This window comes from Polyangium fumosum, from assembly GCF_005144585.1.
In the GTDB taxonomy this organism is placed as follows: domain Bacteria; phylum Myxococcota_A; class Polyangia; order Polyangiales; family Polyangiaceae; genus Polyangium; species Polyangium fumosum.
Window position 1 is genome coordinate 1 of record NZ_SSMQ01000066.1, and the last position, 57,671, is coordinate 57,671.

At 66.3% G+C, this 57,671-nt stretch carries 33 protein-coding genes, 1 tRNA gene and 1 pseudogene (1 of these 35 running past the window's edge); 14 read left to right on the top strand and 21 right to left on the bottom strand.

Annotated elements, in window-relative coordinates; genetic code table 11:
* From E8A74_RS40635 to E8A74_RS40675, 10 genes are all read right to left on the bottom strand, one after another.
* Window positions 1-277: hypothetical protein (locus E8A74_RS40635; RefSeq protein ID WP_136934504.1), on the bottom strand; the 277-nt coding region annotated here is incomplete at its 3' end.
* A 420-nt stretch (window positions 278-697) separates the two neighbouring features.
* Window positions 698-1,198: a hypothetical protein gene (locus tag E8A74_RS40640; RefSeq protein WP_136934505.1), complete on the bottom strand. Its 501-nt coding sequence runs from the start codon at window positions 1,196-1,198 to the stop codon at window positions 698-700.
* A gap of 163 nt (window positions 1,199-1,361) precedes the next feature.
* On the bottom strand, window positions 1,362-1,649 hold the full coding sequence (locus tag E8A74_RS40645; protein ID WP_136934506.1) for a hypothetical protein: 288 nt from the start codon (window positions 1,647-1,649) through the stop codon (window positions 1,362-1,364).
* Between the two features lie 90 nt (window positions 1,650-1,739).
* Window positions 1,740-1,943 carry a hypothetical protein gene (locus tag E8A74_RS40650; RefSeq protein ID WP_136934507.1) on the bottom strand — a complete coding sequence of 68 codons (204 nt, stop codon included), beginning with the start codon at window positions 1,941-1,943 and terminating at the stop codon, window positions 1,740-1,742.
* Between the two features lie 143 nt (window positions 1,944-2,086).
* Window positions 2,087-2,254, bottom strand: a complete 168-nt coding sequence (locus E8A74_RS53300) for a hypothetical protein (protein WP_170229746.1) — start codon at window positions 2,252-2,254, stop codon at window positions 2,087-2,089.
* A gap of 174 nt (window positions 2,255-2,428) precedes the next feature.
* Window positions 2,429-3,073: a JAB domain-containing protein gene (locus E8A74_RS40655; protein WP_136934508.1), complete on the bottom strand. Its 645-nt coding sequence runs from the start codon at window positions 3,071-3,073 to the stop codon at window positions 2,429-2,431.
* A 188-nt stretch (window positions 3,074-3,261) separates the two neighbouring features.
* Window positions 3,262-3,480 (bottom strand): MbtH family protein, encoded by a 219-nt coding sequence (locus tag E8A74_RS40660; RefSeq protein WP_136934509.1) that lies wholly within the window; start codon window positions 3,478-3,480, stop codon window positions 3,262-3,264.
* A gap of 28 nt (window positions 3,481-3,508) precedes the next feature.
* Window positions 3,509-4,249 carry a thioesterase II family protein gene (locus E8A74_RS40665; protein WP_136934510.1) on the bottom strand — a complete coding sequence of 247 codons (741 nt, stop codon included), beginning with the start codon at window positions 4,247-4,249 and terminating at the stop codon, window positions 3,509-3,511.
* Between the two features lie 25 nt (window positions 4,250-4,274).
* Entirely contained in the window at window positions 4,275-5,252 is a 978-nt protein-coding gene (locus E8A74_RS40670; protein WP_136934511.1) for a JmjC domain-containing protein, read from the bottom strand.
* An 8-nt stretch (window positions 5,253-5,260) separates the two neighbouring features.
* The gene (locus E8A74_RS40675; protein ID WP_136934512.1) at window positions 5,261-6,145 is read right to left on the bottom strand and encodes an aspartyl/asparaginyl beta-hydroxylase domain-containing protein; all 885 of its coding nucleotides are present in this window, start codon (window positions 6,143-6,145) and stop codon (window positions 5,261-5,263) included.
* Window positions 6,146-6,223: 78 nt separating this feature from the next.
* On the opposite strand from E8A74_RS40675, the gene E8A74_RS40680 reads away from it, so the two are divergent.
* Genes E8A74_RS40680 through E8A74_RS40705 form a run of 6 tightly spaced genes read left to right on the top strand, consistent with a single transcriptional unit; the run spans window position 6,224 to window position 28,920 of the window.
* Window positions 6,224-6,499, top strand: coding sequence for a hypothetical protein (locus tag E8A74_RS40680; protein WP_136934513.1), 276 nt, complete (start codon window positions 6,224-6,226; stop codon window positions 6,497-6,499).
* Between the two features lie 39 nt (window positions 6,500-6,538).
* Entirely contained in the window at window positions 6,539-7,573 is a 1,035-nt protein-coding gene (locus E8A74_RS40685; protein WP_136934514.1) for a 2-ketoarginine methyltransferase, read from the top strand.
* A gap of 2 nt (window positions 7,574-7,575) precedes the next feature.
* Complete coding sequence (locus tag E8A74_RS40690; RefSeq protein ID WP_136934515.1) at window positions 7,576-8,748, top strand: beta-methylarginine biosynthesis bifunctional aminotransferase; 1,173 nt, start codon at window positions 7,576-7,578, stop codon at window positions 8,746-8,748.
* Window positions 8,749-8,766: 18 nt separating this feature from the next.
* Window positions 8,767-20,418: a non-ribosomal peptide synthetase gene (locus tag E8A74_RS40695; protein WP_136934516.1), complete on the top strand. Its 11,652-nt coding sequence runs from the start codon at window positions 8,767-8,769 to the stop codon at window positions 20,416-20,418.
* A gap of 7 nt (window positions 20,419-20,425) precedes the next feature.
* A complete protein-coding gene (locus tag E8A74_RS40700) occupies window positions 20,426-28,015 on the top strand; it encodes a non-ribosomal peptide synthetase/type I polyketide synthase (protein ID WP_136934517.1) in 7,590 nt (2,529 codons plus the stop codon).
* Window positions 28,012-28,920, top strand: a complete 909-nt coding sequence (locus E8A74_RS40705) for a GNAT family N-acetyltransferase (protein ID WP_170229747.1) — start codon at window positions 28,012-28,014, stop codon at window positions 28,918-28,920. The genes E8A74_RS40700 and E8A74_RS40705 overlap by 4 nt, the downstream gene beginning before the upstream one ends.
* 7 nt (window positions 28,921-28,927) lie before the next feature.
* On the opposite strand, the gene E8A74_RS40710 is transcribed toward E8A74_RS40705, so the two are convergent.
* The 3 genes from E8A74_RS40710 to E8A74_RS40720 are packed head-to-tail and all read right to left on the bottom strand — an operon-like array spanning window position 28,928 to window position 32,062.
* A complete protein-coding gene (locus tag E8A74_RS40710; protein WP_170229748.1) occupies window positions 28,928-29,857 on the bottom strand; it encodes a cupin-like domain-containing protein in 930 nt (309 codons plus the stop codon).
* Entirely contained in the window at window positions 29,835-31,241 is a 1,407-nt protein-coding gene (locus E8A74_RS40715) for a hypothetical protein (RefSeq protein ID WP_136934520.1), read from the bottom strand. Before E8A74_RS40715 ends, E8A74_RS40710 begins: the two co-directional genes overlap by 23 nt.
* Window positions 31,238-32,062 (bottom strand): aspartyl/asparaginyl beta-hydroxylase domain-containing protein, encoded by an 825-nt coding sequence (locus E8A74_RS40720; protein WP_232379967.1) that lies wholly within the window; start codon window positions 32,060-32,062, stop codon window positions 31,238-31,240. The genes E8A74_RS40715 and E8A74_RS40720 overlap by 4 nt, the downstream gene beginning before the upstream one ends.
* A gap of 169 nt (window positions 32,063-32,231) precedes the next feature.
* Between E8A74_RS40720 and E8A74_RS40725 the strand changes: the two genes are divergently transcribed.
* Window positions 32,232-33,566, top strand: a complete 1,335-nt coding sequence (locus tag E8A74_RS40725) for an MATE family efflux transporter (RefSeq protein ID WP_170229750.1) — start codon at window positions 32,232-32,234, stop codon at window positions 33,564-33,566.
* A gap of 18 nt (window positions 33,567-33,584) precedes the next feature.
* On the opposite strand, the gene E8A74_RS40730 is transcribed toward E8A74_RS40725, so the two are convergent.
* On the bottom strand, window positions 33,585-35,915 hold the full coding sequence (locus E8A74_RS40730; protein ID WP_170229751.1) for a M20/M25/M40 family metallo-hydrolase: 2,331 nt from the start codon (window positions 35,913-35,915) through the stop codon (window positions 33,585-33,587).
* 120 nt (window positions 35,916-36,035) lie between these two features.
* Here E8A74_RS40730 and E8A74_RS40735 point away from each other — a divergent pair, with 120 nt between their 5' ends.
* The 5 genes and pseudogenes from E8A74_RS40735 (at window position 36,036) to E8A74_RS40755 (ending at window position 43,401) form a co-directional block, all read left to right on the top strand.
* A complete protein-coding gene (locus E8A74_RS40735) occupies window positions 36,036-37,316 on the top strand; it encodes a JmjC domain-containing protein (RefSeq protein WP_136934524.1) in 1,281 nt (426 codons plus the stop codon).
* Window positions 37,317-37,493: 177 nt separating this feature from the next.
* Window positions 37,494-38,218: pseudogene (locus tag E8A74_RS40740) on the top strand (IS5 family transposase).
* Between the two features lie 194 nt (window positions 38,219-38,412).
* On the top strand, window positions 38,413-39,930 hold the full coding sequence (locus tag E8A74_RS40745) for a DUF1501 domain-containing protein (RefSeq protein ID WP_211365566.1): 1,518 nt from the start codon (window positions 38,413-38,415) through the stop codon (window positions 39,928-39,930).
* Window positions 39,927-42,110, top strand: a complete 2,184-nt coding sequence (locus tag E8A74_RS40750) for a hypothetical protein (RefSeq protein ID WP_136934526.1) — start codon at window positions 39,927-39,929, stop codon at window positions 42,108-42,110. Before E8A74_RS40745 ends, E8A74_RS40750 begins: the two co-directional genes overlap by 4 nt.
* A gap of 64 nt (window positions 42,111-42,174) precedes the next feature.
* A complete protein-coding gene (locus E8A74_RS40755; protein ID WP_170229752.1) occupies window positions 42,175-43,401 on the top strand; it encodes a hypothetical protein in 1,227 nt (408 codons plus the stop codon).
* Between the two features lie 447 nt (window positions 43,402-43,848).
* Here E8A74_RS40755 and E8A74_RS40760 read toward each other — a convergent pair whose 3' ends face one another.
* The 7 genes from E8A74_RS40760 to E8A74_RS40790 form a co-directional block, all read right to left on the bottom strand.
* Window positions 43,849-44,079: a DEAD/DEAH box helicase family protein gene (locus tag E8A74_RS40760; RefSeq protein ID WP_136934528.1), complete on the bottom strand. Its 231-nt coding sequence runs from the start codon at window positions 44,077-44,079 to the stop codon at window positions 43,849-43,851.
* A gap of 199 nt (window positions 44,080-44,278) precedes the next feature.
* Window positions 44,279-44,365 (bottom strand) — tRNA-Ser (locus E8A74_RS40765).
* Between the two features lie 98 nt (window positions 44,366-44,463).
* Entirely contained in the window at window positions 44,464-45,585 is a 1,122-nt protein-coding gene (locus tag E8A74_RS40770; RefSeq protein WP_136934529.1) for a tyrosine-type recombinase/integrase, read from the bottom strand.
* Between the two features lie 70 nt (window positions 45,586-45,655).
* Window positions 45,656-45,904 carry a hypothetical protein gene (locus E8A74_RS40775; protein ID WP_136934530.1) on the bottom strand — a complete coding sequence of 83 codons (249 nt, stop codon included), beginning with the start codon at window positions 45,902-45,904 and terminating at the stop codon, window positions 45,656-45,658.
* Window positions 45,901-46,155, bottom strand: a complete 255-nt coding sequence (locus E8A74_RS40780; protein WP_136934531.1) for a hypothetical protein — start codon at window positions 46,153-46,155, stop codon at window positions 45,901-45,903. Before E8A74_RS40780 ends, E8A74_RS40775 begins: the two co-directional genes overlap by 4 nt.
* Window positions 46,156-46,287: 132 nt before the next feature.
* Entirely contained in the window at window positions 46,288-46,893 is a 606-nt protein-coding gene (locus E8A74_RS40785; RefSeq protein WP_136934532.1) for a hypothetical protein, read from the bottom strand.
* A gap of 344 nt (window positions 46,894-47,237) precedes the next feature.
* Window positions 47,238-47,633, bottom strand: coding sequence for a hypothetical protein (locus E8A74_RS40790; RefSeq protein ID WP_170229753.1), 396 nt, complete (start codon window positions 47,631-47,633; stop codon window positions 47,238-47,240).
* 46 nt (window positions 47,634-47,679) lie between these two features.
* On the opposite strand from E8A74_RS40790, the gene E8A74_RS40795 reads away from it, so the two are divergent.
* Window positions 47,680-52,569: a DNA polymerase gene (locus E8A74_RS40795; RefSeq protein WP_170229754.1), complete on the top strand. Its 4,890-nt coding sequence runs from the start codon at window positions 47,680-47,682 to the stop codon at window positions 52,567-52,569.
* A 363-nt stretch (window positions 52,570-52,932) separates the two neighbouring features.
* Window positions 52,933-57,671 carry the 5' portion of a Tc toxin subunit A-related protein gene (locus tag E8A74_RS40800; RefSeq protein ID WP_136934535.1) on the top strand. The gene runs 2,626 nt beyond the window's last position, so only the first 4,739 of its 7,365 coding nucleotides appear in the window; the start codon lies at window positions 52,933-52,935; its stop codon lies beyond the right edge, outside the window.

The window sequence follows — 57,671 nt, forward strand, 5'->3', positions numbered from 1 at the left end:
GGACCCGCCGCGAGAGCGCGTCCTGCCGCATGCCGTCGGTCTTCGCCTTCTCGAGATCCGTGAGGAGCTCGGCGATGTCGGATTCGAGCGCGCTCTGCGCCGCGGACTTCGCGACAGCGAGGTTGTCCGGCGCGTCGTGCATCTCGATGGTGAGCGGCTCGACGCGCAGCTCCTCGAGCGCGGGTTTGAGGCGCTTCCACGTGCCGCAGGACGGCGGCGGAAGCAGGTAGAGCCCGCCGCGGTTGCGGATGGGAACGCCCGAGAGGGCCTTCACCATGGCGACGAGGACATTCGAGATGTCCCGCGTCTCGCAATGCGTGACGAGGTGGTTCGCATGCGCGGCGATGTTCTCGGCGTGCGCGAGGGCCGCTTCGAGTCCGGCTTGACCTCGCCGGCGGCGCGGGAGAGCGCCGTGGCGGGATCCATGTTCACGATGAGATGCTCGAACTTCTCGGGCTCAAGGAGCTTCCGAGCATCCTCGCGGGAGACATTGATGCGCTCCGTGTTCCATCCGACGATGTCGCCGATATGGCGACCTCCGGCGGCGGCAACACGGCGCTGGGACCGGGAGAGGGTCGAAGCAGCGCTGCTGGTCATGGGATTGTCCGGAGAGAGGACGCAATGCCTTTGCAGCATGCCGTCCGAAGAGAGGGCACCGCAGACGTGGTTCGTCGCGGTGATACGTTGTCGCCAGGCGCTACGTGAAGAGCGTCATGTTCACGACTTCATCGCCCAGCGAGACCGGACGCCGCGGTGGCCGCTGCGCCCGGTGCACGCTCGGCCGCTGTACGGGCGGCGTGAGATACACGTGCAGCCCGAACCCGATGTCGCGCGCGGGCACGTGCTGTGAGAGAAAGTTCAGGCCGCCCCGCCCGTTCTTCCAGCGGAAGTGGAGCCCCTCGGCATCGACCCAGGCGGTAAGGTCATCGTGTGGGGATAGCGCCTCGCCCGCGCTCCAAAGCGTATGACGCAGCATGCGGACCTCGAAGGCACGTCCGCCGTGGAACGCGATGAATCTGCGCCCGACATCCGCGAGAATGGCACCGAAGAGAATGCTCGGGTCGAGATGCGCCCGCCCCTCGTGCCACACGGCGGTGCGAGCGAGATGCTCGGCGGCGGAGCCGGCGATCTGGGCCGCCCGCTCCGCGCGCCTGGCTTCCTGCGCTTCTGCTCGCCGGTGAAGCAGGGCCTCGAGCATCGGCACCACTTCTCGGTCGGGTTTGCCGACGAGCTGCTCGAGAGCCTCGCGCTCGACCCCGAGGAGAACGGCGACGTGCTCGGACGTCTCCTCGAGATATCGGCTGAGGCTCTTCGTATTGGGCTCCTCGATCCGAAGCGCGCACCGCAGCTCTTCGAGGCTGCTACGCCGCGGCATGGAGCGGCTCGTGCGGCTCCGGCAGCACGGGCTCCGGCCGATCGAAGTCCGGCGACGGCCCCGGCGCCTGGTCAGGCGCCCGCTTTCCCTGCGTCGCGAGGGTCTTGAAGAGCTCCATGTCGGGCGTGTTGTTCTTCGCCGCCCGAGCGATTCGCCGGGCGACGGTGTACGGGTTCATGGAACGCGGCACGCGCAGCTCCGTGATGCCGAGCGAGAGGAACATGCGCCGCTCGGCGAGGGTGGAGTAGCGAAGCGTGCGGCCATTGACGCGCATGGAAATTTCCTTTCCGGAAAACAGAAGGGCGCCCCGGAGCACGTCATTACGTACCAGCGGGACGCCCTGGTCGACGGACGATGAACGTTTTCAGCGATCCCACAACCTGCTGGGCCTCCAGGCCGGCGGCGTTTCCTCTTCGTCTTCGTCGAAGAGGTGGCGCTGATGGGGAGGCGGGTACTGGTTGGGGTATTGGGGCGGACCGTACCGAGGCATCGGCCGCGTCGGCGCATGCCGGAATGCCAGCATCGCCACGGGCCTGTTTCGCTCGACGAACACGACACCGGTGAACATGGCCCCGTCCTCGCTGACGAGCTCGACGCCCGGAGGCGGACGTGCCGCCTCCCGGAGCCATTCGAGCGTGTCGTCGGCGACGGGGCCGATGTCCTTGAGGCGGCGCCGCAGCTCATCGAACAGCGCCTCGCCGAGGATGTCCGCTACGAGTTGGAGGGCCAGATGGCCTCGGTCATGATCGCGAGCACGACGCCGGCCACGAGGGCGGCGGCGCCCTTTTTCGTCGAGTCATTGGCCATGACGCGCTTGAGGAAAGGCGTCGAGAGGTCCTGGGCGGGTTGGGCGTTGTTGTTCTGGGCGTTGTTGGCCATTTCGGGTTTCCTATCCGGTGATGATGGAGATGACCTGGGCGACCATCGTGAGGACGACAGCCCCGATATGCATCGCCTTGCTGACCAGCTTGGGATCGCGAAGGAGGCTCAAGAACCGGGACATCATAATGACTCCAGTGGAGCCTCCCGGATTGTTATGCCGGGTCTCGTCGATTATTTCTGCGCAGATTCGGTTGCCCACTGGTTCGCCACGAACGAACTGAAACGGCCCGACGCTGTGACGATCACGTGGTCGACGAACAGGAGGCCGACTTGGTCTCCAGCTTCCTTGACGCGCAGGGTGAGCTCGATGTCCTCGGCCGAGGGATCGGGATTGCCGCTGGGGTGGTTGTGAATAAGCGCGAACCCCGAAGCGGCGAGCTCGAGGCCAGCACGCAGGATGTCGGATGTGCGAACGGCGAGTGCGTGGAGGCCGCCTCGGGCGATCATCCGTGCCCCACGGAAGTGGCTCTGTCCGCTGAGCGCGAGGAGGTGCATCTCCTCGTGGACGAGGTGCCCGAGCCGGGGTTGAGCCCAGGTGACGACGTCGAGGCAGGACGCGATCGAGGTGACGTCTGCGGCTTCGACGAACCGGCGGTGGCCGAGCTGCAGGGCGGCGAGGATGCGGGTGGCTTCTTCGTGGGTGAGGGCGAAGCGCTCGGTGAGGGCCAGGGGGGAGAGGCGGGCGAGGGAGGCAAGGTTGCCGAGCGATTCGAGGAGATGGGCTGCGACGCCGGGGCGTCCGAGCAGGAGGTCGATCAGGGATGCGGTGGAGAGCTGTTGGATGTCGGTAGGCGGAGTTTCGAGCGGATCTGCCACAGCTTCGGGCCTCCTTTCTTTGGGCCGTGGCTTTTATCCCTCTGTGACCTTATCCATTTGCGGTTGGGAACCGTGTTCTGCCACCTCGGAACGGGACCAACCTAACCGGTGGGTTCCCCACGACACGCGCGACGAGGTCGTGGACTCCGTCCCACAGTACAACGCCTCCTTCAAGGCGACGTCGCACTTCATCCATCCTGCGCCTTTTGCGCTTCCGCCATCTTTTCACGCAGGCTTCGCGGGCGCATATCGGTCCAGACCTCTTCGATGTAGGCGAGGCATTCTTGCTTCGACCCCAGCTTCCCCGCATCTCTCCAGCCCGCTGGGATCTCTCGGAGGGCGGGCCAGATGGAATATTGCTCTTCGTGATTCACAACAACCAGGTACTCCGAGCTGTCTTCGGACATCGAACGCTCCTATGATGTTACGTTTCAGTTACCTACCACTCACGAGGACGCTGCATATCAGTTCCAGCACCGAAGCTTCCTCGGTGCGGATGAACATGTGCCCTCCTGAAAAAAGATGGCATGCGTACGCACTCCGTGTGTGGTCACGCCAGCCCTCAAGAACGGACGCGGGCACGAGCGTGTCGTCGCGAGCGCCCATGATGGTCACGGGGATGTCGAGTGGGGCCTCGGGCATGGGTCGCCAGGCGTCCACGAGCGCGAGATCCGCGCGCAGGGCCGGCAGCACGAGCTGCATGTATTCCGCGTTGTCCAGAACCCCTTCAGGCGTCCCACCCATGCTGCGCATCCATGCGATCAAGTCCGTGTCGGATAATCGCCGGGGAGGGGGGGAGTCGCTCTCAGGCGGCGGTGGCTCGCAGCCTGAGAGGATGAGATGCACCGGAGCGGCGTCACCGTGGCGACGTAGCCACCGGCAAAACTCGAACGCAAGTACTGCTCCCATGCTGTGTCCAAAGAACACGAACGGGACGCCCTGATACGGCAAGAATGCGCCCCGCAGCGCCTGGAGCAGAGGCTCCAGCCGATCCACCGCAGGCTCCCGAAGCCGTGGCCCGCGGCCCGGTAACTGCAGAGCGACGACCTCCACGTCCGGCGGTACTCGGCTCGCCCACCCGCGGTACACGTTCGCGCCCGCTACCGCGTAAGGAAAGCAGAACAATCGTATCCGGGGCGCCACCCGCGGGTGCGCGGCCCAGAACCAGGAGGTCATCGCCCGTGTTCCCGTCGGTCCTCGCTCATCGACCCTCAGGAGGCGGATTGAGTGTCGGCTGTGCGGCCTTGATGGACTGGATCATTTCCTGCTGCACCTGCTCCCGCACGGCGCTCCCTAGCAGTTCCTCTGCATTCGCCTGCTCGAGCCAGGAGCCGAGCTCGCGTAGCTTCGCGCCGAGCTCGCGCATCAGATCGGCTGACGGCCCTGTGCCTTTCCAGGCCCTGGCCACCGGGCTGCGCCACGGCAGCTCGTGCATCAGCGGCGTATGCTTAAGGATGAATTGCAACACGTCCGACCAGATGGGCACTTGTGCTTGCACGACCCAGTGCAGCGAATCCTCGACGGTGTCGGTTTCGTGCCAATAACCGCGAGGAAGGAACATCACCGAGCCCGGCTGCATATCGACTGTGAGCGCATCCTCAGGGATATCTTGGGGGAGCGGGCCCTGAATTTGCTTGCGCAGGGTTGCGTTCGGCTCGCTGCCGACAAAGTAATTGTCCGAGGGGTAAGCCACGTGCTTGTTCGGTGCGATGCGCCAGCGCTTGTGGCCGCGCACCTGCACCATGAAGTTCTCCTGTGCATCGAAATGCGCGCGCGAGCCCGCCCCCGGCCGCGAAGCGAAAGCGGTCATGACGACCCCCCCAGGCGGAAGGTTCAGCTCCTCGGCCAGCGCCACTTTCCAGGCGTTGAACGCTGGCGAATCCACGTCGTAGACGTACAGCGTAAAACCAATTTGGTAGAGATGGTATGCCTCCTCAATGGAGGGGTTTTCCACGCTGAAGAATTGGGTGGACGAGCGATAATCTACGCGACGGTAGGTGTGGCCGTGCTCGAGCAGCGCCCGCACATCCTCGGCGGCGGAGATGTCTGCAAAGCCGGTCAGTCGCTCGATCGGACCGTGGACCACCACGTGCCGGTCGGGCCAGCATTGATCGAGAAACGTGCGGGGATCATCGATCTGCAGCAGGGTACGCAGGCCAGGTGAGAACGTGCTTGTCATGATGGTCACTAGGTGGCAAGGGTGGCGCGCGCGGTTCCGTCGGCGCCAGGCAGACCCCAGCCGTCGCCGATCAAGCGGGAAAGGAACGTGATGGCATCAATTTCCTGGGGCGTGAGCTCCGGGTGCCACACGTCCAGCAGAAGGCAGGTACGAGTCCGGTCGCTATGGTTCCAGGCCTCGTGGAGAAAGGTGTCGTCGAACATGAGGCACTGGCCCTCCTGCCAGGTGCGCGTTTCTATGCCTACCTTGATGCCGCAATCAGGTGGGATGTCGAGGCCCAGGTGCACGGTGAGCTTGAGGTTGCTGTCGTCGTGATGCGGAGGCAGCGAGACGCCCGGTCGGAGCGTGGAGAAGAAGGCCTCGCCGGTGGAGGTCAGGTAGGGCTCGATTTCCTCGAGTACGGCGTAGGTGGCCGGACAGAACTCCCGCGTGGCCTCGATCATCTGGCCGTCGTGGCGCAGCGTAAACGAGGCCCATGCGTCCTGCTGCAGCGGGTGGAACTTGGCCAGTGCATACTCGCCGTCGATGTAGGGCGCCCAGGGCTCGGAGCGGCCCTGGAGCGCCTTCAGTTCATGGCGTATAGAAGGAAAGGCCTCCTCCAGCGCTCTCGTGAGCCGCCCGGTCTTCTCGTAGGAGGCCGGGGCGTACCAGGCCTTTGATGGCAGGCCAGGAAAGAAGATGAACGAGGGGCGTTGCAAGGGGTGGCCATAGGTCGGTTCTTTAAGGCCGACGGCGATCTCGCAGCATTCCACGACGCGCGCCATCGCTTGCTCACCGTGACGGGCCAGAAGTTCCTCGAGTGCCTTCTGCACGCCCTCTCGCACCTCGGCAGCGGTGAGCCGTTGCTGCCGCTGCACGTCCAAAGCCTTTTTCGAAGGAGTGTGTTGGTTCATAGGACTGCTGGTCCTCTTACTACACCAACGCACTTTTGTCACTTGCACCTGGAAAGGATGTGCTAGTAGGCTCGAAGCATGCCTACACTCGAACTCTACGGCTACTCCTCAGAGGAAGCCGAGCGCACGGTGGCCATGGCACGTGCTTTGCTTCTCGATCTTCCGTTTCGTAACGATATCGTCTTTGTGCTGCAAGGCCCCACACAGGTTGTTGCCTGGGATGGGTCGCATCGACCGTTTGTGAGAATTCTTACTCGTAGTCGAGAGCGTGCCGATATGATCAAGGCGCGATTGACGCGGGAATGTGATCTCGAAGTGGTATTCATCGATTTCATCCCTCGCACCACGAATTAAACTCAACGCTACCTGTCATCTGGGGATGGAGCCCCATCCATGCTGCGCGTCGATTCCCTTGAACCTCGTCTCATCGAGGCCCTGCAGCCCATCCGTGGGTTTGCTTTCGCCACCACGTTGTACCATTTCTTCGAGACTGGCCTCTTCGATTGCCTCCGCGACTCCGAGCTCGCTCTGGGCGAGCTGGCCGAGCGACACGGGATGGATCCCGCGCGGCTGGAGGCGCTTCTCTCGTTTCTGCAGAACGAGGGCATACTGAAGCAACACGAAGGCCGCTACGGATTGACCGCGCGGGGGCTGGGCCTCGAGGATTTCCGTGGCTGGTACACCATGCTCGTAGGTGGCTACGGGCAGACGTTTCTCCAAATGGGCGAGCGGTTGCAGCGAGGAAGCCCGCCGGCCACGCGGGATGCCGCACGGGTGGGCGTGGGGAGCTGCGCCATCAGCTATTTCGACGCTATCCCGCTCACGCGCTCGCTCATGGCTCGGATCCCGGGCAATCCGAACCGCCTCTTGGATCTCGGATGCGGAAATGCGCTCTACCTGGCGGAGTTCTGCACAGCGCTGCCGCAGGTCGAGGCGTGGGGCGTGGAGCCAGACCCCGAGGGCTACCAGGCCGCCGTCCGCGTGGTACGCAGTCGCGGGCTGGAGTCGCGCATCCGGCTCACCTGCAGCACCGCGCTGGACTTCTTCCGCGTCGTTGACACAACGTACCGGCCCGATTTCATTGTACTGGGCTTCGTGCTGCATGAACTGCTCGGCCAGGGTGGCGAAGCGGCAGTGCTCGAGTTGCTGAGGGGCGCCACCGAGCGCTTCCAGGGCGTGCACCTGATCGTCATCGAGGTCGACCAGCAGATGAATAACCCGCGCGTCATGCGGCACGGGCTGGCCATGGCCTACTACAATGCCTACTACCTGCTGCATCCCTTCACCCAGCAGCGGCTGGAGACACGGGCGTTCTGGGACGATCTGTTCGCGCGCGCCGGGCTGGAAGTCCTGGCACGCCAGGATGTGGACCCAAGCGTGGACTCGACAGGGCTGGAGGTCGGGTATCTACTGCGCAAGAAATCGTGAATATGAACCGCGCAAATGCAGCGCGCCCGCGCTGCTCCGGCGTCGTCTCTGACGATTCACCGCTCTCCACGCTGCAGCAAAGGCTGCTGTACATGGAGCGGTTCCCCGAGCGACGTTTCGTGAACATCGTCGAGAATGTACCGCAGTGGCCCAGCGTCGAGGGGGCGCCTGATTCCGCATGGCGGTACGTCCACAACTATGCCCCCTCGCGCGGGCAGCGCGATCTACTGGAGCGCATCGCCGCGCGAGAGTCTCGGAGGCGCGAGAGCGACGTCACGCTTGAGCAGATCCTGGTCACCAACGGAGCCCTGCATGCGCTCGCCATGATCTTTCGCCAGCACCAGCAGCCCGGTGCAGTGGCGCTTTGTCAGGCCCCGGTGCTGGGAGCGGTCCCCGAAATGCTGCGCAGCTATGGCTACCGCCCGGCCTTCTTCAAGTCGCTAGACGGCCGAGTGGACATCGCAGCATTGCGGCGCCTGCATTCCTCCGACGTTCGCATGATTTACCTCAACACGCCGCTCAATCCCAGCGGCGACATCCTCGCACCCGATACGCTCGAACAGCTGTGCGCTCTCGCGCACGAGCTGGGGGCCATCCTGGTGGCCGACATGGTCTACGACAGCTATGCGTTCGATCATGCGCGCGTGACGTCGCCGCAGGACCTCGGCGTGAGCTGGAAGAATGTATACGTCGTCAACTCGATGTCGAAGAACTTCGGCTCACCTGGGCTGCGCGTCGGCTGGATCGTCTCGACGCCGGAGAACGTGCACGCGCTGCTGCGCGTCTTGGAGCTCGAGAACATCTCCGTTTGCGGATTGTCCCAGGCCATCGCAAGCGATCTCTTGGACAGGGGCAATGCCGTGCTGGTAGAGGCGGTCCGCGCGGGCCGGCAAATGCTCAGCGAGCGGCTGCCGCAGATCGCGGGTATCCGCTTCTGCGTGCCTGCAGGAGGCACGCAGATCTTCGCAGAGCTGCCGGTCACGGACGTGGAAGAGTTCTGCGACTTCGCTCTGGCGGAGCTGGGACTCTGCCTGGTCTCCGCCTCCAATTACGAGGGCGTGCAAGGGGCCTTCGTGCGGCTGCCCATGGGTGCGCCGCCCGGCACGCTCGAGAATGCACTCGCGCTGCTGGGCGCAGGCCTTGATGCCTACCGCGAACGGACTCCCCTGCCGTAACGAACCATAGCAATCGATATGTTCCTTCCCGAAGTGGATACCCTTGTGGACCTGCTGCGCGAGCGAGCCGCTCACAAGCCCGATGTGCTCGCGCTGCGCTTCCTTGATGACGGAGAAATCGAGGGCGCCGCCTTCACCTACGGCGGTCTCGACGAGGCTGCCCGGGCCGTGGCCGCCACACTGCAGGAGGCTGGGCTCGCGGGAAAGCCCGTGCTGCTCCTCTTCCCCCCGGGGCTGGACTACGTCGCGGCGTTCTTCGGCTGCCTCTACGCGGGCTCCATCGCCGTGCCAGCGTATCCACCGGATCCGACGCGCCTGAGCCGCTCGCTGCCGCGGCTCTCGACGATTGCACGCGATGCTGGCGCGAACGCGGTGTTGACCACGCAGGCGGTGCTCGCCCTGGCCACGTTCGCCTTCGAGCAGGCGCCCGAACTTTCGAGGCTGCAATGGATGGCGACCGATACCATCCGTCGTGACCGCGCGAGCGCGTGGCGACCGCCGCGCATCGACGGGGAATCGGTGGCCTTTCTCCAATATACGTCGGGATCCACCGGAACGCCCAAAGGTGTGGTCCTGACCTACCGGAACATACTGCACAATCAGCTGCTCATCCAGCAGGGCTTCTGCCACGATGAACAGAGCATCGTGGTCGGCTGGTTGCCGCTTTACCACGACATGGGGCTCATCGGGAACGTGCTGCAGCCCCTGTACATGGGAATTCCGTGCATCCTCATGTCGCCCCTCGCTTGCCTGGCGCGACCGGTGCGCTGGCTACAGGCCATCACCCGCTACAGGGCGACCACCAGTGGCGGACCCAACTTCGCCTACGAGTTATGCGTACGCAAGGTGAGCGAGGCAGAAAAGGCCGCGCTCGACCTGAGCTCTTGGCAAGTGGCCTTCAATGGCGCCGAGCCTGTCCGCCCGGAGACGATCGAGCAGTTCAGCGCCGCATTCGCAGCATGCGGCTTCCGCCGCGAGGCCTTCTACCCCTGTTATGGCCTCGCCGAGGCAACCCTCATCGTCACCGGCAGCCAGCGCGGCCAGGGCATGGTGGTGGAGCGGATCGACCGCCAGGCGCTGGCGGAGGGCCGCATGGTGCTCGCTGCCGGCGGCGAGGAGGGGACGCTGCGCCTCGTGTCATCGGGTCGGCCGCTCGGAGACCAGCGCGTGCTCATCGCCCATCCGGAGACGTGCGCCCCGTGCGCCCCCGGCGAGGTGGGGGAGATCTGGGTCGCCGGCTCGAGCGTGACCTCGGGCTACTGGAACCAGCCCGAGGAATCGATGCGCACGTGCCGGGTGAAGCTCTCGGGCGTCGAGGGATTGACCTGGCTGCGCACGGGGGATCTGGGGGTGTTGCACGATGGCGAACTCTTCGTCACCGGCAGGGCCAAGGACCTCATCATCATCCGGGGGCGCAACCTCTACCCGCAGGACCTGGAACGCACGATGGAGCGCAGCCACGCAGCGGCCCGCATGGGCTGCGGCGCGGCGTTCTCCGTGGAGGTAGAGCACGAAGAGCGGCTGGTCTTGGTCCAGGAACTGGACGCTCGGCGGTCCGCGGACCCCGAGGAGGTCGTAGCGAGCATCCGCCAGGCGGTAGCCGAGGAGCACGAGGTCGCCGTGCATGCCGTCGTGCTGCTGCCGGCGGGCAGCATCTCCAAGACCTCCAGCGGGAAGATCCAGCGCCGCGCGTGCCGCGAGGATTACCTCTCCGGCCGGCTATCGACGCTCCACACGTGGCAGCAGCCTGCGAGCGCGGCGCCCACGGGCAGCCCGGAGGTGGACCCGCTGGCGGCGCTGGCGGCGAGGCATCTGCAGCTGCGCGCGGAGGAGATCTCGCGCGACGTGCCGCTCACACGCTACGGTCTGGATTCGCTCGTGGCGCTGGAGCTGGCGCTGGAGCTCGAGCAAACTCTAGGCGCACCTGTATCGCCGGCCCATTTGCTCCAGGGGAGCACGCTTCACGAGCTGGCCGAGCTGCCCAGCTCGCACACTGCTCCCGGCCGCCTGCCGCCGGTGGAAAGCGCTTCCCACGCCGGCACCGACGGCGTCCATCCGCTCTCGCCGGGACAGCAGGCGCTCTGGTTCTTGCATCAGCTGGATCCCGAGGGTGCGGTGTGCAACGTCGCGAGCGCGATTCGCATACACGGTGCGTTGCAGACGCAGGCGTTCGAGCGCGCGCTGAACACGCTCGTGCAACGGCACGCGGCGCTGCGGACCACATTCGCCGTCCATGAAGGGCGGCCCGTGCAGGTGGTGCACCAGCAAGCAACCCTGTGCCTGCAGCGGCATGAAGCATCGGCATGGACGCAGGAGCAACTGCAAGAAACGCTCGCGGAGGAAGCGCATCGGTCCTTCGACTTGGAGCGCGGTCCGCTGCTGCGGTTTCACCTGCTGGAGCGCACGGTCTCCGAGCGCCTGTTGCTGCTTGTGGCCCACCACCTCATCACCGACCTGTGGTCCATCGGCGTGCTGCTGGAGGAGCTGGGGGCGCTCTACACCGAGTACACGGGAGGACCGCCTGCAAAGCTCGCGGCCCCGGCGGTCGAGCCTGCGGACGTGGCGCGGTGGCAGCAGAGGCTCGTCGACAGCCCGGAGGGCGAGCGTCTGTTCGCCTGGTGGCGCGAGCAGCTCGCAGGAGACTTGCATCCGCTGGACCTCTACACGGATTTCCCGCGCCCTTCCCTGCAAACCTTCCGTGGGGCGGTCGAGCATGCCACGCTGCCCGCTTCGCTGGTGCGCAGGTTACGCGAGGTAGCTGAATGCGAGAGCGCGACGCAGTACACTGTCTTGCTGGCGGCCTGGCAGCTTCTGCTGCACCGCTACACAGGCCAAGACGATCTGGTGGTGGGCACCTCCATGGTCGGCCGCGTGCGTCCGGAGCTGAGGCGCACGGTGGGCTATCTCGTGAGTCCGGTGCCACTGCGCGCCCGCCTGGGCCAAAACCCGCGGTTTACCGAGCACCTCAAGGACGTACGCGAGCGAGTGCTCGGCGCCATCGAGCACCAAGTCTACCCCTTCCCCCTGCTCGTCGAGCGCATGCAGCCTCGGCGGGATCCGAGCCGCTCGCCGATCTTTCAAGCGTACTTCGTCCTGCAGGATATGCCCACGCTGGGTGGAGGCGGCCTGCAGGGTCTTGCGCTTGGTGCCCCCCGAGCGTCCATCTCGCTGGGATCGCTGCAGCTCGAGTCTTACCCGCTGCAACGCCGTTCGGCGCAGTTCGAACTACAGCTCTCCATGGCAAGCGTAGAGGAGGGGCTCGCGATTTCGCTCGAGTACAATCGCGATCTTTTCGCCGCCTCGACGGTGCGTCGCATGGTGGCCCATCTACGCACGCTGCTGGAGGGCATTGCCGCTGATCCACGCAAGCGCATCGGGGACTTGCCGCTGCTGACGCCCGAGGAGCTCCAGCGCTTGGTGCGCTGCGAGGTGCCGGCCTTGCCTCCACCGCGGTGCCTGCACGCACGCTTCGAGGAGCAGTGCCGCACGCGGCCCGAATCGCGCGCCCTGACCCACGGCGACACGCATTGGACGTATGCCGAGCTCAACGCCCGCGCCAACCGACTGGCCCACCGGCTGCGCAAGCTCGGCGTGGGCGTCGAGAGCCGGGTCGGCCTGTGCCTGGAGCGATCCCCCGATCAGGTCGCCGCCGTGCTCGGCATCCTCAAGACAGGCGGCGCCTACGTGCCCATGGACCCTGCCTATCCTCGCGAGCGTCTTGCCTTCCTGCTGGCGAATTCGCGTGTGTCGGTGATCGTGACAATGGAGCACCTCGTCTCGGCGCTGCCGCTGCCCGAGGAGGGAGGCCCGACCCTGCTATGCGTCGACAGAGACGCAGAGGGGCTGGCTCGGGAGGACGAGTCGAATCCCCAAGCAGCAGCGGATGTAGATAACCTCGCCTACATCATTTATACCTCTGGGTCCACCGGCCGGCCCAAGGGAACGCTCATCGCCCACCGGCAGGTGACACGGCTGATCGACGCCACCGATCCCAGCTATCGCTTCGGCCCCGAGGACGTGTGGCCACTGTTTCATTCGATCTCTTTCGACGTGTCCGTCTGGGAGATGTGGGGTGCGCTGCTCTATGGCGGCCGGCTCATCATCATTCCATCGACGACCACCCGCTCCCCCGAGGAACTGCACGCACTGCTCGCGCGTGAGCGCGTCACCGTGCTCAACCAGACGCCCTCGGCGTTCCAGCCGCTGCTACGTTTCCACGAGTTCTGTCCCGAGCCGCTCGCGCTGCGCGCCATCATCTTCGCCGGCGAACCGCTCCAGTTCGAGAGCCTGCAACCCTGGTTCGCCCGATATGGCGACCGACACCCGCGCCTCGTGAACATGTACGGCATCACGGAGACGACCGTGCATGTCACCTATCACCCGGTGACGCTGCAGGATCTGAAAGCGCGTGGGAACCGAATTGGCCTGCCCATGCAGGATATGGAGATCTTGCTGCTGGACGGCTACATGCAGCCAGTGCCAGAGGGGCAGGTCGGGGAGATCTACGTGGGTGGCCCTGGCCTTGCGCGTGGCTACCACGATCGACCGGCGCTCACCGCCGAGCGCTTCGTGCCCCACCCGCTCACCTCGCACCCCGGTGAGCGGCTCTACAAATCGGGGGACAGAGCGCGGCGGGCGCCGGATGGAGGCCTGGAGTATCTGGGCCGGCAGGATCATCAGGTGAAGGTGCGCGGCTTCCGCGTGGAGCTTGGTGAGATCGAGGCCGAACTGCACCGCCAACCGGAGGTGCGGGAGGCCGCGGTAATCGCGCGCCCCGATGCCAGCGGTAACAAGCAGCTTCTCGCCTATTACGTCACCCATCCTGACCAGACGCTGGACGCGGCGGCGCTGCGGATGCGGCTTTCGCTCACGCTACCGGAGTACATGGTGCCGCAAGCGCTCATGTCACTGGCGGCATTGCCCCTGACCACCAACGGCAAGCTGGACGCCAGGGCGCTGCCCGTGCCGGAAGCAGCCTCCCCGGGCCACATCACCCCGCCCAACAGGGACCTGGAGCGCTCGCTGGCCGAGCTATGGCAAGGGCTCCTGGGAGTGCCGCAAGTGGGCCTCGAATCCAACTTCTTCGAGCTCGGTGGCCACTCACTGCTCGCCGCCGAGCTGACGGCCCGGGTACGCACGCAGCTCGGCGCAGCCGTGGGCGTTCAGGCCGTGTTCGAATCTCCCACGCTGGCGGTCTTTGCCAGCCGCGTGGAGACGGCCCTTCTTGCGGGCCGCGCCCCGGTACTGGCCCTGCCCCGCCTGAACCGCGAGGGCCCGCTGCCCCTATCGCTCGCCCAGCGGGCCCTCTGGTTCCTGGAGCGCCTCCAGCCAGGCAGCGGCGCCTACCACATGCCTGCTGCCATTCACCTGGAAGGGGAGCTGCATTCGGAGACGTTGCGGCGCGCGTTCGAGGAAGTGGTGCGCCGCCACGAGGCGTTACGGACGACGTTCCTCCTGGTCGACGACGAACCCGTGGCGCTACCAGCCGCGCCGCCGACGCTGGACTTGCCGGTGGAGGACCTACGCCATATCCCCGAACCCGAGCGTCGCGCCGCGGTCGAACGCCTGGCCGCCGAGACGAGCGCCATTCCGTTCGACCTCGAACGCGGGCCGCTGCTGCGCCTGCGGTTGGCGCGGCTGGCGACGAACGAGCACGTGCTGCTCGTCGTGCTGCACCATCTGGTAGCCGATGGTCGCTCCATTCCCTTGCTCCTCCGGGAGCTGTCCATAATTTACGACGCTCTCCACCGCGGTGCACCCATACCGCTACCAGAGCTGCGAGCGCAGTATGCGGATTATTGGGCATGGCGGCGCCGAGAGCTGGAGCAGGGGCCGCTGGAGGAGCAAATCGCCTACTGGCGAACACGGCTGGCCGGCCCGGTTCCCGCCCTGGACCTGCCCACGGCCGGACCCCGACCGCCGGTACAGACATTCCGTGGCGCACACCTAGCCTTCCACGTGCCCGCACGCGTGCTGGAGAGCCTGCAGGCGCTCGCGCACGCCGAGAACGCTACTCTGTTCATGGTGCTGACGGCTGCCTTCCTGGCCCTGCTGCATCGCTACACGGGCCAGGAAGACCTGTCGCTGGGGACCCCGGTAGGCCTACGCAATCATCCGGAGGCCGAGCCGCTCATCGGCTTCTTCGTGAACACCGTCGTTCTACGAACCGACCTTGCGGGCGATCCAGATTTCCGGGAACTGTTGCGGCGCGTGCGCGATAACGCGGTGCGTGCGGTCTCCCACGCCGACGTCCCCTTCGATCGGCTCGTGGCCGAGCTCCAGCCCAGGCGTGATCCAAGCCGCCCCCCGCTCTTCCAGGCGCTGATCTCCGTGGACCTGGAGCCCCCGCGACGCTTCGATCTTGCGGGCCTGCCGGCGCGCCTGCTCCCCTTCGAACGTGGGGTAGCGCAATTCGACCTGGTGCTGGACCTGGCCGTCGAGCCGGTCGGGCTGGAGGGCGTGTTCGAGTACAATACCGACCTGTTCGACGCGATGGCCATGGGCCGGCTCGCGCAGCACTTCCAGGTGCTGCTCGAAGGCGCGGCCGCACGGCCCGAGCTGCGGCTGAGCGTGTTGCCGCTGCTCACGGCGCAAGAGCAGCAGGACATCTTGGTGGCATGGAACGCCACCCAGATGGAGCCGCCCGCCGAAACCTGCCTGCACGAAATGTTCGAAACGCAGGTCCGGCGCACGCCTCACGCGACGGCCCTGGCGTCTGGCGAGGCGCGGCTCACGTACGCACAGCTCGACGAGCGAGCAAACCAGCTCGCATGGCACCTGCGCCGGCTGGGCGTGGGGCCCGAGGTGCGCGTAGGCGTCTGCCTGCATCGCTCGCCGGAGATGCTGGTAGGCATGCTGGGTACGCTCAAGGCAGGCGGCGCGTATGTCCCTCTGGATGCGGAGTACCCGCGCGCTCGTCTGGAATACCTGCTCCAGGACGCGCAGGTTCAAATCCTGCTAACCCAGGAGGAGCTCAGGCCCCTGCTGCCAGCATTCCCCGGCCGCGTCCTGTGCCTGGACTCCGATTGGCATCTCGTGACGAGCGAGACCACCAGCAAGCCGCCTTGCGGCGCGTTAGCGGACAACCTCGCCTACATCATCTACACTTCCGGGTCGACCGGCGCGCCCAAGGCGGTGATGACCACGCACCGCTCCGTCTGCAACTACTTGCACGCAATGCAGACGGCCTTCCCCCTGGGCCCCGAGGACCGGGCGTTGCAGCTGAACGCCATCAGTTTCGATGCCTCTGTCTCGGAGATCTTCACTCCGCTCATCGCTGGCGCTGAGCTCGTGCTCACGCGAGCTGGCGATCAGCGCGAGCCTGCCCGGCTGGTGCAGCACATCGTCGAGGGGCGTATCACGACCATCCAGCTCGTGCCCTCGCTCCTGCAATTCTTGCTGCAGGAGCCGGGTTTCCCCGCGTGCACCAGCCTCCGGCGCGTCTACTGCGGCGGCGAGGCCATGCCCGTGGGGTTGCAGGACGGGCTGCTTGGTACGCTGGAGGTGCAGCTCATCAATCTGTACGGTCCCACCGAGGCCACCATCGATCCGGCCTATCTGGTTTGCCGCCGCGGCACGCCGCAAAAGATCGTCCCCGTGGGGCGGCCGAATCGCAACATGCAGCTTTACGTGCTGGATCGGGCTATGCAGCCGGTCCCCGTGGGTGTGCCGGGCGAGGCGTACTTCGGCGGTATCGGCCTTTCTCGTGGTTACCTGAATGCCCCGGCGCTGACCGCCGAGCGCTTCGTGCCACACCCCTTCAGCAGCGAGCCCGGCGCGCGGCTCTACCGTTCGGGAGACTTGGTGCGCTTCCTGGAGGACGGCACTGTGGAGTTCCTCGGGCGCCTGGATCATCAGGTGAAGGTGCGCGGCTTCCGCGTGGAGCTAGGTGAGATCGAGGCCGCGCTGCGGCAGCACCCGGACGTGAAGGATGCGGTGGTGCTGGCGCGGGAGGACACGCCGGGTCGCAAGGATCTGGTGGCATACGTCGTCGCCTCGGAGGGCCGTTCACCCTCGGTCGTAGCGCTACGCGAGAGCCTGGAGTCCGCCCTGCCCGCGCACATGGTGCCTGCCTTCATCTCGGTGCTGGAAACCTTTCCGCTCACCCCCAATGGCAAGGTCGATCGCCCGGCCCTGCCCGCTCCGCAGCGTATCGCCACCTCGCGCACCAGGGCGCCGCGCACGCCGACGGAGCAGGTGCTGGCCAGCATCTTCGCCGAGGTGCTGGCGATACCGCGCGTGGAGCCGCACGATAACTTCTTCGAGCTGGGCGGCCATTCGCTGCTGGCCTCGCAGGTCACCTCGCGCCTGGGTCAGGTGCTGGGCATGGAGGTGCCGCTGCGCGCGATCTTCGAGCACCCCACCTTCGCCGATCTTGCGGGCTGGATCGATCAGACGCGGGCTGGAAGCGCACCGGATTCGACGCCGCCGCTCGTACGCGTCGAGCGCGGGGCCCCGTTGCACCTGTCCTTCGCGCAGGAGCGGCTGTGGGTGCTCGACCAGCTCCAGCCGGGGACCGCCGTCTACAATGTGCCGGCAGCCCTGCGCCTGGAGGGCGAGCTATCCGAGGCCGCGCTGCGCGACGCGCTGGAGGCATTGGTCGGCCGCCATGAGGTCCTGCGCACGCGCTACGTCCTCGTCCATGGCAGCCCCATGCAAGTCGTGGAGCCACCCGGCCCCTTGCCCTTGCTGGTGGAGGACCTGGGCGGCCTGCCCGAACCCGAGCAGGAACAGCGACTGCAAGCCCTCATCGCCGCGGAGGCGAAGCGCCCGTTCGATCTGAGTCAGGCGCCGCTGTTCCGCACGCTGTTGGTGCGGCTCGCTCCACGGTCGCATCTGCTCACGGTGACAGTGCACCACATCGCCTCGGACGGCTGGTCCGTGGGCATCTTCTTGCGCGAGCTGGTCGCGCTTTACGAGGCATCTCTGGCCGGTCGGCCCTCGCCGCTGCCAACACTGGAGCTGCAATACGCGGATTATGCAGCATGGCAGCGAACATGGCTGCAAGACGGCGTGCTCGAGCGACAGGTGGCCTTCTGGCGCCAGCAACTTGCCGGAGCCCCCGAGGCGCTGGAGTTGCCCACGGATCAACCGCGCGCAGCCGTGCAATCGGTACGCGGCAGGCGCGTTCCGGTGCGGCTCTCCCCCGAGCTGACGGCGGCGCTGCGCAGCCTGGGACGCCGCGAGCGCACCACCCTCTTCATGACGCTGCTGGGCGGTTTCCAGGCGCTCCTGTCCCGCTACACGGGCGCAGAGGACGTGGTGGTGGGCTCTCCCGTGGCTGGCCGCGGCCGGCTGGAGACTGAAGAAGTCGTCGGATTCTTTGTCAACACGCTGGCGATGCGCACCGACCTGTCCGGCCACCCGACCACGCGGGAGCTCCTGGCGCGTGTGCGCGAAACGACGCTCAGCGCCTACGCGCACCAGGACGTGCCCTTCGAGAAACTCGTGGACATGCTGGGGGTCACACGCGACGCGAGCCGCCCGCCGCTCGTCCAGGCCCTCTTCGTCCTGCAGGAAGCCCTCCCGCCGACGTCGCAGCTAGGCCCCGTGCACATGACAATCCTCGAACTGCCAACGGATACGGCCAAGTTCGAGCTGCTCCTCAACCTTCACGAGGAGGACGCGGGGCTGAGCGGGTGGCTGGAATACAATAGAGATCTCTTCTCGGCGGCCACCATGGTGCGTCTCCTGGTGCACTTCGAGCAGCTTCTTTGGGGCATGGCCAGGGCGCCCGAGCAGCGCGTGCATGAGCTGCCGCTTCTCTCGGCGCAGGAGCGCGACCAGGTGCTGGTCGAGTGGAATGCGCCCAGCACGCATACCCCGGACGACCGCTGCCTGCACGAGCTCTTCGAGGCCCAGGTGGAACGCACGCCGGATGCCGTGGCGCTCGTGGATGATTCGCGGACGCTCACCTACCGGCAGTTGAACGAGGAGGCCAATCAGCTCGCGCACCACCTGCGCCAGGCGGGGGTGGGCCCCGAGGTAGTGGTGGGCGTGTGCATGGAGCGCACCGCGGACATGGTGGTGGCATTGATGTCGGTGTTGAAGGCGGGCGGCGCCTACCTCCCGCTGGACCCGAGCTACCCTGCCTCCCGCCTGGCATTCATGCTGGATGATGCGGCCCCGCGTGTGCTCCTGACGCAGGACGCCGTGGCCGCGCGCGTACCGTCGACAGGGAGCCTGCACACGATACGCGTGGATGCCATCCGCCAGCTCCTCGTTCGTGAGCCGGCGACGACTCCTGGCGGAGGCGCCTCCCCGCGCAACCTCGCCTATCTCATCTACACCTCCGGCTCTACCGGCCGCCCCAAGGGCGTCGCTATCGAGCACCGTAGCGCCACCACGCTCTGCACCTGGGCACGCGACGCATTCTCACGCGAGGCGCTCGCCGGCGTTCTCACCGCGACCTCCATATGTTTTGACCTGTCCATCTTCGAGCTGTTCGTCCCCCTGAGCGTGGGTGGCAAGGTGCTGCTGGCCGACAATGTCCTACGGCTACCCACGTTGCGCGCTGCGGCCGACGTCACCCTCCTCAACACGGTGCCCTCGGCCATCACCGAGCTGCTGCGCGTGGACGGGCTGCCCGCGGGCCTTCGGGCCGTGAACCTGGCTGGCGAGCCGCTGAAGAACGAGATCGTGCAGGAGCTCTACGCGCGCGGCGTGCCCGACGTCTTCGATCTCTACGGGCCCTCCGAGACGACCACGTACTCGACCTGGACGCGTCGCACGGGCGAAGGCACGCCCACGGTGGGCCGACCCATCCTGCACACGCAGGTATACCTGCTCGACGATTTTGGCCATCCGGTGCCGATCGGCGTGCCCGGGGAAGTCTATATCGGTGGCAGGGGGGTGGCGCGAGGCTACCTGCACCGCCCGGGGCTGACGGCCGAGCGTTTTGTGCCGGATCCGTTCTCCGCCATGCCGGGCGCGCGCATGTACCGCACAGGAGATCTGGCGCGCTATCTGCCGGACGGGCAGCTCCAGTTCCTGGGCCGCAAGGACCAGCAGGTGAAGATCCGGGGCTACCGTATTGAGCTGGGCGAGGTGGAGACGGCCCTGCGCCAGCATCCCGCCGTGCGCGAGGCGGCGGTGGTGGCGAAGGACGATGGGTTGGGGCATTCGCGGCTCGTGGCCTACCTGGTAGCTACGGAGCCGCAGGATCCTTCTGGCCAGGCGCGGCTCATCGCGGAGGTTCGTGGCACCCTGCGCAGCCAGCTCCCCGAGTACATGATGCCCTCGTTCTTCGTGGGGCTCGCGGGGCTGCCGCGCACCCCCAACGGCAAGCTGGATCGCCGTGCCCTGCCCGCGCCTTCAGCGGTGGAGCCTGCGCTGGCCGATTCGCTGCCGCTGGAGGGCGAGCTCGAGCAAGCCATCGCGGCCATCTGGCGACAGGTTCTGCAGACGACGCGGATCGGGCGCGACGACAATTTCTTTGACCTGGGCGGCAACTCGCTGCTGGCCATGCGCGTGTACGCCGAGCTGCGCGAGCAGCTGCATATCGATCTCCCCGCGATAGCCCTGTTTCAATACCCCACCGTGGGGGCGCTGGCCGACCACCTTGGGCAGCGGCCGGTGACGGGAGGCAAAGCCAAGCTGGAGGATCGCGAGGATCAGCAGCGTCAGGGCCTCCGTCGCCTGGAGCGGTTGAGGACCAAGAAAACGTGGTGAGTCCCCTATGACGGATCAGCATAACGACTTCGCCACCGAAGGCGTCGCTATCATTGGTCTTTCGCTGCACTTTCCCGGGGCGCGCAGCGCCGAACAGTTCTGGGAAAACCTTCATAAGGGTGTGGAGTCCATCTCCGTCTGGAAGGAGGAGGAGCTGCTGCGCGCGGGCGTGGATGCGCAGATGCTCCGTGATCCGAACTACGTACCCGCCGCGGGCATGATCGATGGTGTCGCCAGCTTCGACGCGGAGTTCTTCGATTGCACGCCACGCGAGGCAGAGCTGATGGACCCCCAGCACCGGCACTTCCTCGAGTGCGCCTGGGAGGCGCTGGAGGATGCCGGCTGCGATCCGAGCCGCTACCCCGGTCGCATCGGCGTCTTCGCCGGTGCGGGCACGAGCGGCTACCTGCTCAATATTCAGGCCGCCTACGGCCTGCCGCCCGAGCAGATCCTGCAGCTCTCGATGGGGAGCTTCAGCGACTATCTGACGACGCGCCTCTCCTACAAGCTCGATCTACGTGGCCCCAGCATGGCGGTGCAGACGGCCTGCTCGACTTCACTGGTCGCGGTGCATCTGGCCTGTCTGCATCTGCTCGCGGGGCAATGTGAAGTAGCGCTCGCCGGGGGCGTCACGCTGCGCGCAGCCGAGGCAGGTGGATACCTCTACCAGGAGGGGGGCATCTTCTCACCGGACGGGCATTGCCGCCCCTTCGACGCACGTGCCCGCGGCACGGTGGAAGGCAATGGCGTGGGCGTCGTGGTGCTCAAGCGGCTCGTGGACGCGCTCGCCGACGGAGATCCCATCCGCGCCGTCATTCGAGGCACTGCCATCAACAATGACGGGGCGCAGAAGGCAGGTTTCACCGCCCCCAGCGTGCAGGGCCAATCCGAGGTCATCGCGCTGGCGCAGGCGATGGCGGAGGTGGATCCGGAGACCATCACGTACATCGAAGCCCACGGCACCGGGACGCCCCTGGGGGATCCCATCGAAGTCGCTGCCATCTGCCAAGCGTTCCAGCGTCGCACCCAGTCGAAAGGCTTTTGCGCGCTCGGATCGGTGAAGGGCAACCTGGGTCACCTGGACGCGGCTGCCGGCGTAGCAGGCCTCATCAAGACGGTGCTCGCGCTCCAGCACCGGCAGCTCCCGCCCACCCTGCACCTCGAATTTCCAAATCCAAACATCGATTTCGAGCGTTCACCGCTACGGCTGCAGACCGCGCTCACGGAATGGCGTACCCCGGGCTTTCCTCGCCGCGCCGGAGTGAGCTCTTTCGGCATCGGCGGCACCAATGCGCACGTCGTGCTGGAGGAGGCGCCCCCGCTGCCTCGTGAGCCAGCGCTCCCGGCTCGACCGTGGCTCCTGGTGCTCTCGGCGCGCTCCACGTCCGCGCTGGAGCGAATGAGCCACCGCCTGGCAGAGTACATGCACCACCACGAGCTGGATCTCGCAGGAGTGTCCCACACGCTCATGGCAGGACGCCGGCTCTTTCCACACCGCCGCGCGCTCGTGTGCCAGGACCTCACGGAGGCGGTCGCCGCGCTCGAGGGCGCGGCGCCACACCGAGTGTACACCGCGGTGCAGGAGTCCACCCGCCGCGAGGTGGTCTTTCTGTTTCCTGGGCAGGGCGCGCAGCGCGTGAACATGGCGCGCGGCCTGTACGAGCAGGAGCCCGTCTTCCGCCAGCAGGTGGATCGCTGCGCCGAGCTGCTACGGCTGCATCTGGACGGCATGGACCTGCGCGCCACGGTGTTCCCCGAACCTGCGCGCCGCGAGCAAGCCGAGGCGGAACTTCTCCAGACGCGGCTGGCCCAGCCGGCGCTTTTCACGATCGAGGTTGCCCTGGCGGATTTGCTGGAGCGCTGGGGCGTACGGCCGGCCGCGATGATCGGCCATAGCCTGGGAGAGTACGTCGCTGCGTATCGCGCGGGGGTGTTCAGCCTGGAGGACGCGCTGCGGATGGTGGCCATGCGCGGCGCGCTGATGCAGCGGCTTCCGACGGGCGGCATGCTCTCGGTGCAGCTGCCCGCGCACGAGCTCGAGCCGCTGCTCGGCCCGCAGCTATCGCTGGCCGCAGTGAACGGCCTTTCGCTGAGCGTAGCGGCTGGCCCTCACGAGGCCCTGGACCAGCTTCGGGAGCAGCTTGCCGCGTGCGGCGTGCACAGCACGCTGCTGCGCACGTCACATGCATTCCACTCGTGGATGGTAGAGCCGGCCCTGGCGCCCTTTGCCGCCGAGCTCCGCCGTCTTCGCCTGCGCCCGCCCACGGTGCCCTTCATCTCCAACCTCAGCGGCACATGGATTCGCCCGGAGGATGCCACCGACCCGCACTACTGGACCCGCCACCTGCGCGAAACGGTGCGCTTCGGCGATGGATTAAGACAACTCTTCCAGCAGCCCGACCGGGTCCTGCTGGAGGTCGGGCCTGGCAACGCCCTCTCTACCCTTGCCCTCCGCCACCCCGAGCGTCCGTCCACGCAGCCGGTCGTATCGCTGATGTACCTGCGGCATTCGAGCACGACAGACCTGCACGTCGCCACGGAGGCGCTCGGCAGGCTTTGGGCCGAGGGCGTGCCGGTGGATCCGGTTGGCTATCACGGAGGCGCCCCGCCGCGTCGCGTCTCGTTACCCACGTATCCCTTCGAACGCCGCCGCTACTGGATCGATCCGCCGCGCGGACCGCGTATCGCCCCACCTGCCGCGGCACGGCCAGAGCCCGAAGATCACGCCTCAGGGCCACGAGACCCCTCGGGACGTGCGCGACCTCCGCTAGAGGTGCCTTACGTCGCGCCGCGCACCGCGATCGAACGCCGCGTAGCCGACATCTGGCGCGAGTGCTTCGGTTATGCCGAGATCGGCGTGGACGACGACCTGTTTGCCCTCGGCGGCGACTCGTTATTGGCCACGCAGCTCCTGGCCCGCCTGCGCGAGACCATGGCCCCTGCGCTATCGATGCGAGAGCTCTTCGACACGCCCACCATCGCGGGCATCGCACGCCGAATCTCAACCAACAGCGAACCTGCGGCGCCGAACGCGGAGCCCGAGGAAAGCCCGCGCGGACAGGATACCCATCCGCTCTCCTTCACGCAGCAACGTCTCTGGGTGATCGAGCAGCTCCTGCCGATGACGGCTGCCCACCATCTGTCGCAATGTGTCCTTCTGCGCGGGCCGCTGAACAGCGATGCGCTCTCGCGGGCCCTGGAGGAGGTCGCCCGTCGTCACGAGGTGCTGCGTACCACTTTCCACATCGTGGAGGGCGAGCCCGTGCAGCACGTGACCGCACCGTCACAGGTCTCGTTCCGTCGGCTCGATTTGCGCGACCGGCCCGAGCGTGAGGTCCTCGCCCGGGAGCACGCATTCGAGGAGAGTCTGGCACCGTTTGACCTCGAAAGAGGTCCGCTCTTCCGGGCGCTTCTCATCGTGCTATCCGCAACGGAACATCTGCTGATGCTCACGATGCACCACCTGGTGGCGGACGGCTGGTCCATGGGTGTGCTGCTCAACGAGCTCACGACCCACTACATGGCGCTCTTGCAGACGGGTCGCGCAGCTGCGCTTCCTGCGCTGCCCCTGCAGTACGGAGACTACGCCCGCCGCCAGCGCGCCTGGTTGAAAGGGCCGGTGCTCGAGGCCCAGCTCGCATGGTGGCGGCAGCAGCTCGCCGGCCTGCGACCGCTCGATTTACTCACGGATCGGCCCCGACCTGCCACGCAGAGTCTCCACGGCGCCATGCACACCTTCGCCTTTTCCGAGGAGCAGACCCACGAGGTGGAGGCCTTCAGCCGCAGCCAGGGGCTCACGCCCTTCATGACGTTCCTGTCGGCATTCTCCGTGCTACTCGGCCGGTACGCACGCCAAAAGGACGTGACCGTGGGCACTCCCGTGGCGGGCCGCAACCGCACCGAGCTGGAGGGTATCATCGGCATGTTCGTGAATACCCTCGTGCTGCCCGTCGACCTCTCGGGCCGCCCCACCGGCAGCGAGCTCCTGCGTAGAGTGCGCGAAATCACGCTCGGGGCCCAAGCCCACCAGGACGTCCCCTTCGAAAAGCTCGTTGCCGCCCTGGAGCCTCAGCGTGATCTGAGCCGCACGCCGCTCTTTCAAGTAATGTTCTCCCTCGAGGCGGGCACGCTGGAGCGGACGAGAGTGGGCGACCTGGAGCTCGAGCGCGTGCCACTCGCCGGGCGCACGGCGCAATTCGATCTCACCCTGGTGCTTACCCGCCATGCACGAGGTTACAGCGGGGCATTCGAATATTGCGCAGATCTATTCGAGCCCGCCACCGTGGCCGCGCTCGCCCGGCGCTTCACCCAGACGACGATGGCTCTGATCCGAGAGCCGGACGTGCCCGTCGACGAACTGCCACTGATCGCCGCGGACGAACGACCGCTCCTGCTGGAGGGCTGCCGGGGCATATCGATGCCCACACCGGCGAGCCCCCTGCCGGCCCTGCTCGCCGCACGCGCCGAGCAGCACCTGGCATCGATGGCGATCGAGCATGGCGCGCGCACGCTCCGCTACGGCGAGTTGTGGAGCCAGGTTCATCAGCTTGCCCAGCGGCTACGTGGACTCGGGGTCACCCGTGAGGTTGTCGTCAGCCTGTGCCTCGAGCGCTCGCCAGAGTTTGTTGTGGCAGCGCTCGCCACCCTCGCTACAGGGGGCTGCTACCTGCCGCTCGACCCCGCCTATCCTGACGCCCGGCTGGAGCTGCTGCTGGAGGACGCCAACGCGTCCGTGCTCATCACGCACACGGTCCTGAGCAAGCGGTTCGCGACGCAAAGGCTCCGCACCGTGCATATCGATGCCGCGGAGGAGGTGGTGGCAGAAGCGCTCGCCAACGAGCCTGCGCCGCCCCGGCTGGAGCAACCCCTGGCCGAACAAGCGGCCTATATTATCTATACTTCGGGCTCTACCGGCACGCCCAAGGGTGTCGTCGTCCCGCACGGCGCTCTGCTCAACCATGCCCAAGCCATGGTGATGCATTATGGCCTGGGGCCCAGCGATCGCGTACTTCAATTTGCGTCGTTCGCCTTCGACGTGGCCATCGAGGAGCTGTATCCTTCGCTGCTCGCAGGCGCGACGGTGGTGCTGTGGCCGGATCGGCTCAGCGCCCCCATCCCCGAGTTCGTGCGCTTTCTGGCACGCGAGCGGATCACCGTGGCCAACCTCCCCGCGCCCTACTGGCATGCGTGGGTCGAGGCCCTCGTGCGGGATCCTGCATGCGCTCCCCCGCCGTCGCTGCGGCTTGTGATCGCTGGCAGCCAGGCCGTATCCGCCACGAAGCTCGCCGCGTGGCGCGAGCTTGCACCGGACGTGCGCTGGATGAACGCTTATGGCCCCACCGAGGCCACCATCACCGCCACCTTGCATGAGCCCCCTGCAGGGCCTCGTGAGCCGCAGGCGAACGTCCCCATCGGCCGCCCCATCGCCAACGTCGAGCTCTACGTACTGGACGACCAGCTCCGCCTCGTACCGCCTGGAATCGCAGGCGAGATCTTCCTGGGTGGCGAGGGATTGGCCCGCGGCTACCGTCGACGTCCGGACGCGACGGCGGCGGCCTTTCTGCCCCATCCCTTTTCGCGTACGCCGGGCGCGCGGCTTTATCGGACGGGCGACCGAGGCCGCTACCGGCACGATGGGCAGGTCGAATTCCTGGGGCGCATGGACCGGCAGGTGAAGGTGCGCGGCTTCCGCGTGGAGCTCGCGGAAGTGGAGGTCGCCCTGGGGCAGTTGGCCGGGGTGGCCGAGGCGGCCGTATTGTACCGTGAGGGCCCTGGGGGCGATGGTCGATTGGAAGCCTTCGTCGAGCCGGTGGCTTCCGAACCGCTCACCGAGCAGGTGCTGCGCGAACGGGTCCGGATGTACTTGCCGTCGCACCTCGTGCCCGCTGTCCTCAACGTGCTCGAGCAGATGCCACGCACGCCGGGCGGCAAGCCAGACCGGCAGGCGCTGCTTTCGCTCCCGCCAAGGGAACAGGAGCCCAATGCCCAGGTGGAGCCGGACGGCGCTGTCGAGCGGGCGCTCGCCCGGATCTGGGGCGAGGTTCTCGGGGTGCAGCATGCCGGGCTTCACGATGACTTCTTCCTCGTGGGAGGCGATTCGCTGTTAGCCATCCGGCTGGTGGCACGTGCCCGCGAGCAGGGCTTCCAGCTCTCCGTGAGGGACGTCTTCGAGCGCCCCACGATCGCCGCGCTTGCAGCGCACATTGGGCAGCGCGCGCTGGTGGCCACGACCGAGGCGCCGACGGGCCCCGACTTCCCGCTGGCGCCCGGACAGCAGCGATTCTTCGAGCATCCGCACGAAAACCTGCACCACTGGAACCGCGCACTCCTGGTGGAGGTCGAGGAGGAACTGGACGCTGAACCGCTCCGCGAGGCGGTACGTCAGGTGGAACGGCACCACGAGGCGCTTCGATTGCGCTTCCACCGTAATGCGGATGGCATGCGCCAGAGCCCGGTCGAGACCGCCGAGCAGATCCCATTCTCCCGGAGCGATCTCTCCGCGACACCGACCGCGGAGCTCGGGAGCGCCATCGAAGCGGCGGCTGCGCGGGAGCAGACAACCCTGCACCTCGAGCACGGGCCGCTATGGAAGGTGACGCTCATGGAACTGGGCCCGAGCCATGGCCAGCGCCTGCTCGTGATCGCCCACTTTCTGGTGGCGGATGCCTTCTCGTGGACGCTGCTGCTGGAGGATCTGCATGCAGCATATCGCTGGATCCGCCGAGGTGAGCCTGTACGGCTGCCGCTGACCACAGTCCCCTTTTATGCATGGGCTGAGCAGATCATGGCCTACAGCGAAAGCGCGCAAGCTCGGCACGAGCTCGAGTATTGGCGGGAGGAGCTCGGCGGACCGGTGGCGGCCCTGCCGCTCGATACTCCGTCTGGCGCCAACACGGAGGCTTCGCTGCGCGTCGTGTATGCGCGGCTCTTAAACGCGGACGCGCGCATCCTGGTGCACGATCTGCCCGCAACGCTACAGGTGGACGTGGAGTCCGTGCTCCTGTGGGCGCTGGCACGGGTGCTTTGCGCCTGCACGGACGGAGCGCCGGTCCTTGTCGACCTGGGGCGCCATGGCCGACAGGCCTCGTTGACGGGGCTGGAGGTATCTCGCACGATCGGTTGCTTTACGAGCGATAGCCCCTTCCGCCTGGAGCTGCCCGAGGGGGACACGTTCGAGTCCCTCCGCGCCCTGGACGCACGGCGGCAGCGCATGCCACATCGCGGCTTTGGCTACGGCTTACTTCGCTACCTCTGCCAGGACCAGGAGGTGGCGCGGGAAGCGCGCGCCCTACCTTGCGCTACCGTGAGCTTCGATTACCTCGGCGCGCAGCCCCCCGTCGCAACGGCCGGCTTCAAGCTGGCGCTCGAATCCAGCGGCCCGGATCGCTGCCCCGTCTCACCGCGCACGCATCAGCTCCAGATCATCGTCGCTGCGCAGGCCGAGACAGGTCTGGAAATACAATGGCGCTACAGCGAGGCCCTGCATCGGCGTATTACGATAGAAAAGCTGGCCGAGCGCTACTGCACCGTGCTAGGGGATCTGGCCAGTCAATTTCGCGAGTCTTATGCCCTCGTCACAAAGGGAACACCACAATGAAAATTGAACTCATCGAAGACGATGCGGCCCTTCATGATTGGGTCGACGTTGTGAACACTGCGGACGTGTGGGGAATACCCTCGTTCGAGGACGCACGTTATCTGCGCGGCCTCGACGCAGCTCGACGGGATTATGTGTTGCGGCTGGATGGTCAGGCGGTGGGTGCCGCCTTCGTCCGGCCTCCTGGCGGCGGAAGTCAGGAGCCGTGCGGGGTGGCGAGCATCTGGGTGCGGCCCGGGCACCGGCGCCGAGGCGTAGGCTCGGCCATGCACCGCGAGCTTTCCGAGCACGCGCGCCGGCTCGGGTTACACGAGCTCGAGATCGAGGCCCAAGAGAGTCTAGCGGATGCCTGCGCTTACTTGGAGCGGCGCGGCTACAAGGAAGTGGGACGCCACGCCGAGCTGGTACTGGAGCTTGATTCCGTAGCCATGCCGGAGATCCGGCCGCCCGCCGGCATCACCATCGTCACCCGGGCGGAGCGGCCCGACCTGTTACCCGACATGTACCGAGTGGCGCTGGAAGCCATTCCCGACATGCCGGTGGATGATGCGGATGAAGTGGGCTCCTTCGAGGAATGGCTCGCCACGGACATGGACAGGCCTATCCACACGCATGACCTGACGTTCATCGCTTTACATGGCGAGGAGGCGGTGGGTTACGCTGTGCTACAACGTGGCCGAGATGGGGTGGCGTTCCACAGCCTCACGGGCGTGCGGCGTGCATGGCGCGGGCGGGGCATTGCCAGCGCGCTCAAGCGTGCACAAGTGGCAGGCGCGAAGCAAGCTGGCTTCCGGCGTCTGGTGACGGAGAACATCGTTGGGAACGCCCCGATCCGGCACCTCAACGAGTTGATGGGCTATAAGCCCTACGCGGGCGCCATCATCTTCCGCGGTCCGCTCCTGTAATCTCGAATCACTCCGTCGGCATGGAGGCGGCGTCCTCCGACTCTCCGCCGCTCGCGATACGCAGGCCCACGTGGCGCCGCGCTTGCAAATAGCCCACCCGGGCCGCCGCCCACGCGGCCCGCGCAGACCACCACCAGTAGTTGAGCGTAATCGACATCTCCAGTGCGCGCACGTGGTGCCACCAACTGCACGGCACGAAGATGACATCTCCTGGATCCAGATCGCCCTGCAGCGGCCGGGCCTGGCGGAAGCTCGGGTAGCGGCCATAATCCGGCCGCTCCACGTCCACCGGACTGAAGAGGACCACGGGCAGCTCTGCGGAGTTGGCGTACAGCGCGGCGGCGTCCCCGGGCGCAAAAAGCGTCCACCGCTTGCGCCCGTACACCTGTACGTTGAAGTTCTCGTGCCGATCATAATGGACGGTCGACACGGTGCCGGCGGGCCCCAGCCAGAAGCCGGGCCGCAGGCACAGCCACCGCCGCAGTTGTGCCGGATAATGGTTCGGCACGCCAAGCTGCTCGTGCAGGGGCTCAATGTCCGCGTTGAGCTCCTGGGCGTCCTCGAAAATGTTGGCATAGGTGATGTAGCAGCTACCCGGCGCTTCCAGCCCAGCCTCCATGTGCTCGATGACGGCACGCAATGACTCGCGGCTGTAATAGCGGTTGCGCAGAAACGCCATGGGGTCTGTCGTTGCGACGCCGCTGCGCCAGCGCTCGACCACGATAGACCGGTCCCCGTAGCGCTCCTTGAAGAACGTCGGCGACCAGCGGCGGCAGGCCGGCCACGACCGAGTCATGCCCGAAATGATGAAGGGCCGCTCCCTCCCTTCCGGGCGTGCGAGCCGCGCAGCCGCTTCGCTGGCCGATAGTCGCTCGAGTGGCTGGGCTGGCGGAGGCTCGTGTGAAAAGCCCGCGTCAGAAGCGAAGAGAGAGTTCATGACCATCCTTACGAAGCAGCGTTTCCTGCGAGGTTACCTCGATCTGCAAGCCGAACAGCTCGGCGGCTAGGTCGCGTAGCTTGGGGCCGAAGATCTTCGGCACGTCCACGCCCACGAGCTGCAGCGGCGTCGGCGTGTGGCCGAGGGCGAGGTCGATGCGGTGCTGCATCGTCTCGAAGAGCCACAGCGAAGCGCGCTCGAGGGCGAAATAGTCCGCGAGCGCATCGGCAAAAGCGCGAAGCGTAGGCGAATCTTGACGGAAGCGGCCGAGAAAAGCGACCAGCGCCTCCGCGTGCCCGGGCGGGGGAACGGCCAGCGACTCTGCGCGTGCATACGCCCAGGCGAACCCCTCGGCGCCCATGCTCAAGCGCTCCTCCTCGAGCTCGTCACGGAATTGCCTGAGCCCCTCCAGCACGCGCTGTCTCGCTTGAGAACCCGCGTAGGCCACCTCGCGCGCCAGGGAGCTGGTCTGCATGGTACGCTGATCGAAGTCTATCGCCGCCTGTGCCAGCGCGCCCATATCCTGCCACCCAGGCGCATCCACCAGCCGCGCCAGGTCGTACGATTGCAGTGTCGAGCGCAGGCCGAAATCGTACTTGTGGATGTCCATCGCCATCAGCAGGTTGAAATATTCCAACGCGCCGGGCTCGAGCAGCCGAGCCATGAGCGCGGTGTCGTAATCACTCGTGCAATGACCATAGAGGATGATGCGAAACGTTTCCTCGACCATGGCAGGCGTCCCGGCGCACACGCTGTGACGGCCGATGAAGAGATCGTTCCCCTCGGAGAAGGCGAAGAGGGTCGCCGGATCCAGGGGAGAAACGCTGTCGTACACGCCGGCGGCGAACGCCATGAGCGCCTGGTTGTCCGCCACTCGATTGAGGCCGAGCATGATCTTGTAGATGACCGCCGCCATGGCCGGGATCTCGCCGTCCGCCAATGGATGGTGGGCGCGCCGCAGCAGGTAAGCCGGCAGCATCAATCCGAGGCGGCTCACCTTCCACACGTCCGTGAGGCTCAGCGGAGCCTCGGCTCGCCCGCGCTCGCGGTGCTTCACGTAAAGTTCGCGCAGCAGGGCCATTCCTCCCGCCACCTCGCTCCAGTGCTGGGTGACCTGCCGCAACGCCGAGACATTCATGGGCAGTGGATGCCTGTTTCGCGACCCTGCGTAGGGGCAGGTCCGCATCTCCATGGGCACCCCCTCCAGATACCTGCGTGGAGCGGTGCCCTCGCCGAGCGGACGGGCCTCGTCGTCGCGATAACGCACGAGGGTGCCCAAGTAGGACGTCCAAAAATATTCCGGCGCCTCCCGCACGGCCGGTCCATACTCCAGGCCGAAGGGGGCCTCGTCCAGATCCGTCAAATCCTGCACGGGTTCGCTCACGCCCCACCCCCTGCCGCGCTGCTCGAGCTACCGATCGAGTCCACTGCCCACGTGGGCAGGAAGCCTTGCATTACGTGCTCCCCGACGATCGGGGCGAGCGTCGCAATCACCTCACGCTCCACGGCTGTGAGCAGCGGATGCCAGAGATCCACAATCAAGCACACCCGCGGCTGGTCGCTACGGTTCCATACCTCATGCTGAAACGTATCGTCAAACACAACACAGTGACCTTCTTCCCACACGCGCGTCTCACCACCGACGCGGATAGCACAATCTGGCGGGATGATCAGGCCCAGGTGGCAGGTGAGCTTGAAGTTGGCCGAGTCGTGATGAGGAGGTACGCTCACGCCGGGAGCGATCACCGAAAAGAGGAATGCGCCGCCCGGGCTCATGTACGGCTCCAGCTCATCCAGCAGCGCGGCGGATTGGGGGCTGCGCACGCAGCTCTCCGCGATTCGCTCGCCGCCCTTCGCTTGCAGGTAGAACGTGCCCCAGTCCTGCGCCCGGAGGTGCGCGAAGCGGTCGGGATGCTCGTCCAGATAGGGCCGCAAATCCTCTGGAGTGACGACCTTCAGATACTCCTCGCGCAAGCGGGGCGCCGCCCGCTCCAGCTTCTCCACGGCCTCACGCAACGTTACGTGCTCCAAGGGATCCACGTAGGGCGTGCGCGTGAGCCCCGGGAAGAAAAAAAGATTGGGACGTTGGTAGGTCGGCAGCTCCGGGAGCGGCGCTCCGCCGAAGTTGATGCGGAGGCATTCCTCGAGACGGGCAAGCTCCGAAGGGGGGTAGCGATGCCGGAACCCCTCCATCAACTGCGACACGGCGTCCAAGGCTCGGGCCGACGTAGAGTGCAAGCTCATTTCGTTCTAACCATCTTTGTGAGATAACAGGTGGTGCTGGTGTACATCAGTTCCGTCTGACAGGTCAATGTCCATTCCTCCTTACGCTCCGCGTCCCATCTTGTCGTCCCCGAACAGGCTGTGGACAGAAGTGCGCGAGACGGCCGCACTGGCCATGCCGCTCGCTGGGTTTCAGCTCGGGTACATGTTGATGGGCATCGTCGACTTTGTGATGGTCGGCCGGTTGGGTGCCCTCGCCATGGCCGGCGTGGGTGTCGGCAGTGCCGTGTGGACGGCGTTCCAGGTGATCGGCGTGGGGCTCTTGCTCGGGCTCGATCCGCTGTTCGCCCAGGCCATTGGCGCGCGGCGCCACGCGCGGGCCCGGGCAGTGTTGCGCCAGGGACTGGTGCTGGCCGCGCTCGCCTCGATACCCCTGGCACTGGCAGCGTTGTCCCTCCCGCGCCTGTTTGCCCTCGCGAACGTGGAGCCCGAGGTGGCCTCGGTCGCTACGAGCTACGTGCATGTGCGCCTGTGGGGGCTGCTGCCCACGCTGATGACGGTGGCCGTGCGTAGCTACCTGCAGGCCACGCAGCAGGTGCGGACGCTGGTTGTGGCTATGGTGATCGCAAACATCGTCAATGCCGTGGCCAACGCCTTGCTCGTATTCGGCGACGGCTCGCTGCACGCGCTGGGCCTGCCTGGGCTGGGCCTGCCTGCGCTCGGCGTGGAGGGTTCGGCCCTAGCCACAGTGATATCCACGGTGGTGGCTCTCGCCATCCTCCTCTGGCGGGCGACGAGAGGACGCCAGCCGGATGAGGTGGAGGAGTCGGCACCGCTCTCGTTGATGCTAACTGCCCTGCGGGTAGGCGTGCCCGTCGCGCTGCAGCTCCTCGCCGAGGTCGGTGCCTTCAGCGCAGTGACGACGCTGGCGGGAAGCCTGGGCAGCGTACCGGCGGCCGCGCATAGCCTCGCCAACACGGTGATGTCCTTCCTGTTCAGCATAGCATTGGGTGTGGGCAGCGCCACGACGGTACGCGTGGGCTATGCCGTGGGCCGCGAGGACGCCGAGGGCGTGCGAATGGCGTGGTTGGCAGGGCTACTCGTGGGCTGTGGCACCATGGTGTTCGGTGGACTCTTGCTCTTCGTGGCCCCGACCGGGATCGCGCGTCTGCTCACGGACGACGAAACGGTCGTGGCCGCCGCGCCGGCCCTGCTGCGCATTGCGGCGCTCTATCAAGTATGCGACGGCGCCCAGGTCGTCTCCTCCGCGGCCCTGCGAGGCGCGGGCGATACCTGGGTGACCGTTTATGCGTACATCCTCGGTTATTATGCGCTAGGCCTACCCCTCGGCGTGGTGCTGGGCCTGGTTTCCCAGCTTGGGGTCGTGGGCCTGTGGTGGGGTCTGGCTCTCGGTGTGACCACGGCGGCCATGGTGCTCCTTCTGCGCTTTCGTATCGTCTCGTCGCGGCCCATCATCCGCGTTTGAGCGGCTTCAGGGCGAAGCTTATGGCGCTGGACGAAGGTCGACGACGCGCGTCACCCGTATTCCTTCGTCGAGCGCCTCGCGGAAGGGAGCGGGCATGGTCTCTACAGGACGCCGGGTTGGGCCAGCCATCACCTCTGCGGGAAGTTCGTAGCTATGGTCGCTCACACGTACCCCCAGCGCGCCACCGCCGGGCTCTTCCTCGATCCCCAGCAGGAAGCCCTCGGGCGGCGGCGCCCAGTAACGCAGCAGCACCCCCTGCTTCGAGCTGTCGTCTACCAGCGTCGACCCCTCCACCCGCCGCCCTGCCAGCCACACCGCCGCCGGGGGTCGGGCCGACATAACCTGCACGTCCACGAAGGCGGCTCTACGCCTGGACGAGATTCGCAAGCGAATGGTGTGAACCTCGCCCTCGGTGTGATCCTCAGTGACGACCACCTCGGGCGCTTCCAGCGATATCGACGGGGCCCGGGATACACGGAGCGGCTCACGCCATTCGGGTAGAGCTTCCAGCGAGGCGATCGGGGATGCATCGCCCACGAAAGCCTCGACCCATGCATCCGGGTGTGCGTCGCTGGACACCCAGCGAGCCAACCCGGAATCCGCGTCGAGCAGATACACGAGACTCGTGGGGCGCGGGTGGCGCGCGTCGAAGCGCTGCGCCAGGGCCCCGCAACCCAGGAGCCCGAGCGCCCAAATCGCGGCGCTGGCGGCCGCCACGGGCGTAGCGCGTCCCAAGGAAGCCCGCCAGGAAGGGGCGAACAGCACGAGCGCCAGCGCCAGGAGGACAGCCACGAGCCCTGCCTCATCGAGCTGGAGCGCGAAGAAAAGATCATGGACGACGGGGGCGAGCAGCAGAACGCTGGGCACGGCAGCGAGACCGAGCAGCAGCACGACGCGAGGGCGAGCCGTACGATCGAACGAGCGGCACAAGAGCGCGAGCGCCACCGTGGCCGAGAGGAGTGGTCCGATGAAAACGCAGCTTGCCCCGGGCATGGCGAGGCCGGTGAAGACCGTGGGTACGGTCCACAAAAGGCACCCTGCGGCGGCGACTTCGGAGGGACGCGCACGGCGCCTGAGGGCAAGCACGGCGAGCACCACGGCAAGCGTCGCCGCTCCGAAGGAAGCGACATAGAGGCCGTTGCCATAAGATTCCGCTTTAAGGAAAGCTCGGTACTCAGGCTGGAGTATCTTCAACAGCGGCCAGCCCAAGCTCACCAGGGCGCCTGCACCGACAACTGCGAGTAGCAGCGCCCCGGCCTCCCTCGCCACTCTCGAGGGCCGAAGGGCTCCGCGTCGTACGCCGGAGCGGAGCACGACCACCAGGACCATGGCCACCACGGCCAGAAGCGCTCGTGCCCAGCGCTCCGGGTAATGGACGAGGTACGGGCCCCAGTTGATGTAGATCCGGTCCCCTTCTTCGCTCGTAGCAACCTCCCCGGGCCGACGTGCCAGCGCAAGGAGCGTCTCCCCCTGTTGCTGGATCGTGCCCATGTCCATCTGGTCGACCGTCTCCAACCGGGTATGATAGGCAATCGATCCCTCGATATTAGCAAAGTTCAACCCGCGCCAACCGGCCTCGCGAAAGACGGAAAAGTCCGTATCGTTCGGCATTCGCCGATAGATCTCCGCGTAGAGCGAGCATGCATGCACATGGGGCGCGGCCTGCCCGAGCCGGCGAATGAGCCCGCCGTTGTCTGCGGACGTCTCGAACATGAGAACCGGGCCTTCGTTGCCGCGGGCATCGACGTTGAGGACGACCTCGACTTCCCGGGCCCAAGGATGTGAGCGCACGAAGGCCAGGCTGCCGAGGCTGTGCAGTTCCTCTGCGTCTGTGAACAGCAGGATCACATCGTGGACGAGGTCCGGACCGGCACGCAGCGCGCGCGCCACCTCCAGAAGGGAAGCGACGGCGGCCCCATCGTCGGCGGCGCCGGGCCCGGTGGGCACCGAATCGTAATGCGCCACGAGCAGCACCGCGGCGCCCGGGGACGAGCCCCGGAACCGGCCCACGACATTCTCGACCGTCGCCGCTGGCCGAGGGATGTCCTGCTGCGGAGCGAACAGCGCCTCCCGCTGCACGTGCCCCTCAGCGCCCAGCGCTTGGAGCCGTGCGAGAAGGTAATCACGCACCTCGGCGTGCCTTGGCGTGCCGGGCGGGTGCGGCGCTGCGCCCACGACTTTCAGGTGCTCATAGGCGCGCTGTGCCGAGAACTCGGCCGTAGGCGCGGTCACATCTCTTGGGGGCAAACGCGAGAATGTACCAAACCCCAGCGCCACTGCGAGCGCGAAGAGAACCAGCGTCCCCAGGCGCGCCGCAAGCAGCACCATCCGGTCCGAACCATCATGCAACCCGAGACACATCCTTGGCTCACGCGGTGTAGGGGTACACCATCGTAGCAGTTCGACTGGATGCGGGCTAACTCCCGCCTATGCATCTGCGCCAGGCCGTGTTAGTGTGCACACACGAACATGACTGCACGTGCCTTTCCACCTGTCGATCCAGCGTCCTTTGCTCGCCTGTTCGAGCCGCACACGGCCGAGCAGTTCGTCGACGAGTACTGGCCGGAGAGGTCCCTCCACATCGAGGGAGATCCCGAGCGCGTCTCCAGCCTTTTTTATATGCCAGAATTGCGCAATCCAACATCGCTCTTCCACACCCATCCAGAAGACGTTCAGCTCGTCTTCCGTGCGGACCCAACAACGACGAATAGCTTTGGCAATGTCTTTCTCCCGCCAGCAAAGGCGGCCGTGCTTTATCAGAGCGGGATGACCGTATCCTTCCCGAACATGCAACGCAGCATTCCCATGCTGGGTGCATTCACGCAATATCTGGAGCAGCTCACGGGTGTGATGCCAGGAACCGTGGACGCGATCGGCGCCCTCTCACGGCCTGGCATGGGCTTCAACCGCCATTTCGATGCCATCGATGTGCTGATCATCCAGATCCACGGCACCAAAAAGTGGCACATATCGCAGCAGCCAGCAGTGCGCTATCCGACCGTCAATCACGTAGCAGGCACGCCCATCATTGGCGAATTGCATGCTTACGCCCCACCGGCGGCAGCAAGCTGGGGCGCGGATCCTGCGCCTTCCGACTTGCGAACCGTGCTGCTTCGACCAGGCTCCGTGCTCTTCGTGCCGCGAGGCTACTGGCACCAGACCGAGGCTGGCAGTGACGAGTCATTCTCCGTTTCCATCGGATTCCGAACCCCCTCGTGCGCCGACATCGTCCTGCGCGAGCTGCATCGTCGATTGCTGGCACACACTGAATGGCGTCGGCCCGTACCGGGGGGCAGCGGTGGGCCGGCGCATCGCACGACAGAGCGGGCGCTCAGGCAAATGGAAGCGCTGCTGGCCGCATTGGATACCGCGGTCGGTCCGATGCGTGGGACGGACGTGCTGCCCACGCGTCCGACCTTCGAAAGCGCATCGCAGGTATGCCAGCGTATGCGCGAGACCTTCGTCCCCGAGGCAACGAGCGGCCTCTCGCTGATCGCCCAGTTCCGCCTGATCGCCGGCCAGCAGCCGGAAGCATTCTATATCGAGCTGGCGGATGGCACCATGCAGATCAGCGAAGGCGAACACCCCAGCCCCTCCCTGAGGATATCCTCATCGCTGGCAGATTTCCTGCAATTCGCGGCGAGCCCTGCCGACGGCCCCGCGCTTCTCGAGCAGGGACGAATTCAGGTCCATCCAATGGATATGAAGGTGCTGGGAGGCCTCCTGGGCTCGTTCGCGATGTTTCGCTAGAAGCCATCTCATAAACCATCCAGTAGGTCCATCAGCTCCAACATCCTACTTTGTAGGATCAATCGAACGAGGGATGGTCCAGCGGTCGGTACATTTCTCGTGCTGGCGACATATGCAGGTGTGGACCTGACAGACCCTCAGTGGGCGCTCCTCGAGCCTCTTATCCCTGCGCCTCGCGTGCGCGCCGATCGCCGCGGGAGGCCGTGGAAGGATGCGCGCGAGGTACTCAACGGCATCTTGTGGATCATGCGCACCGGCGCTCGATGGGCTGACTTGCCCGAGAGATATCCGTCCTACCAGACGTGCCATCGGCGGTTCCAGCAGTGGTCGAAGGACGGCACGCTTGAAAGGATCCTGTACGCTTTGGCCGGGGACTTACGTGACAGAGGGCAGCTCGATTTGAGCGAGGCGTTCATCGACGGTACGTTCGTGAGCGCCAAAAAGGGGGGGCCTGCGTCGGGAAAACGAAGCGTGGCAAGGGGACCAAGATCATGGCCATTGCAGACGGCTCTGGTCTTCCTCTCGCCGTCTGCATCGCAAGTGCTTCGCCGCATGAAGTCAGGCTCGTCGACCGAACGCTCGATAACAGCTTCCTCGCCCAGCTCCCCAAGCGCCTCATTGGCGACAAAGCCTACGACAGCGTCGCGCTCGACGCGCGGCTCGCGGAGGAGCGGGGGATCGAGATGATCGCGCCCAATCGGTCGAATCGCAAGCGCCTCACCCAAGACCTCCGCCCCCTCCGCCGATACAAGCGCCGCTGGAAGGTAGAGCGCCTCTTCGCCTGGCTCCAAAGCTTCCGCCGCATCGCGGTTCGGTACGAGCGCCACACCGAAAACTTCCTCGGCTTCGTCCACCTCGGATGCATCGTCGTGTACCTCAGGAGACTCCTGGACGGCTTATGAGATGACTTCTAGCATGCAGTGACCCCGGCGAGGTCAGGGCGTGGTGTAGAATTTTACACCGACGCGAAACATGCGCAATTGTGCAAGCTGGACCATTGACAGTGAGCACATTTTAAAGTCACACTGCTGCTGCGCTGCGGTCGATCTCTCTTCGGGAGCGTACAGGCCGTGGACCTCAACGGTCGGAGGGTTGCTTGAAGCGTCGCAATTTTCTCAAGAGCGCAGCCGCAATGGCTGCGGCGGCAAGCGGTGTCGGCGTTTCGCTTTGGGGAATGCGACAAGCCCGCGCATTCGGCGAGGTGCCCAAGGACGCGCAGAGCATCATGCTCCCGCCGGAGCTGCGTGCGCAGAACATCCTCGAAATCTTCCTCTACGGCGGCATCAGCCAGTACGAGTCGTTCTACTGCGTGCCCGAGTATGGCCAGGCCGACAGCACGGGCTGGTACGCTTTCCTCAATTCGGGCGAGGTGCTGTCCGCCGTGAACCAGTGCGGCTTCTCGGGAAATTTGACCGAGCCATTCGCCGGCGACGCCAACGGCAAGTCCGTGCACTTCGGCCCCTTCGTCATGCCGCTACGGGAGCGGCCGGACGTGATGCAAAGGGTACGCGTATCCATCACCGCACATGACCTCGAGCCGCACGAGGGGGCGATCCCCATGGTGCTCGCTGGACGTGGGCTCGGGCATCCGGCGCTCTCAGGGCTGGGCGCGCATATCCAGCGTTACTTCCTCGAGCGCGAGCCCAGCCCTGGGCGTGCGCCATTCTCCTACGTGCTGATGTCGAACGAAGCGACCGGCCTGCCCACCGACAACATCCGCACCTCGGTGGCCATCGGCATGCACCCTGGCGCGGCGCGGCCGCTTGGCATCAAGGTGGACGCGGCAGGTGACCTCGCGAGCCTGCTCGCGCGCGGCAGCGTGGGCCCGAACCGCGCGCAGTACGACGCGCTGATGAATGGCCATATCGAGCGTTACCAGGCGCGGCTGCGCTGGCGAGGGCAGGGCGATCCGCTGCGCTCACCACGCCTTGGGGAGCTGGTCGCGGCCTCGTCTTCGATCGCCAATGCGAGCGCCATCATGAACGTCCTTGAGCCGAAGTACTTCCAGAAGTTTGGCGCCTCCAACTGTGGCGACAGCGTGGAAGTCGACCCGATGACCATGAACCTGAAGCTCGCCACGCACTTGCTCACGCACCCCATATCGCCCGCGAGGTACGTCTGCGTCATCGACACTGGCCTGATCTCGGCTGACGGGGGCGGCGGCTACGACACACACGTCGAGAATTCCCATACACAATCGCGAAACTTATCGCACACACTTCGGGCGCTCCTCTCGGTCGTGAACAAACCGGGTGAAAATGACCCGAACAAGCTCGACCTCGACAAGACGATGATCGTGCTGACCACGGAGTTCGGGCGCACCCCGTTCAAGCAGGCGGAAGGGGGGCGTAATCACTGGCCCTACGGTTTCCCGATCGTGTTCATCGGCGGGCCGGTGCGCGGCACGGGCAAGGGCGTCTTCGGCGCGTGCGGGCCCGACGCCCGCGCGACGCAAGCATCCACGGCGCAGGAGAACCGGATGGCGGCGCTGCTCGCGCTGGGAATCTGGCCGTTCGCGCAGGAGAGCTACAACGTCTCCGACGTGCCGGGCGCGGCCACGGAGCTTCAGGGGGCGCAGTTCGTGCAGCAGCGGCAGCTGGGGGTGCAGTCGTGAGCGCGCGCGGAGCCTGGAAGGTGAGGGCTTTGTGGCTGGCGCTCGCGAGCGCCTCGCTGGCAGCTTCCGTGCCGGCCTGCGACGGTAGCGGCTTCGATCCGAGCCCGTCGCGCCCCGGCGCAGGCAGTAGCGGTGCAGGCGGCGATACGGGCGAGGACGCAGGGCCTCCGCCGACGCCGAGCCACGTGTGGACCGAGTGCCAGGCCAGCGATCAGGCCTGGGTGCGCCGCGCGATCCTGGCCGTCACGGGGCGGCGGCCCTGGGGCCAGGCCGAGGTAAACGCGTACGAGGACGTCATCGCGGGCATCCGCAAGGCGGACCTCTTGGCGGCAGGCAAGGACGTCGATCCCAGTGGCGCACTGCCGCCCGGCGGCGAGGATCTGGTGAACGCGCGCAAGCTGGTGATGCGCGCACTGGCGAACGAGGACGCCTTCCGGCAGCGCTGGAGCGACTTCTTCATGGATGCGCTGAAGGTGGTGCGCGTCGAGACGAAGTCGCAGAAGGACTGCTACGGCACGCCGCTGGCAGAGGCCTTTGATGATGGCGCGCTGGCCGCGTGGGTGCGCGACAACGACCCTTCGTCGACGAACCCGCTCCAGCCGGGCTTCACCATGGACCAACTCCTGAGCTCGTCGATCGCGCTCGACGACCTCTCGCCGGTCTACCGCGCGCACCTCTTTGCCATGCTCTCACGGCCTTATACCGCGGGGGCCGTGGGTCCGTACGAGATGGAGCGCGCGCGCCGCCAGAACTTCGGCGCGATCTTCCACAGCGCGTACATCCACCGCGACCTCGTCTGTTTGTCCTGCCACAACAGCGAGTTCTCGGTGACGTACAACGAGGATCCATCGCTGAACCGCGCTTGGCCGGTGCCGGGGCTCTTCGAGGTGGCGCTGTACGGATCGTCGAACGGGCTGCATCCGGTGGAGGAGCAAGCCGAGAAGGGCACGGATGAGCTGCGCGGCCTGTCGATGCTGCGCTACTGGGGCGTGGCCGACGCCGGCGACCAAGCGCCGTACGGATGGAACGGCTTGTCGTGCGGGATGTTCCAGCAGCCGCAGGAGGACGATCCGCTCGGCGTCGACACGTACTTCGGATCGATCCGCTCGACGCCGGACGCGCCGAACCGCGGCCTTCGCGCCAGCGTCTGGGACCTCGAGCGCGCGCTGCATCGCGGCGTGGACCTGCTCGCAGCGCACGGTCTACAGCGCCTGCCCGGGAACAAGCTGGCTGATCCCGACGAGGCCTTTGCGTACCTGCTGGCGGAGAACGTGGTCGAGCAGGTGTGGGCGGAGGTGATGGGCACGCGCTTGACGATCGCGACCTACTTCCCGCGCACGCAGGAGCAGCGCGACATCCTGATGGGGCTGACCGAGCACTTCATCGCGTCGCACTTCTCGTTGAAGACGCTACTCGCCGACGTGCTCGCGCATCCGGCGTTCAACTTGAAGGCGCCGGAGGAGGGCTGCGGCAGCGGTCCGTACGAGGTGGCGCGCATCCTCGATCCGTGGACGCTGAGCGAGATGGATCTGGCCCGGCGCGGCAATAGCCCCGCCGACGGCGTCTTCGCGATCTCGTCGCGTCCGCTGCGGCGCTCGCTGCACCGCGCGATGGAGTGGCCGTTCATCAATGAGTATCCGGAGGGCACCGACGAGGAGGTGTTCCAAACCGCGATCGGCTTCTTCCTGAAGGACGGCGAGCCGGGCTACCGCGGGCTCGACTTCCAGGGGCGGCTGTCGTGGGAGTCGATGTACGGGGCGTGCAGTTCATGGGGCGCCAACGATTTCGTGGCGAAGGTCGCCCAATGGGCCACGCAGACGCCGGGCGCGACGGTGGGCGACGCGGTGATCGCGCTCAAGGATCGGCTGATCGGCGAGCCGTGGGTGGAGCCCACGAGCGAGAAGCCGCAGATGGAGGCGCTGCTCGGGAGGTCGCTCGCAGACACGGACGTCACGGACCTGGAGGGCAAGCTGCGCTCGCTGTGCGGAGAGCTGGTGTCGTCGCCGCAGTTCATGATGGGCGGACAGCCGGCGAAGGACACGCGCGAGGTGCCGAAGCTCTCGCCGCCGGAGGTCTCGTACGAGGCGACGTGCGGCTACGTGGCGAGCTTCCTCGGCAACATCGGGGCGCCGTACACGATGACGTGCGGCCCGGACACCGTCACTGTGACGAGGAAGTGAGCGACGCGTGGTCGTGCGGATGAGGTGGCGCGCGCTCAGGGCCCTTGCGGTCCTGAGCGTTGCGGTGGGCTGCGGCGATCAGGACGGCGAGATCAAGCCCGACGACAGCGGCGGCAGCGGTGGCGGCGGCGCGGGCGGCGGCGATACCGCTGTGGATCCGGCTGCGGCGGTGTACCCGGACGTGACGACGTTGCATGCGCTGGGCGTGATGCGGACGTGCGCGTTGAACGAGGGCGTCTGTCATCACGCGCGGCAGTATCCGGAGCTGGGCGCGGTGAGCGACATGCTGGCGCTCGTGAACGCGCCCTGTCAGGTATCGCCGGCCGATCCTTCGCTCGTGCCCGAGGAGTGCGAGCGGCCCGGCGACAAGCTGGTGTTGGGTGGTATGGATCTGGAGATCCTGCGCGTGATCGTGCCGTCGGACGCGCCGTTCCCGCCCGTGAGCGTGGAGCTTTCGCTCGGCGCGGCGCCGCCCTCGCTCGACGTGATGGGCGCGCGGATCCGGCGGCTCGACGACGGGGGCGCGGAGGTGAAGAGCGTGCCACTCGACGGCGCAGCAGTGGGGCCGGGGAGCGACGCGACCTCGGTGAAGATCGAGCTTGGAGGCGCGCCGATCGCGCTACGCGATTTCCTGGACGTGCGCGTGGTGGATCAGGATCACGTGCGCATGGGCGATCCCAACGGCAACGGTATCGCTCACGGCACCCCTGCGCCGTGGTCGCAGGTGCATCCGGGTGATCCCAAGCGCAGCTACCTCTACCGCCGCCTGCTCGACGATCAGTACGGGCCGCGCATGCCACTCATCCCGCGCACCTGGAGCCCGCTGGCCACGCGCGCTCTCTTCTGCTGGGTTCGCGGTCTGCCCGAGGGAGCGACACCGGACTCGCCGGAGGCGCTCGCGCCCATCGACTACGCGAGCTGCCCGCTCGATCCGGACGCGCCCGATCCCAATGCCACGGGGGCCTGGTCCAGTGTGCGCACGTTGATGGGCTCGCGCTGCGCGACGCAGGGGTGCCACACCGAGGCGGCCAGGGCGGGAGGTCTGGACCTGACGCCGACATCGGCAACGTTCGTGAAGGACGTGATCAGCGTGGCCTCCACGCAGCAGCCGAGCGTGCTGCGCGTGGTGCCGGGCCAGCCGGCGGCGAGCTACTTGCTCTGCAAGGTGGACCCGGCGTGCGAGTCGCGTGCCCCAATGACGGCGCTCATGCCAAGCGCAGGCGAGTCCCTGACAGAAATGGAAATCATGTCGATCCGCACGTGGATCCTGAACGGCGCGCCGCTCGAGTAGCTTCGCTCGGGCCGTGACGGAGAGGCCCCACACCGCGAGCGCCCGTCATTGGCACTGGAAGCGCTCGGAAGCGCGCGGCGACCGCTCCCGAAAGCGGCATTAGGTCGCGGGGGTTGGCATCGAGATCCTGCCTGTACTCTCCAGCTCCTTCGTTATGGCATCCGCATTCGGCGCCGTGTCTTTTCGTATACCGCAAACGCACGCTTTCAACGCAGCCTCATGAGCGGCGTATCATTGGCCTCGGCTACCCAGCGTAGTCCAGGATGAAGCAATCGACTTTTCCCCGTCCGCGTATCTGCTTTCATAGCGACGCGACGCGGAGCTCACCCTTCGAGAGCCTCTCGAGCACGGACGTACGCTCGTCCTCCTTCATCTCACCATCGACGTGCCCTGCGGGAATCCCTGCGCGAAGAAACGACGCCGCGATGTGCTTGCTGTGCTCGCTGTTCACCGCACGACGGTCAGCCACTTCGACGTCTGCTCTATAAGCTCACGCCGGTGGGCGATGAACAGCGTGCGGCTGCCCTTCTTCTCGGCCGATTCGACAATCGCACACGCAATGACGGTCTTGCCTGAACCGGTAGGCGCCACGATGAGCGGCTTGTTCTTGCCGCCCCGGATGACAGCGCGTGCCCGATCGATGGCTCGCTTCTGGTAATCCCGGGGCGTGTACTTCATGGCGCTCGCTCAAGGACGCAGGGAACGCTCGCGAATAGACCTCGGTTCCTGCATCTCCCGTTCGCGTCTCCCGCTATCCGGGCCGCCCCTCCCGCTTGCCAGGAATTTGCCAGAACCTGCGTCCAGCCCCGTCCGCGCCTGTCCACTCCTGGCCACCCCGGCAACCGCTCCAACTACCCAGGATCACTACACAAATCAGCGGAGGAGAAGGGATTCGAACCCCTGGTACCCTTCCGGGTACGGCGGTTTTCAAAACCGCTGCCTTCGACCACTCGGCCACTCCTCCAAATACCTATTTCGACTGCGTTTTCTGCCACCTCCCTAGGCGTTTGTCAACGCCGCACTGCCGCCTGTTGCCCATCTGTTGCCCATCCTGAGCCTGGCCTACGACGCCAGGCTCAGCCGCTCGATGACCCCGCGCTTCGCTACCTCATTCGTGTGCGCGTACCGCTGGGTCACGCTCAGGTGCTGGTGCCCCGCCAGCGCCTGCACCGTGGGTGCATCCGCTCCGATACGGAAGCACCGTGTCACGAAGAAATGCCGCAAGTCGTGCAGACGCGACTTCGGCAGCTTGGCTTTCGTCAGGACGCGCTGGAACGCGTGCAGCAAGCTCGACTCGCCCCAGATGGTCCCCTTCGAGGAAGGGGAAACGGGGTCGGTCGGCTCATGCGGCTTCGCCGCCGCCTCGCGAAGCATACGAGCGAGCCGAGCGGTGAGCGGGATCGTCCGCTCGTGGCCCGACTTCGGCGTGTCCACCTCGCCGCCGTAGATCGTCTGGCGGACGATCAGGAGGCCAGCGTCGAGGTCGACATCCATCCAGCGAAGGCCCCGGATCTCCCCTGCCCGGAGACCCGCGTCAGCGGCCAGCGTGAGGGCCATCCGCGCGGCCGGGTAGGCGAGCCCGAGGACGAGCTCGACGTCCTCGACGCTCGGCGGCTGCACGACCTTCTGGCCGACCTTGGGAAGCTTCGGAAGCTTCGGCATGGCGGCCAGCTGGCCGGCCTCGACAGCGCATCGGAGGACGCTGCGAAGAGCCACCTGGATGTTTCGTCGAGACGACGGCTCGAGCCCGGCCTTCACGAGGTCGGCGTCGAGCTTCGTCACCTTCACGAAGTCGACCTCCGCCGCGGGCATGTCGGCGAAGCGGGGCAAGAGCTCGGACTCGAACGACACCTCGTACGAGCGACGCGTCGTGCGCTTCAGCTTCGTGATGGCCTTGGTGGCTCGGAAGAGCTCCACGGCCTCGCGGAACGTGAAGCGATGCGGGCTCGCCAGGGGCGGGGCGACGGGCTCTGCGGGCTCGTCCTGCTGCCCAGGAACGGCCGGGATGTACCCGAGCTCCTCGAGCTGAGCGATGAGGCGTCGCCCCTCGGCGTGCGCGGCCTGGGAGGTCTGCACCTGGGCGTCCCTCCGGAAGCGGACGCGCTTGCCGGTTCTTCGGTCACGGTACGGAATTTCAATGATCCACCGGAGTTTCCCTCTCCGGGTCTTCTTGCGAACGGTCATGTCGAGGTCCTCCCCGACCTGGCCGCGCACCTGGGTGAAGAAGAACTACCACGAGCCCATCGCGCTTGCATCATGAGCCCGGCTCCGCGTTCGCACTCCAGCGAGAGGAGAACTGCACGCGCCAGAGGCGGCCGAACTTGCGGGCACGGACGCCGTCGATGTTCGACTCGATCCCGCCGTCGGGCGCGCGAACGGCGTGGCGCTCGATGCTGCGACGGAGCGCATCGGGCGACATGTCGAGGAAGTCGGCCGCGGTCTTGATCGAGACCCAGCCGCGCGCCATCGGGGGCTCGGTCGCGTGGGAGATCTTGCGCTTCACGTCGACCTCCGCGCTGGCCGCGTGGGGCGTTTGTCCTCGAGCTTCGCGCGGATGTTCGGGGCGGCGAGGCCCGCGCGGACGAGGGCGAGCGTCCCGCGCCGCACTGGCAGCCCGGCGAGCGTGCGGCCCAGCGCCTGGCGCGAGACGTTCAGTTCAGCGACCACCGCTCGCTCCCCCATCTTCTCGATGAGCCGGCGCAGCGCACGCAACTCGTCGACGGACAGGGCGATGCCCTTTCCAGCATGCTCCATGGCCCAAACGGTAGGCCTCAGGGCGGCAGGGGGTACGGAACAGGGGCCGATCGACCACTGTTCCAAACGGATCAACCGCTGTAGGCGGGCGCTACCGACACGCGTGCACCACGCCGCAGTTCGGCTGGGGAACTACAGCTTCTTGCGCGCCGCGGCGTCGCGCGTTCGTGCCCGAGCCATCCGCCGCACTTCCTGTTCGATCGCGTCGCCGACGGTCATGCCGCGCTTGAAGGAGAGATCTTCACCCTTGGTCATCAGCACGCTGATGACCGCAAGTTCGCGGCTGTTGAGCTCGCGCCCGTAGACAAGCCCCCTGAAAAAGTTAGGGCCACGAGAGTTCACGAAGTGCGCGAGAAACTTACGCCTCTCCAGGCGGTGTCTGTACTTGCCGACGTCCTGCACGAGCGAATCGAAGAAGCGGCGGCGCTGATGGAGCGCCTTGTGCAGCTTGTGGGCGTAGTAGATCCCGTGATCGTCTCGGCGCGGATCAAGGCCACGGGAGTCGAAGAAGTCGATGACCTCGGCCGCGGCCTTGCGGAGCTTGTTCATCACCCGCCAGGCCTCCTCTTCGATCCGCGAGCGCTGGAGAGTCTCCTCGAATCCGGCTAGCGGGTTCTTTGTCCACGGGTGACCGAACGTGGCGGCATACTCCTTCTCGCACTGCCGGACGAGCTCCTCGCGTAGCGCTTTCTTGTCGTCGTAGGTCTTGGTCCTGCGCTTCTGCGTTGACTTCATCATCGCGGCCTCGGGAGAACGGCCACAGGCGTCGTTCTCGAAGATCAGAGAAGTGTACGCCCTCGCTTGCAACGCGCCAGTTGTGCCAGGACAAAGTGAACTACGAGTCCAAGAAGTACGGCCCCACGTAACGCCGCACCTGAGTTACTTCGTCAACGCCTACGAAACAGGCGGTTTTGGAACAACGAAGTCATCGGTGTTCGGGGACAGTTGTGCCCTCTAGAACGGCCGATTTCTCTTATTGGGTATCCCCATGCTGGGATGGGAGCATGTTCACTGCAGGGCACACGCTCCGAGCGACCGGACTGACGTACCGGCAGCTCGACCACATCGTCCGCAACCGTTTTCTACGGCCTAGCCACCAGGCTGCACAGGGGCAAGGCACCCTTCGCCAGTTCAGCACCCGGGACCTGCTGGCGCTGCGACTGGCCAAAGAAATTCTCGCCGCTGGACTCCGCCTCCAGCCCTTCATGGCGCTCCTTCACTTCGTACAGCGGGATCCGAGGCTCCCACCGCTCGACGAGATCCGGGACATCACGCTGATGATCAACGGAGGACGAGGCAAGGTCGTCGTCCTCGATGGCAAGCAGAGCCACTGCGATGCGCAGAAGCACGCCTTCAGCATCGTCCTCCATCTTGGCCCCGCTGCGGAGCACGTGCGCCGCGGGATCGAGCGGCTCACCACTACATCCAGGCAGCGCCCGCGCCGGGGGAACAAAAGCTGAAAAAGAGAACGGCTCCATCCGCTGGGTTTGCGACGCCGCGGGTGGAGCCATCCAGGAGATGACTGTGAAACTAGCACACGCTTCCACGGAATCCAATAATGGGGGCGAACGGCGACTGCCCTTCGAGCCCCTTCACATCCAGTACCTGGAGGAGCGCGGCGTCGATCCAGAATGGGCTGGCATGGGTGCCGGCCTGCGCTCGGTCACGCCCGAGGAGGGCGCAAAGCTGCTCGGGTTCACGCAGCCGCTCTCTTCGGGCGGTCTGTACATCCCGTATCCCAATGCGCAGGGCTACGGGCGGATCCGACTCGACGGAGGGGATACGCGCTTCCTTGTTCCCGCAGAACGCGAAGTGCCGGTATATCTGCCGCCTGGCTTTCACGCTAAGGGGCCCCATCCCGTCTATGTCGTAGAAGGCCCCATCAAGGCCCTCTCGCTCCTGGACTACCACTTCAACGCCTTGGGGCTCGGTGGGACCGGGACGACCCTCGAGAAGAACGCTCGTCGGCTCAACGATTCGTGGGCGGGGCTGGAACTTACGGGGCGCGACGTCTTCATCCTCTTCGACTCGAACCGCATGACGAACCCGAACGTCGCCCGCGACGAAGCAAGGCTCGCCCAGGCGCTCGAGGGTGCCGGCGCGAGGGTGCGGGTGGCCGCGCTCCCACCGAAGCCGAACGGCAAGGACCAGGGGCCCGATGACTTCCTCGCGGCCCGAGGACGTGCCGCCCTGCAGGCGATCATCGACGCGGCCGTTCCCGCCAACCCTGTTGAGCGGGTCCGGTACATCTCCACGCACTTCTCCACGAACGAAGAGCGCGTTCGCGCTGCCACTGCGCTTCTCGATGACATGCCGTTCCTGGCGTCGATCGGGGAACGTGGCGTCGGTGTCGAGACGGGGGTGGCCGATGAGCTCAGCAAGTACAAGGTGAAGCCGACCGTATTGAAGCGCGCCCTGAAGGAGTTCGAGGGCAAGCTCAAGGCGAGGAGGAAGCACGACGCCGAAGTGGCGCCGCCCATGTCGAAATACGTCGTCCAGGAAGGTAAGTTCTGCATTCTGTCCGGCATCGGCGACACGACGCGCGTCGAGCAGCTCTGCAACTTCACGGCGCACATCGAGCGGGAAGAAGTTGTCGACGACGGTGCCGAGCAGAAGCGACACCTCGTCGTGTCCGGGAAGCTGGCGACTGGTGAGCCCCTGCCTGCGGGGCGGGTCGAGGCCAAGGATCTCGATCACGGGTTGTGGCCGATCGAGCAATGGGGCCCCGACGCGATCATGTATCCCGTTCAGCGGGCGCCCCTTCATCTGCTCGCTGCCATCCAAGAGTCGTCGAGGTGGACGAGGGGTTACTCGTTCACACACAGCGGCTGGCGCGAGCACAACGGCGAGATGATGTTCCTGCACGCCAACGGCGGAGTGGGGGCCGCGGATGTATCGGTTTGCCTCGAAGGGGAGCTCGCGCGCTACAAGCTCCCGGCCGTGGCAGAGGACATCCCGGGGGCTGTGAAGCTCGCGCTCTCGTTCCTCGAGCTGGCCGATCCGCAGATCACCATCCCGCCCTTCTCTGCTGCGTTTCGAGCCCCCTTGCAGCACGCGTTGTACTGCGACTCGACCGTCTCGCTCTGCGGGCCCACAGGCTCCATGAAGACGACGCTCGCGGCCCTGCTCATGGGGTTTTACGGGAACTTCGACGCAGAGCACCTGCCCGCGAGCTGGTCGTGGACGGTGAACCGTCTCGAACAGATGATCTTTACCGCGAAGGACATGCTTGTCGCCATCGATGACTTCGCTCCGACGAAGGCAGAAGCCGGAGATGAGCTGCATCGCAAGGCGGCGCAGCTACTGCGTGCGATCGGCAACGCCAACAGCCGCGGCCGTCTCCGCGCCGATCTTACCGCGCGTCCCGACCGCCCCCCACGCGCCCTCGTGTTGAGCACGGGTGAGGACGCGCCGAGCGGGGAATCGATCCAGGCGCGTCTCATCACGGTCCGCATGAAGCCGGGCGATGTCGATCGCGTGAGGCTCACCGATTTGCAGAAGAACCGTGACCGGCTGCCGCACGCGATGCTCGGTTACATCTTGTGGTTGAAGTCGCAGATGAACGGCCTCCGCTCTTTGATGGAGAAGCGCTTCATCGAGCTGCGCGCCGAGCTGCACCAGGAAGGCCAGCACCTCCGCGCTCCGGCGGCGATGGCACACCTGCTGCTGGGCATGGAGTACTTCTGCTTGTTCGCGAAGGACATCGGCGTCCTCGACGAGAATGGGTCCACGGTGCTCATGCAGAAGGCCCGCACCGCGCTGCGCGCCAACGCGGCCGAGCAGTGCCGCGCGGCCGTCGACGTGAACCCCGTCCACCGCTTCATCAACGTGCTCCGCACGCTCCTCGTGCAGGGCAAGGTCAAGACGGTCGACGTGGGGTTTGCGCTCGACACCGCCGAGGGGAAAGGCATCGGCTGGGAGGACAAGGACCACTATTACCTGTTCCCCGATGCCGTCTACACGGCTGTGGTCGAGGCCATGCGTGCGGCAGGGCAGTCGATGCCCCTCGCGCAGCGCATGCTCTGGTCACGGCTCGTGGACGACGGGTTCGTTCTTCCTGGCGATGAGGAAGGCCGGTCGACTCGCAAGAAGTTCGTGGGTGGTCCGAACGGCCAGCGCGAGCGCGTATTGTGGTTCGTTCGGGAGAAGCTCGAGCTGCGGGACGCGATCTCCGAGCGAATCGACGAGTGCGCCGAGGAGAAGAATGACGAAGGAGATGACGACCCCGACGATGGCCCCGGCGGCCGAGGGGCCGGCGGCGACGGCGGCAGCAATCAGGGCGGCGGTAGCTCCGGCCCGCAGTTCGGCCTGCCCTTCCCGGTCATCCGCTCACCCGAGCCGGCGGGGGTGGTCTCGTCCGGCCCCGGGGCCGCGCCCCGAGGCCCCGTTCCCCAGAACGGAACGGGGCGCGGAACGGGGCCCAGCTCGGGCTCCGGCGAGACGCACGAAACGCGGCAGATCCCGATGGTCACGGGAACAGATGGTGAGCTGGGCATGGTTGATATTCCATCCGGCCCCGAAGCCCCGTTCGCTCAGGGGGAGAGGCTCTACTCCTACGTGCCGCAGAACGACGTGGGGGCTGGTCGCGCGGATGCAGAGTCTGCCTATGGGCCCTCTCTCTCCCCCCGGGCTTGCGGGGCTTCGGGGCCCGATGAGCCCAATATCGCAGAATCGCTACGGTTTTCGCGCCCCGAAGCGCGCCCCGAAGCACACCCCCACCGGGGCGCGGCGCGGTACGACGCAGGGCCGGGTGATCGGGACCACTTCGCGGGCGCGATTCTCCGTGCTGGCCGCGTGGGCCTGGTCGTCCACTCGACGGGCTCCGACATCACCGAGGGCCCTGTCTTCGTCGCCGTCGCTCTGCCCGATGGCCAGGCGCGGGTGTTCCACACGTTCGGCGGTGAGGAGCTCGGCCCCGTCGCCGATGCCCTCTGCCAGGTGACGGTCGTCGGCCACGACCTCAAGCGCGCGCTCGCGCAGTTTCAGTACCACCTCGGCTTCATGCTGGGCACGGTGGTGGACACGGCCATCGCGTGGCGGCTGCTCAACGGCGGCAGGCACCTCGAGAACGACAAGTACTTCTCCTTCGAGCGCGCGTGTGAGCACGCGTTTGAGAAGAAGACCGTCCAGAAGAACATCAATGGGTGGATGACGCCCAGCCGCGAGCTACGCGATGAACTCGCGCAAGAGGCGCGGGATGTCCTGCGTCTCGCGGACAACTTCCAAAAGAATCTCCGAAAAGAGCGCCTCGAAGAAGTAGCCGCGCTCGAGTTCAAGCTCCTCCCCATTGTCGCCCAGATGGAGGTGAGCGGCGTGCCGATCAACCGAGACCAGTGGAATCGGCTTGTCGACATGTGGGCGAGCGAGGCCGCGGAGCTGAAGAAGAACCTGGTCGCCATGCTGGGCGTGAAGGATCTCGATCACAACGATGCGATTCTCGCGGCTCTCCAACGACTCGGTCTCCAGGTCGAGCGCACGAACAGCGAGGCCCTCGCGCCGTACATGCATCTGCCGGTGGCCCAGCAGCTCGTCCTCTACCGGCGCAAGAACGCCTTCGTCACGGGTGCCGGCAAGGGCGTGCTGCGGGCCCTCAGCCGTTCCGAGGACGGGCGCGTGCACGCGACGTTCAACCAGATCGGCGCCGTGACTGGCAGGCTCAGCGCACAGGAGCCAAACCTGCTCGGCCTGTCGAGCGACAACCAGGTGCGCTCGTGCATCCAGGCTCCCCCAGGCAAGACGCTCGTCGTCGGGGACTACAACGCGATCGAGCTGCGCGTGCTCGCAGACCAGACGGGGGACGAGAAGCTCAAGGAGGTTTTCAGGAAGAGCGACGGAGACCCGCACCGCCACACGGCATCGCTGTTGATGGGCGTGCCCGAGAACCTGGTCACCGACGAGCAGCGCAATCGGGCAAAGCCCGTGAACTTCGGGGGCTCGTTCGGGATGGGCGTGGACAAGCTCATCACCTACGCGAAGAAGAACTACAAGGTGGACCTCACGCGAGAGCAGGCGGCGCGGTTCAAGCAGATGTTCTTGCAGAACCACGCAGGGGTCGCCGCGTGGCAGAAAAAGATGGCCGAGGAGATGCCGGCCGAACTACGCACCAGGAGCGGCCGGGTCTCGTACTACTTCGACCCCGACGAGGACTACAACGCGCGCCTGGCCTTCCCCATCCAGGGCACCGCGGCCGACGGCATGAAGCACGCGATGGTGCTCCTGGCCCCGCCCCTCGAGCGGCTCGGGGCGCAGATGATCCTCGCCGTGCATGACGAGCTCCTCGTTGAAGCGCCCGAGGAACATGCCGAGGAGGTCAAGGTGCTCATGCGCGACTGCATGATCGCCGGGATGCAGAGGTACGTGCCCTCGGTGCCGATCCTGGTCGAGCCGAAGATCATGCCTCGCTGGTCGAAGTAACGAAAACAACAGCGATAACGCCTTGGAACCTCCGGTAGCCATATGGCCACGTCCGGGGCAGGCGCGCCGGTGCGTCTTACGGGGGTTCCAGGGATGGTCAAACCAGCGCGCTCGTGCCGCAGCCAGGAGCTTCATTGCCGGCGATAGACGCAGCCCGACATGCCCTCGTGCTCGGCCGGGTTCTCGCCCAGCTCCTTGCCTCCTGCACACCATGAACCTCGACGAGCCGAGCTTCTTCTCGGCTCTCCTCGATGTCGTGCCCGGCGGGCGCGCAGTGACGTTTTCGGTCCGATGTGCTGCACGGAGTCGGAGCAGCCTGCGCCCGTTCGGCGTTATCATCGCCACCGGAACGGGGAGGTCACGATGCAGCAGGGGTACGGGGGCGGCGAGTACATCCTCACGGGGCGAGTCGTCGACATCCAGACCGGGCAAGGGCTGCCCGATGTGCGCGTCGAGGCGTGGGACAAGGGGCGGCTCTGCAACGACTTGGTCGCATGCGCCTTCTCCGACGCGCTCGGCATCTTCCGTATTGTTCTTGAGACCCGGCACCTGCGCGAGCTCTTCCTCGACCGCGTCCCGGTGTTGTTCTTCCGCCTCTTCGAGGGCCTGACCTGCATCGCCAGCACGGAGCGCTCGGTCCTCTGGCGGGTCGATCGCCCGGAGAGTGCGGTGCGGATCGAGATCAACCGCTCCACGAGCACGCGAAGCTTCATCCCGGCACCCTTCATCGTTCGTGGTCGGGTGGTCACCACCGCAGGCGCTCCACGCGCGGGCCTCGTCGTGCGCGCCTACAACCGGAACCTCCGAGAAGAGCAGCTCCTCGGCGAGGCCACAACCAGCGATACTGGCAGCTACCGAATCGTCTACGCGGCCGACAAGCTCGCCCAGGACTTCGAGTACAGCGGCGAGTTGCTCGACGTGGCGCTCTTCGATCCGGGCCCCGGACCCGGGTACCGAAAGTCGGCCGCTGACCTCGTTGTGCGCGTGTACGATGCGGAGCGCGCCGTCACGGCCGAGAAGAAGCTCTGCCACGCGCCACCCACGGCAACCGTGAACCTGGTGCTGGGGGGCGAGATTTACCGCGGCCCCTCGGCTTACGAGCGCCTTGTTGTTCTTCTGGCCCCTGCCATCCGCGGCGCCTCTCTGACGGACCTCACCGAGGAGGACATTCGCCATCTCGCGTGCAGCCTGCGCCTCGATCTGGACGACCTCGACGCCCTCGTCACGGCCACGCAGCTCGCACGTGCCCTCGGGATCCACCCCGCGGCCCTCTACGGGTTGTTCCGCGAAGGACTCCCTCGCGAGCGACGTGGCTTGCTCATGACGAGGCCATCCGAGCAGCTCCGGGCGCTTCTTCTCGCGCTCGAGCACAACCTGATCCCGGCGACGCTCCGGGAGCAGGTCGACGCCATCCTCGCAGCGCTCCACAAGGCCGCCGTGCAGCTCGCCTTCGAGCCGGCGGAGACCGGGATCTCTCTGGGCGATCTCCTCGCCATCGTTCTTCCCGCCCGGGATGCGCAGGAAGCGCTGGTGTCGGCCTACCTCAAGTACGAAGGGCCGGTCGACGGCTTCTGGCAGGGACTTCGGGAGCACCCGACGTTCAAAGAAGAAGGGCTCGTCGACCGCGTGCAGCTCGCCCTGCAGCTCGCCACGCTCAGTCGCCAGCACCTGCCCCTTGTTCGTGCCCTCGACGAATCGCGTCGCAGCGGGAAGTGGTCGTCGCTCGCCGATCTCGCGAAGCTCGCTGTCCCCGACTGGCTCGCCCTCCTCGAGAAGGGCATCGACGGCGCACCCATCGGCGCCCCGCCCGACATGCCTGGCGCCGACGACAAGGAGAAAAGCGCGAACTACGCGCTTCTCTTGACCGACACGCTGGCGAATTCCCTCCCCACTGCCGCGCTCGCAGGGCAGCTCCAGGGCAAGGCGGATCAAGACCTCGCGCTGTTCTTCTCGAAGAACCCGGACTTCGAGATCGGCAAGACCCAGGTACGCTCCTACTTGCAGGAGAAGCCTGGTGCCCTCGACGGCCTATCCTCGCCGAAGACCGCGACGGCGAACCTCGAGGCCCTCGAGCGCCTCTTCAAGGTGACGCCGAACCCCACCGAGATGAACACGCTCTTCTCCGCGGGCATCCACTCGGCGCAGAGCATCCAGAAGCTCGGCAAGCCGGCGTTCATCAAGTCGTACAGCCAGGTGCTCGGGGGCCAGTCCAAGGCCGAGAGCCTCTTCCAGAAGGCCCAGCAGATCACGAGCGGCGCACTCGCTCTCTTCGGGAAGTTCGCCTCCATAGCTCGGCCGCCTGGGCTCTATGTTCTCCCCGCTCCGGACCTCGGAAGCACGGGAGACTCCGCCGCGCTCATGGACATCTTCGGCCCGCAGAACCTCGCCTGCGAGCACTGCGCGTCGATCTACGGCCCGGCCGCCTACCTCGTCGACGTCCTCGACTTCCTCGGCTGCTACCCGGCAACCCAGAACAAGCCCGGGGATCCAGCGACGGCCCGTGACGTTCTTCTCGCCCGGCGCCCGGATCTCTCACGCATCGAGCTCTCCTGCGAGAACACCCTGACGGAGGTGCCGTATGTGGACCTCGCCGACGAGATTCTCGAGTTCCGCCTCGCCCACGCGGTTGATCCATCCGTTGCCCTCGACGCGCACATCAAGACCGTGGGCACCGCGGAGGAGCTCGCGCTCTCACCCCAGCCCATCCACGGCAAGGCGCGCTTCACGGCCTACAAGGCGCTCGCGCAGGGGAAGTTCCCCCCGGCGCCGCCGTTCAACGTCTGGGCCGAGGAGACGGACATCCTGCTCGCGCACTTCGGCACCTCGCGCGCCGAGCTCGTTGACGTCTTCTCCCAGGCCCCGGCCACGCCGGCGCCGCCGGCCCCCGGCCTGCTCGATGCGTTCTCGGCGCTGCTCAAGGAGGCCAAGGAGGACGCCTCCGCCTTCTTCTCGGCCGTCGCCGAGCGCACTGGGCTGCCCGCTGCGGACCTGGATGTCCTCGTCAGCAAGCTCGGCCTCGTCTTCCCCTCGAGCTTCAAGAACGAGGCTGCGGTCGGCCGTCTCTGGAACGCGATCCAAGTCGTGAAGGGACTCGGCGTGTCCGCGACGCGGGCCATCTCCTGGGCCACCACAACGGCTCCGATCGAGAGCGCCAACCCCGCCGTGCTCACCGCCCCGGCTCTTGCCGATGATGTCCGCCTGGCCGTGAAGGCGAAGTACACGGACGAAGCCTGGCCCGATATCGGGCGGGTTCTTCGCGATGGACTGCGCGAACTACAACGAAAGGCGCTGGTCTCTGCCGCCCTCGCGCTGGGCAAGTACAACTCCACGAACGACCTCTTCGCAGAGCTGCTCGTCGACGTGGAGATGAGCCCGAAGCCGACCACGTCGCGCATCCAGCAAGCGATCAGCTCGGTGCAGCTCTTCGTCCAGCGCTGCTTCATGGGCCTGGAGCCCGCGGTCACGTCCCTCGACGACGAGGCCGCCGCGCAATGGGCCTGGATGAAGAACTACCGGGTCTGGGAGGCCAACCGAAAGATCTTCTTCCACCCGGAGAACTGGATCGAGCCCGAGCTGCGCGACGACAAGACGCCCTTCTTCAAGGAGCTCGAAAGCGAGCTACTTCAAGGAGACATCACGGACGCACGTGCCGAGCAGGCATTCCGGAAGTACCTGCAGAAGCTGCACGATGTCGCCCATCTGGATGTCGTCGCAATCTGCAACGACAGGGACGCTGGTGTCCCAGGGGGGCCCACGACTGCGCCCCTGCACATCATCGCCCGCACGCATACGGCGCCCCGCGTCTACTTCTATCGCCAGCGCCTCCACGGTCGGTTCTGGACTTCGTGGGAGAAGCTCGACCTCGACATCCAGAGCGACTGTTTTCTCGCCGTCGTACACAACCGCCGGCTTTACTTGTTCTGGGCGCTGCTCGAGGAGGCCGAAGACACGGGGACTGAGGCTTCCCCCGCGCCGAAGGGCGGCAAGCCCACGGGCTACAAGAAGCCGAAGGAGTACGATCTCGACGATGGCGGCAAGCCTCAGCCGGACATTGGCATCGACATCGACGAGCCGAACAAGTCGCCGGGACCGAAGGCGCCGACGATCAAGAAGAAGCCATTGCGACTGCGCGTCGCGTGGAGCGAACGGCAGAACGGACGCTGGTCGCCGCGCAAGGTGGGCCCCGAGGAGCCGCTCACCGTCGCAGTGCCCGACGGAGATCCCGTCGCGCTGTCGCTCTGGCCCTCCCTGGAGGCGGGCAAGCTAGCGATCTCCTGCGCGGTCAAGGAGGCGGGGCCTCCCGACCGCTCGAGCCGCGTCTATCAGCTCGTGCTCGGGTGCGACGGACGACTCGAGGTCGTGAAGTCATCCGCCACTTGGAAGACTTCGGCTGTCCTCGGAACGTCCCTTCAAGGCATGGAGTTCGTCCGAAATGACGACACCGTGGGGCTCTGGCTCCGGGGCTTCGCGCTGACGGACAAGGATGTACAGGTTCTGGAAAAGACACCGGGGCCGTATGCGATGGTCGTCCCTCACCGGGGAATCCATCTGGCCTTGGCGCTGAAGTGGGGCCTTGGCCTCCCGCCATTCTTCTACAAGGACCAGGAGAGAACGTTCTTCGTTCAGATGACGCAGCGCCCTGAAGGCGACGTCGGCGAACAAGACGTCCAGCAGAACCCGTGGATCCAGTTCCTGCCCGGCATGCCTGCGGGACCGTTCAATCCGCAGATCGACATCGCCCCGGTCGTCTCGGTTGAGCTCGAGCCGCGACAGGTGCGGTTCGAGGTGTTCTATCACCCGCACGCCTGCGCCTTGCTGGAGACGCTCGAGCGCGACGGGATCGATGGTCTCTTCGGGTGGCCTGCGAACGGCAAGAGCGTCCAGCTTCGCAGCGAGAGCTTCTTCGACGCAAAGTATGCACCTACGCCTCTCGTCGTGGCCACGCCGTATCCCGTCGACGATATCGACTTCTCGTTCGGCGGAGCCTACGGGCAATACAACTGGGAGGTCTTCTTCCACGCTCCCTTCTTGATTGCCTGCATGCTCATGAGGAACCACAGACACGAGGAGGCCCAGCGCTGGTTCCACCGCATCTTCGAGCC

Coding starts and splice junctions, on each gene's coding strand:
- E8A74_RS40760 (WP_136934528.1), bottom strand. CDS start 44,079: ATGAAGTACACGCCCCGGGATTACCAGAAGCGAGCCATCGATCGGGCA.
- E8A74_RS40640 (WP_136934505.1), bottom strand. CDS start 1,198: ATGCTCGAGGCCCTGCTTCACCGGCGAGCAGAAGCGCAGGAAGCCAGG.
- E8A74_RS40735 (WP_136934524.1), top strand. CDS start 36,036: ATGACTGCACGTGCCTTTCCACCTGTCGATCCAGCGTCCTTTGCTCGC.
- E8A74_RS40710 (WP_170229748.1), bottom strand. CDS start 29,857: ATGAACTCTCTCTTCGCTTCTGACGCGGGCTTTTCACACGAGCCTCCG.
- E8A74_RS40685 (WP_136934514.1), top strand. CDS start 6,539: ATGCTGCGCGTCGATTCCCTTGAACCTCGTCTCATCGAGGCCCTGCAG.
- E8A74_RS40660 (WP_136934509.1), bottom strand. CDS start 3,480: ATGTCCGAAGACAGCTCGGAGTACCTGGTTGTTGTGAATCACGAAGAG.
- E8A74_RS40665 (WP_136934510.1), bottom strand. CDS start 4,249: ATGACCTCCTGGTTCTGGGCCGCGCACCCGCGGGTGGCGCCCCGGATA.
- E8A74_RS40695 (WP_136934516.1), top strand. CDS start 8,767: ATGTTCCTTCCCGAAGTGGATACCCTTGTGGACCTGCTGCGCGAGCGA.
- E8A74_RS40780 (WP_136934531.1), bottom strand. CDS start 46,155: ATGGAGCATGCTGGAAAGGGCATCGCCCTGTCCGTCGACGAGTTGCGT.
- E8A74_RS40650 (WP_136934507.1), bottom strand. CDS start 1,943: ATGTTCACCGGTGTCGTGTTCGTCGAGCGAAACAGGCCCGTGGCGATG.
- E8A74_RS40690 (WP_136934515.1), top strand. CDS start 7,576: ATGAACCGCGCAAATGCAGCGCGCCCGCGCTGCTCCGGCGTCGTCTCT.
- E8A74_RS40645 (WP_136934506.1), bottom strand. CDS start 1,649: ATGCGCGTCAATGGCCGCACGCTTCGCTACTCCACCCTCGCCGAGCGG.
- E8A74_RS53300 (WP_170229746.1), bottom strand. CDS start 2,254: ATGGCCAACAACGCCCAGAACAACAACGCCCAACCCGCCCAGGACCTC.
- E8A74_RS40680 (WP_136934513.1), top strand. CDS start 6,224: ATGCCTACACTCGAACTCTACGGCTACTCCTCAGAGGAAGCCGAGCGC.
- E8A74_RS40700 (WP_136934517.1), top strand. CDS start 20,426: ATGACGGATCAGCATAACGACTTCGCCACCGAAGGCGTCGCTATCATT.
- E8A74_RS40790 (WP_170229753.1), bottom strand. CDS start 47,633: ATGGAGCCGTTCTCTTTTTCAGCTTTTGTTCCCCCGGCGCGGGCGCTG.
- E8A74_RS40785 (WP_136934532.1), bottom strand. CDS start 46,893: ATGATGAAGTCAACGCAGAAGCGCAGGACCAAGACCTACGACGACAAG.
- E8A74_RS40670 (WP_136934511.1), bottom strand. CDS start 5,252: ATGACAAGCACGTTCTCACCTGGCCTGCGTACCCTGCTGCAGATCGAT.
- E8A74_RS40770 (WP_136934529.1), bottom strand. CDS start 45,585: ATGACCGTTCGCAAGAAGACCCGGAGAGGGAAACTCCGGTGGATCATT.
- E8A74_RS40705 (WP_170229747.1), top strand. CDS start 28,012: ATGAAAATTGAACTCATCGAAGACGATGCGGCCCTTCATGATTGGGTC.
- E8A74_RS40675 (WP_136934512.1), bottom strand. CDS start 6,145: ATGAACCAACACACTCCTTCGAAAAAGGCTTTGGACGTGCAGCGGCAG.